The sequence below is a fragment of the Nocardia sp. NPDC056564 genome (genome assembly GCF_042793755.1).
Classification (GTDB): Bacteria; Actinomycetota; Actinomycetes; order Mycobacteriales; family Mycobacteriaceae; genus Nocardia.
Window position 1 is genome coordinate 166,267 of record NZ_JBHTUR010000018.1, and the last position, 57,671, is coordinate 223,937.

General features: G+C 68.0%; 48 protein-coding genes, 1 tRNA gene and 1 other RNA gene (2 of these 50 only partly in view). 19 read left to right on the forward strand and 31 right to left on the reverse strand.

Annotated features, from left to right (window positions below):
* The 5 genes from ACFQ9K_RS34365 to ACFQ9K_RS34385 form a co-directional block, all read right to left on the reverse strand.
* Positions 1-2,420, reverse strand: the 5' portion of a protein-coding gene (locus tag ACFQ9K_RS34365) for a protein kinase (protein ID WP_378719398.1). It extends 1,153 nt beyond the left edge of the window; the window shows 2,420 of its 3,573 coding nt (coding positions 1-2,420); the start codon lies at positions 2,418-2,420; the stop codon falls past the left edge of the window.
* A 442-nt stretch (positions 2,421-2,862) separates the two neighbouring features.
* Positions 2,863-3,969: an esterase-like activity of phytase family protein gene (locus ACFQ9K_RS34370; RefSeq protein ID WP_378719401.1), complete on the reverse strand. Its 1,107-nt coding sequence runs from the start codon at positions 3,967-3,969 to the stop codon at positions 2,863-2,865.
* A 122-nt stretch (positions 3,970-4,091) separates the two neighbouring features.
* The gene (locus ACFQ9K_RS34375; RefSeq protein ID WP_378726963.1) at positions 4,092-6,242 is read right to left on the reverse strand and encodes a 3-hydroxyacyl-CoA dehydrogenase NAD-binding domain-containing protein; all 2,151 of its coding nucleotides are present in this window, start codon (positions 6,240-6,242) and stop codon (positions 4,092-4,094) included.
* A 41-nt stretch (positions 6,243-6,283) separates the two neighbouring features.
* Positions 6,284-7,498 carry an acetyl-CoA C-acetyltransferase gene (locus ACFQ9K_RS34380; RefSeq protein WP_378726961.1) on the reverse strand — a complete coding sequence of 405 codons (1,215 nt, stop codon included), beginning with the start codon at positions 7,496-7,498 and terminating at the stop codon, positions 6,284-6,286.
* A gap of 291 nt (positions 7,499-7,789) precedes the next feature.
* On the reverse strand, positions 7,790-10,447 hold the full coding sequence (locus ACFQ9K_RS34385) for a DNA polymerase III subunit gamma and tau (protein ID WP_378984069.1): 2,658 nt from the start codon (positions 10,445-10,447) through the stop codon (positions 7,790-7,792).
* A gap of 468 nt (positions 10,448-10,915) precedes the next feature.
* Here ACFQ9K_RS34385 and ACFQ9K_RS34390 point away from each other — a divergent pair, with 468 nt between their 5' ends.
* The 6 genes from ACFQ9K_RS34390 (at position 10,916) to ACFQ9K_RS34415 (ending at position 18,787) form a co-directional block, all read left to right on the forward strand.
* Positions 10,916-11,740, forward strand: a complete 825-nt coding sequence (locus tag ACFQ9K_RS34390) for a hypothetical protein (RefSeq protein WP_378724355.1) — start codon at positions 10,916-10,918, stop codon at positions 11,738-11,740.
* Between the two features lie 133 nt (positions 11,741-11,873).
* Positions 11,874-13,175: an ammonium transporter gene (locus ACFQ9K_RS34395; protein WP_378724357.1), complete on the forward strand. Its 1,302-nt coding sequence runs from the start codon at positions 11,874-11,876 to the stop codon at positions 13,173-13,175.
* Between the two features lie 86 nt (positions 13,176-13,261).
* A complete protein-coding gene (locus ACFQ9K_RS34400) occupies positions 13,262-15,544 on the forward strand; it encodes an MMPL family transporter (RefSeq protein ID WP_378724359.1) in 2,283 nt (760 codons plus the stop codon).
* On the forward strand, positions 15,541-16,218 hold the full coding sequence (locus tag ACFQ9K_RS34405; protein WP_378724361.1) for a TetR/AcrR family transcriptional regulator: 678 nt from the start codon (positions 15,541-15,543) through the stop codon (positions 16,216-16,218). Before ACFQ9K_RS34400 ends, ACFQ9K_RS34405 begins: the two co-directional genes overlap by 4 nt.
* Positions 16,219-16,323: 105 nt before the next feature.
* A complete protein-coding gene (locus ACFQ9K_RS34410; RefSeq protein ID WP_378724363.1) occupies positions 16,324-17,028 on the forward strand; it encodes a hypothetical protein in 705 nt (234 codons plus the stop codon).
* A gap of 469 nt (positions 17,029-17,497) precedes the next feature.
* A complete protein-coding gene (locus ACFQ9K_RS34415) occupies positions 17,498-18,787 on the forward strand; it encodes an ROK family protein (RefSeq protein WP_378724365.1) in 1,290 nt (429 codons plus the stop codon).
* A 5-nt stretch (positions 18,788-18,792) separates the two neighbouring features.
* Here ACFQ9K_RS34415 and ACFQ9K_RS34420 read toward each other — a convergent pair whose 3' ends face one another.
* Positions 18,793-19,140, reverse strand: a complete 348-nt coding sequence (locus ACFQ9K_RS34420) for an amidohydrolase family protein (protein ID WP_378724367.1) — start codon at positions 19,138-19,140, stop codon at positions 18,793-18,795.
* Here ACFQ9K_RS34420 and ACFQ9K_RS34425 point away from each other — a divergent pair.
* Positions 19,033-19,434: a hypothetical protein gene (locus ACFQ9K_RS34425; RefSeq protein WP_378724377.1), complete on the forward strand. Its 402-nt coding sequence runs from the start codon at positions 19,033-19,035 to the stop codon at positions 19,432-19,434. The genes ACFQ9K_RS34420 and ACFQ9K_RS34425 overlap by 108 nt on opposite strands.
* A 54-nt stretch (positions 19,435-19,488) precedes the next feature.
* On the opposite strand, the gene ACFQ9K_RS34430 is transcribed toward ACFQ9K_RS34425, so the two are convergent.
* Entirely contained in the window at positions 19,489-21,120 is a 1,632-nt protein-coding gene (locus ACFQ9K_RS34430; RefSeq protein ID WP_378724369.1) for a DUF2207 family protein, read from the reverse strand.
* Positions 21,121-21,478: 358 nt separating this feature from the next.
* Between ACFQ9K_RS34430 and ACFQ9K_RS34435 the strand changes: the two genes are divergently transcribed.
* Complete coding sequence (locus ACFQ9K_RS34435) at positions 21,479-22,396, forward strand: neutral zinc metallopeptidase (RefSeq protein ID WP_378724371.1); 918 nt, start codon at positions 21,479-21,481, stop codon at positions 22,394-22,396.
* A 4-nt stretch (positions 22,397-22,400) separates the two neighbouring features.
* Here ACFQ9K_RS34435 and ACFQ9K_RS34440 read toward each other — a convergent pair whose 3' ends face one another.
* Together ACFQ9K_RS34440 and ACFQ9K_RS34445 are read right to left on the reverse strand one after the other, a co-directional pair.
* Positions 22,401-22,751, reverse strand: coding sequence for a hypothetical protein (locus ACFQ9K_RS34440; RefSeq protein WP_378724373.1), 351 nt, complete (start codon positions 22,749-22,751; stop codon positions 22,401-22,403).
* A 118-nt stretch (positions 22,752-22,869) separates the two neighbouring features.
* Complete coding sequence (locus ACFQ9K_RS34445) at positions 22,870-23,445, reverse strand: HhH-GPD-type base excision DNA repair protein (RefSeq protein WP_378724374.1); 576 nt, start codon at positions 23,443-23,445, stop codon at positions 22,870-22,872.
* Positions 23,446-23,730: 285 nt separating this feature from the next.
* Between ACFQ9K_RS34445 and ACFQ9K_RS34450 the strand changes: the two genes are divergently transcribed.
* Positions 23,731-24,537: a methyltransferase domain-containing protein gene (locus tag ACFQ9K_RS34450; RefSeq protein ID WP_378724375.1), complete on the forward strand. Its 807-nt coding sequence runs from the start codon at positions 23,731-23,733 to the stop codon at positions 24,535-24,537.
* A gap of 52 nt (positions 24,538-24,589) precedes the next feature.
* Here ACFQ9K_RS34450 and ACFQ9K_RS34455 read toward each other — a convergent pair whose 3' ends face one another.
* Positions 24,590-25,879, reverse strand: coding sequence for an aminotransferase class I/II-fold pyridoxal phosphate-dependent enzyme (locus ACFQ9K_RS34455; protein ID WP_378726178.1), 1,290 nt, complete (start codon positions 25,877-25,879; stop codon positions 24,590-24,592).
* A gap of 184 nt (positions 25,880-26,063) precedes the next feature.
* An RNA gene (gene ffs / locus ACFQ9K_RS34460) (signal recognition particle sRNA small type) lies at positions 26,064-26,158 on the reverse strand.
* A gap of 139 nt (positions 26,159-26,297) precedes the next feature.
* On the opposite strand from ffs, the gene ACFQ9K_RS34465 reads away from it, so the two are divergent.
* Positions 26,298-26,385 (forward strand) — tRNA-Ser (locus ACFQ9K_RS34465).
* A gap of 56 nt (positions 26,386-26,441) precedes the next feature.
* On the opposite strand, the gene ACFQ9K_RS34470 is transcribed toward ACFQ9K_RS34465, so the two are convergent.
* From ACFQ9K_RS34470 to ACFQ9K_RS34525, 12 genes are all read right to left on the reverse strand, one after another.
* Entirely contained in the window at positions 26,442-27,248 is an 807-nt protein-coding gene (locus ACFQ9K_RS34470) for an NmrA family NAD(P)-binding protein (RefSeq protein WP_378726176.1), read from the reverse strand.
* A 121-nt stretch (positions 27,249-27,369) separates the two neighbouring features.
* Positions 27,370-27,597, reverse strand: a complete 228-nt coding sequence (locus ACFQ9K_RS34475; RefSeq protein WP_378984072.1) for a hypothetical protein — start codon at positions 27,595-27,597, stop codon at positions 27,370-27,372.
* Between the two features lie 131 nt (positions 27,598-27,728).
* Complete coding sequence (locus ACFQ9K_RS34480) at positions 27,729-28,061, reverse strand: hypothetical protein (RefSeq protein ID WP_378984075.1); 333 nt, start codon at positions 28,059-28,061, stop codon at positions 27,729-27,731.
* Between the two features lie 300 nt (positions 28,062-28,361).
* Positions 28,362-28,541 carry a Clp protease N-terminal domain-containing protein gene (locus ACFQ9K_RS34485; RefSeq protein WP_378726170.1) on the reverse strand — a complete coding sequence of 60 codons (180 nt, stop codon included), beginning with the start codon at positions 28,539-28,541 and terminating at the stop codon, positions 28,362-28,364.
* A 269-nt stretch (positions 28,542-28,810) separates the two neighbouring features.
* Positions 28,811-29,209: a hypothetical protein gene (locus ACFQ9K_RS34490; protein WP_378726168.1), complete on the reverse strand. Its 399-nt coding sequence runs from the start codon at positions 29,207-29,209 to the stop codon at positions 28,811-28,813.
* 44 nt (positions 29,210-29,253) lie between these two features.
* Positions 29,254-29,643 carry a hypothetical protein gene (locus ACFQ9K_RS34495; RefSeq protein WP_378726166.1) on the reverse strand — a complete coding sequence of 130 codons (390 nt, stop codon included), beginning with the start codon at positions 29,641-29,643 and terminating at the stop codon, positions 29,254-29,256.
* A 131-nt stretch (positions 29,644-29,774) separates the two neighbouring features.
* Positions 29,775-30,758, reverse strand: a complete 984-nt coding sequence (locus ACFQ9K_RS34500) for an adenosine deaminase (protein ID WP_378726164.1) — start codon at positions 30,756-30,758, stop codon at positions 29,775-29,777.
* 14 nt (positions 30,759-30,772) lie between these two features.
* Entirely contained in the window at positions 30,773-32,929 is a 2,157-nt protein-coding gene (locus ACFQ9K_RS34505; protein WP_378726161.1) for a bifunctional serine/threonine-protein kinase/ABC transporter substrate-binding protein, read from the reverse strand.
* Between the two features lie 334 nt (positions 32,930-33,263).
* Positions 33,264-34,484, reverse strand: coding sequence for a cytochrome P450 (locus ACFQ9K_RS34510; RefSeq protein WP_378725080.1), 1,221 nt, complete (start codon positions 34,482-34,484; stop codon positions 33,264-33,266).
* Positions 34,485-34,494: 10 nt separating this feature from the next.
* Entirely contained in the window at positions 34,495-35,763 is a 1,269-nt protein-coding gene (locus ACFQ9K_RS34515; RefSeq protein ID WP_378725078.1) for a cytochrome P450, read from the reverse strand.
* A 371-nt stretch (positions 35,764-36,134) separates the two neighbouring features.
* Positions 36,135-38,477: a protein kinase gene (locus ACFQ9K_RS34520; RefSeq protein WP_378725076.1), complete on the reverse strand. Its 2,343-nt coding sequence runs from the start codon at positions 38,475-38,477 to the stop codon at positions 36,135-36,137.
* Between the two features lie 100 nt (positions 38,478-38,577).
* On the reverse strand, positions 38,578-38,994 hold the full coding sequence (locus ACFQ9K_RS34525; protein ID WP_378725074.1) for a hypothetical protein: 417 nt from the start codon (positions 38,992-38,994) through the stop codon (positions 38,578-38,580).
* Between the two features lie 209 nt (positions 38,995-39,203).
* Here ACFQ9K_RS34525 and ACFQ9K_RS34530 point away from each other — a divergent pair, with 209 nt between their 5' ends.
* Positions 39,204-39,689, forward strand: coding sequence for a GNAT family N-acetyltransferase (locus tag ACFQ9K_RS34530; RefSeq protein WP_378725072.1), 486 nt, complete (start codon positions 39,204-39,206; stop codon positions 39,687-39,689).
* 79 nt (positions 39,690-39,768) lie between these two features.
* On the forward strand, positions 39,769-40,410 hold the full coding sequence (locus ACFQ9K_RS34535) for a class I SAM-dependent methyltransferase (RefSeq protein WP_378725070.1): 642 nt from the start codon (positions 39,769-39,771) through the stop codon (positions 40,408-40,410).
* 31 nt (positions 40,411-40,441) lie between these two features.
* Here the strand turns inward: ACFQ9K_RS34535 and ACFQ9K_RS34540 are convergent, their stop codons facing one another.
* A complete protein-coding gene (locus ACFQ9K_RS34540) occupies positions 40,442-41,803 on the reverse strand; it encodes a WS/DGAT domain-containing protein (RefSeq protein ID WP_378725082.1) in 1,362 nt (453 codons plus the stop codon).
* 302 nt (positions 41,804-42,105) lie between these two features.
* Here ACFQ9K_RS34540 and ACFQ9K_RS34545 point away from each other — a divergent pair, with 302 nt between their 5' ends.
* Complete coding sequence (locus ACFQ9K_RS34545) at positions 42,106-43,761, forward strand: cytochrome bc complex cytochrome b subunit (protein ID WP_378725068.1); 1,656 nt, start codon at positions 42,106-42,108, stop codon at positions 43,759-43,761.
* Positions 43,762-43,902: 141 nt separating this feature from the next.
* Here ACFQ9K_RS34545 and ACFQ9K_RS34550 read toward each other — a convergent pair whose 3' ends face one another.
* Positions 43,903-44,112 (reverse strand): DUF397 domain-containing protein, encoded by a 210-nt coding sequence (locus ACFQ9K_RS34550; RefSeq protein ID WP_150400677.1) that lies wholly within the window; start codon positions 44,110-44,112, stop codon positions 43,903-43,905.
* Positions 44,113-44,533: 421 nt separating this feature from the next.
* On the opposite strand from ACFQ9K_RS34550, the gene ACFQ9K_RS34555 reads away from it, so the two are divergent.
* From ACFQ9K_RS34555 to ACFQ9K_RS34565, 3 genes are read left to right on the forward strand one after another with little or no spacing between them, the layout of a single operon-like run.
* Positions 44,534-45,019 carry a DUF309 domain-containing protein gene (locus ACFQ9K_RS34555; RefSeq protein ID WP_378725065.1) on the forward strand — a complete coding sequence of 162 codons (486 nt, stop codon included), beginning with the start codon at positions 44,534-44,536 and terminating at the stop codon, positions 45,017-45,019.
* 48 nt (positions 45,020-45,067) lie between these two features.
* Positions 45,068-45,985 carry a tRNA glutamyl-Q(34) synthetase GluQRS gene (gluQRS, locus tag ACFQ9K_RS34560; protein WP_378725063.1) on the forward strand — a complete coding sequence of 306 codons (918 nt, stop codon included), beginning with the start codon at positions 45,068-45,070 and terminating at the stop codon, positions 45,983-45,985.
* Positions 45,986-46,029: 44 nt separating this feature from the next.
* Positions 46,030-46,734 carry an RDD family protein gene (locus ACFQ9K_RS34565; protein WP_378725061.1) on the forward strand — a complete coding sequence of 235 codons (705 nt, stop codon included), beginning with the start codon at positions 46,030-46,032 and terminating at the stop codon, positions 46,732-46,734.
* Between the two features lie 77 nt (positions 46,735-46,811).
* Here the strand turns inward: ACFQ9K_RS34565 and ACFQ9K_RS34570 are convergent, their stop codons facing one another.
* Positions 46,812-47,348, reverse strand: coding sequence for a DUF4190 domain-containing protein (locus ACFQ9K_RS34570; RefSeq protein WP_378725621.1), 537 nt, complete (start codon positions 47,346-47,348; stop codon positions 46,812-46,814).
* Between the two features lie 32 nt (positions 47,349-47,380).
* On the opposite strand from ACFQ9K_RS34570, the gene ACFQ9K_RS34575 reads away from it, so the two are divergent.
* Entirely contained in the window at positions 47,381-48,157 is a 777-nt protein-coding gene (locus ACFQ9K_RS34575; protein WP_378725623.1) for a queuosine precursor transporter, read from the forward strand.
* Between the two features lie 43 nt (positions 48,158-48,200).
* Here the strand turns inward: ACFQ9K_RS34575 and tgt are convergent, their stop codons facing one another.
* The 5 genes from tgt to ACFQ9K_RS34600 form a co-directional block, all read right to left on the reverse strand.
* Positions 48,201-49,445: a tRNA guanosine(34) transglycosylase Tgt gene (gene tgt / locus ACFQ9K_RS34580; RefSeq protein WP_378725619.1), complete on the reverse strand. Its 1,245-nt coding sequence runs from the start codon at positions 49,443-49,445 to the stop codon at positions 48,201-48,203.
* A 107-nt stretch (positions 49,446-49,552) separates the two neighbouring features.
* Positions 49,553-51,472, reverse strand: coding sequence for an ABC transporter ATP-binding protein (locus ACFQ9K_RS34585; RefSeq protein ID WP_378725617.1), 1,920 nt, complete (start codon positions 51,470-51,472; stop codon positions 49,553-49,555).
* Positions 51,469-53,202, reverse strand: a complete 1,734-nt coding sequence (locus ACFQ9K_RS34590) for an ABC transporter ATP-binding protein (RefSeq protein WP_378725615.1) — start codon at positions 53,200-53,202, stop codon at positions 51,469-51,471. The genes ACFQ9K_RS34585 and ACFQ9K_RS34590 overlap by 4 nt, the downstream gene beginning before the upstream one ends.
* Before the next feature lie 154 nt (positions 53,203-53,356).
* Positions 53,357-53,866 (reverse strand): RrF2 family transcriptional regulator, encoded by a 510-nt coding sequence (locus ACFQ9K_RS34595; protein ID WP_378725612.1) that lies wholly within the window; start codon positions 53,864-53,866, stop codon positions 53,357-53,359.
* A 45-nt stretch (positions 53,867-53,911) separates the two neighbouring features.
* Entirely contained in the window at positions 53,912-54,505 is a 594-nt protein-coding gene (locus ACFQ9K_RS34600) for a TetR/AcrR family transcriptional regulator (protein ID WP_378725610.1), read from the reverse strand.
* 200 nt (positions 54,506-54,705) lie between these two features.
* Here ACFQ9K_RS34600 and ACFQ9K_RS34605 point away from each other — a divergent pair, with 200 nt between their 5' ends.
* Both ACFQ9K_RS34605 and ACFQ9K_RS34610 read left to right on the forward strand, forming a co-directional pair.
* Positions 54,706-57,000, forward strand: a complete 2,295-nt coding sequence (locus ACFQ9K_RS34605; RefSeq protein WP_378725608.1) for an MMPL family transporter — start codon at positions 54,706-54,708, stop codon at positions 56,998-57,000.
* Positions 57,001-57,205: 205 nt separating this feature from the next.
* A protein-coding gene (locus ACFQ9K_RS34610; protein WP_378727147.1) for an MMPL family transporter crosses the window boundary here: on the forward strand, positions 57,206-57,671 show its 5' end (the start). 1,835 nt of this gene lie beyond the right edge of the window; the window shows 466 of its 2,301 coding nt (coding positions 1-466); the start codon lies at positions 57,206-57,208; its stop codon lies beyond the right edge, outside the window.

Consider the following 57,671-nt stretch of genomic DNA (forward strand, 5'->3'; position numbering starts at 1 on the left):
CCGCGGGCGAGGATGTTGGACAGCCGGCCGAGCGCCGTGCGGGCCGCGCCGGACTGCTGCAGGTTCACGTTCGCCCGCGCCACCGCCATCAACAGCTTGGACCGCGAGGCCACCTGCTGCATCGGCAGTTTCGACACGGTGCCGAGCAGCGTGGCCAGCCGGGACCGGTCGATCAGGTCCATGCCGCCGGTCTCCAGCAGGTCGAGGGCCATCTTGAAATCGGTGGCGGCCAGCGCGTGATCGACCGACTTGCGCAACAGCTGATGCTCGGCATACCAGCGGGCAGCCTTGCGGTGCAACGACTTCGACCGGCCCGGCTGGGCGCGGTCCAGCCGCGCCCGCAGGTGTTCGGCGAACAGCGGCTGCATCCGGAACCACTCGGGGTCGTGCACGATCCGGCGCAGGAACAGCTCGCGCTGCTCGGCCTGCTCCAGCAGCCGTTCGGCGTCCGCGTCCTCGGACAGCGCCGCGGCCAGCGAGCCGCACACCCGCTCGGTCACCGAGATCGCCATCAGGAAGTCGAGCATCCTGGGTTCCAGTGTGTCCAAGACATTTTCGGCGAGGTACTCGCGGATGCCGTGGTTGCCCTCGGACAGATGGGCGATCAGCCGGTCCGGGTCGGCGTTGCCGCGCAGCGACAGGCTGACCAATTGGATGGCGGCGGGCCAGCCGTCGGTGGCCACGTGGATCTGTTCGACCTGGGTCTGCGACAACGGGAACCCGTGGTGGCGCACCAGGATCTCCGCGGTCTCCTCGACGGTCAGGCGCAGCGCCGCCGAGCCGATCTCGACCAGTTCGTCGTGCACGCGCATCCGGCTGGTCGGCAGGCCGGACTGCTCCCGGCTGGTCACCACGAAGCGCAGATGGTGACATCCGTTGTCCAGCAACGCTTCCATCGCCCGGTGTGCGCCCGCGTCGGTGACCCGATGCCAGTCGTCCACCACCACGACCACGGTGCTGCCGCCGGCATGGATCTCGTCGATGAGCGTCGAGACGACGAAGGCGGCCGCGTCCGCGGGCCGTTCCTCGAGCACCTGGTCCAGGCCGGCGCCCAGGTCCGGGCGGACCCGGCGGATCGCCTGGACGAGGTGGGCGAGGAACCAGATCTCGTTGTCGTCGTCCTGATCCACGCCGATCCAGGCGACCGGAATGCCGCGCTCGGTCAGATCGGTGCGCCACTGCGCGGCCAGGGTGCTCTTGCCGAAGCCGGCGGGCGCGTGGATCGCGGCGAGCCTGCGGCGGCCGCCGTCACGCAGGATGTCCAGCAGGCGCGGGCGCGGGACCGGCTCGCGGGCCGGGGTCGGCGGCCGAAATTTGGTGGCCGCGGTCGGCGGCAGGGTGGTGGCCGACCCGCCGGTCCCGGTCTGCTCGGCTACCGAGCCCAGCTTCAGCGGCCAGCTGCGCCGCGCCGTCACCGCGGGCCTGGACTTGGTCGAGGCCGAGGATTCGACCGGATGGGCCATCGGCTCGGGCGCGGCGATGGTCTCCAGCAGCGCCATCTCGTCGGGCATCTGGTCGTGCTCGCGCTGCACCGCACGCAGCAGCTGCCCGAAGTCGTAGGCGGAGGCGGGGCGTTCGTCGGGGTCGATGGACATGGCCCGCTGGACCACCTCGGCCACGTCCGGCGGGATGTCGTGCTCGCGCAGATCCGGCACCGGCTGGGTGGTGATCCGCAGGAACTGCGCGACCACCTTCTCCCCCGCCTGCCGCTCGAACGCGGCATGCCCGGTGAGCAGCGCGAACAGCGTCGCGCCGAGGCCGTAGACGTCGGACCGGATGGTCGGGTCGTCGCCCTTGAGCACTTCCGGCGCGGTGAAGGCGGGCGAGCCGGTGATCATGCTGCTGGAGGTCTGGAAGCCGCCGGGAATCCTGGCGATGCCGAAGTCGGTCAGCTGCGGCTCGCCGTAGCCGCTGAGCAGCACGTTCGCCGGTTTCACGTCGCGGTGCAGGATCTGGGCGCGGTGCGCGCTCTCGATCGCGCCGGCCAGTTTCACCCCGGCTCGCAGGGAATCGGCCCAGGTGAGCGGGCCCTGATCGCGGATGACCTGCTCCAGCGAACCGCGGGTGCAGTACGGCATCACGATGAACGGCAGCCCGCTCAGCGTGACGTCGACCTGCAGGATGTCGACGATGTTCGGATGGCCGGACAGCCGGCCCATGGCCTGTTCCTCCCGCAGGAAGCGCTCGCGGCTCTCCACCTCGATCTCCGAGGAGAGCACCTTCACCGCGACGACCCGCTCCAGCGCCCGCTGGATACAGCGATAGACCACGCCGAAGCCGCCCCGGCCGATCTCCTTCGCCTCCGACAGGCCCATCGCCTCCAGCTCGTCGGCGATCCCGACGAGCGGGTGGCGCTGGGTATCCGAGTCGGCCGGGGTCGAGCCGGGGCCGACCTCGCCCGTACGCGTCCGTGGTTTCACGTGACCACCTCGAACTCACATCGAATCGGCGTCACCGTCGAACAACAAGCGCGCCGACGCACGGACATCACCCGTAACCCCGCGCGATGTCCGATATGTCTGCGCATACTCCAACGTAGCGCGGGCGCGGCGCCCGGTGGGAGAAGTTTCGGAACAGGATCTTTTTCACCTCGGCCTTCCCCCGGATTCGCCCAGCTCAGCGCGTCCGCGCGGGCCCGGTGTCCGGTGCGATCAGGAACGAGATTCGGTCCATTACATTCTGCCGCCCGTCGTTGCGAAGGGGCGCAATTACCCAGCGACCGGCTCGGCGCCCGAGCGTGGGACGCGGTCAGCGATGGGCGCGCGAGGTCTGCGGATCCTGACGTCCACCACGTCCTCGACCCTGTTCGGTGTCCCACGGGCGGCCGTCGAACAGGGCGCCGAATTGGCCGCGCACGCGGTCTCAGCGGACGGCGAGGGCGATGAACTGGGTGATCTGGTTGTCGGCGAAGTTGTTGTCGCTCACCAGGATCAAGCTGCGCTCGCCGGAGGGCAGGCGTGGACCCCAGGTCATGCCCTCGACATTGTCGAGGTTGCGCAGGCCGACGTCGGCCAGGTCGACCAGGAGGCGCTTGGCGGCCGGGCGGGCGGTGCCGAGCGGTGCGTCCAGCACATTGGTGGCCGCGCTGAGATCGGCCTCGTAGATCCGGATCTTGTTGCCCACGCCGAAGACGAAAGAGCGTTCCAGCACAAGGATTTTCGCCGGATCGACCGGGTCGGCGGCCAGGATCGAGGCGATGCCGTTCATGCCGAGGTCGGGCTGCGGGCGGGACTCGGCGAAGACCGGCTCCATCCGGTACGGGTATTGCGCGAGCAGCTGACCGGTTCGCGTCTGCACGGTGATTCGTGCGGTCGCACCCGACGTCGTCGTCGCGAGCGGACCGTCTTGCAGCAGCGGGGCTTCCACCGAGGTGAGCACCAGCGAACCACCGGCGGCATACGTCGCGCCCTCCAACGCCAGGTTCTGCCGGGGACCCGAATTAGGCTGCATCCGTTCGTTGTCCGGGATCGGCAGCTCGCCCGCGAAGGTTCCGTCGGGACGGGTGAGCCGGACCGAGGGATCGGCCAGCACCGTGTCGGTGCGCTCGCCCTCCTGCGTCCAGAGGTAGTCACCGGTCCACGGATCGACCCGAATCTCCTCGGGGTCCAGCGATTTCGGGCCGTACACGGTGCCGCCGGGGGTCAGCAGCGGCCGGGTGCCGGTGAATTCCACCGGGCCGAGGCCGTTGTCGCCCACCGCGAAGCGGGCGGTGTAGAACCGGGCCGGATTGCGCTCCGAGCGGTCGTCGCTGATCAGCACGTAATCGCCGGTGCGCGAATCGAAGTCGATGCCGGACAGGCCGCCGACCCTGGTGCCCTGGAAGTCCAGGTCGTTGGGGACGACCTGCTCGCCGAGCAGCCGGACGCCGTGGCCCGGCTCGGGCGCCGCGCCGGCCGGTGCCGCGGCCAGCGCCACCGCGACGGCCGCGACCAGCAGGGTTTGCGCACGTCGTGCCTGTCCACGTCTCACGAAGACCACGCTATCCATCATGCGGTACCAACAGGTGAACAGCACCCGAATCCGCCGAACCACCTCGGAAACGGCGCAAGCCCGCCACCGCGAAACGCGGTGGCGGGCTTTACCGTTGGTGACTACTTACGCAGCGAGGCCGGAACCTCGAAGCGATCGCCGTAGGTCTTGGCGAGGTAGTCGGCGCGCTCGACGAACGCCGCCTGCCCACCCGGGTAACCGACGATGAACTGGTGCACGCCACCGGTCCAGGCCGGGTAGCCGATGCCGAAGATCGAGCCGATGTTGGCGTCGGCGGTGGTCTCCAGCACACCCTCGTCGAAACACTTCTGGGTCTCGATCGCCTCGATGAACAGCATGCGGTCGATCAGATCCTGCAGCGGGACGGTGAAGCCCGCCGTGGTCTTGAAGTGATCGCGCAGGCCCTGCCAGATGCCGATGCGCTTGCCGTCTTCGTCGTAGTCGTAGAAGCCGGCCTTCTCCAGGCGCCCCGGACGACCCTCGGACACCAGGTAGTCGATGACGTCCTGGGCCGGGTGCCGCTTCTTGCCCATGGTGGTGTCGCCGTGCTCGGCGGCCTCCTGGGTCTCCTTGGCGATCTTCTGCATGAGCTTGAGGTTCAGCTCATCCGACAGCTGCAGCGGCGCGGCCGGGTAGCCCGCCTGCAGGCCGGCCTGCTCGATGGTCGCGGGCTCGATGCCCTCGGTCAGCATCGAGATGGCCTCGTTGACGAAGGTGCCGATCACGCGCGAGGTGAAGAAGCCGCGGCTGTCGTTGACCACGATCGGGGTCTTCTTGATCGCGAGGGTGTAGTCGAACACCCTGGCCAGCGCCTCGGGCGAGGTCTTCTCGCCCTTGATGATCTCCACCAGCGGCATCTTGTCCACCGGCGAGAAGAAGTGGATGCCGATGAAGTCTTCCTGGCGCTTCACGCCGGCCGCGAGGCCGGTGATCGGCAGGGTCGAGGTGTTCGAGCCCAGCAGCGCGTCCGGGGTGACGATGTCCTCGATCTCCTGGAACACCTTGTGCTTGAGCTCGGTGTTCTCGAAGACGGCCTCGATCACGAAGTCCACGCCGTCGAAGTCCTTGGCGTCGGCGGACGGGGTGATCCGGTCCAGCAGCGCCTTGGACTTCTCCTCGGTGGTCTTGCCGCGGGAGAGCGCCTTGGCCTCGATCTTCTCGGAGTAGTTCTTGCCCCGCTCGGCCGCCTCGATGGAGACGTCCTTGAGCACGACCTGGTAGCCCGCCTTGGCGGAGACGTACGCGATGCCCGCGCCCATCATGCCCGCGCCGAGCACGCCGATCTTCTTGATCTCCTTCTTCGGCACATCGTTCGGCCGCGAGCCACCGTTGTTGATGGACTGCAGGTCGAAGAAGAACGCCTGGATCATGTTCTTCGCGACCGGGCCGGTGAGCAGGTGCACGAAGTAGCGCGACTCGATCAGCGACGCGTTGTCGATGTCGACCTGCGCGCCCTCGACCGCGGCGGACATGATCGCCCGCGGGGCCGGCATGTTGGTGCCCTTGAGCTGCTTACGCAGGTTGGCCGGGAACGCGGGCAGGTTCGCCGCGAAGGCCGGGGTGGACGGGGTGCCACCGGGGATCTTGTAGCCCTTCTTGTCCCACGGCTGCACGCCACCCTCGGGGTTGGCCTTGATCCACGCCTTGGCCGCGGGGACCAGTTCCTCGATCGAGCCGACGACCTCGTTGATCAGGCCGATTTCCTTGGCCTTGCCCGGGCGGTACTTGTTGCCCTGCAACAGCACCTGCATGAGGGCGTTCTGCAGGCCGAGCATGCGCACGGTGCGGGTGACGCCGCCACCGGCGGGCAGCAGGCCGAGGCTGACCTCGGGCAGGCCGAGCTGCACGCCCGGCACGTCGGCGGCGATCCGGTAGTGGGTCGCCAGGGTGATCTCCAGGCCACCGCCGAGCGCGGCGCCGTTGATCGCGGCGACGACCGGCTTGCCCAGGGTCTCCAGGCGACGCAGCGCGTCCTTGATGGTGAAGAGTTCGTCCATCACGCCCTGGCCGTCGTCCGGCCCGACCTTGATCATGTTCTTCAGGTCGCCGCCGGCGAAGAAGGTCTTCTTCGCGGAGGTCAGCACCACGCCGGTGATGTTGTCCTTCTCGGCCTCGAGCTTCTCGACGGTCGCGGTCATCGACGTCTTGTACAGCTCGTTCATCGTGTTGGCGCCCTGGTTCGGGTCGTCCATCGTCAGCGTGACGATGCCGTCCGAATCCTGCTCCCAACCGATCATGTTGGTTTCGCTCACAGCTCTGTGTCTCCCTTTATTCTCAGCTGTCGGTTGGGGGTTTAGACGCGCTCGATGATGGTCGCCACGCCCATGCCGCCGCCGATGCACAGGGTGATCAGGGCGTAGCGGCCGTTGCGGCGCTCCAGCTCGTCGACCATGGTGCCGGTGATCATCGCGCCGGTGGCACCCAGCGGGTGGCCCATCGCGATCGCGCCACCGTTGACGTTCAGCTTCTCGTCCGGGACGTTCAGGTCCTTCTGGAACTTCAGCACCACCGAGGCGAACGCCTCGTTGATCTCGACGAGGTCCATGTCCTCGATCGTCAGGCCCGCCTTGGCCAGCGCCTTCTTGGCGGCCGGGGTGGGGCCGGTCAGCATGATGGTGGAGTCGGCGCCGCTGGTCGCGGTCGCGACGACGCGCGCCCGCGGGGTCAGGCCGGACGCCTTGCCCGCCTCTTCGGTGCCGACCAGCACCAGCGCGGCGCCGTCGACGATGCCCGAGCTGTTGCCGCCGTGGTGCACGTGGTTGATCTTCTCGACGAAGTAGAACTTCTGCAGCGCGACCGCGTCGAAGCCGCCCATCTCACCGATCACGGCGAAGGACGGGTTGAGCTTGGCCAGGTCCTCGGCGGTGGTGCCGGGACGCATGTGCTCGTCCTTGTCCAGCACGACGATGCCGTTCTGGTCCTTGACCGGGACGATCGACTTGGCGAAGTAGCCGCCGGTGGTGGCCTTGGCGGCCAGCTCCTGCGAGCGCACCGCGTAGGCGTCGACGTCATCGCGGCTGAAGCCCTCGATGGTGGCGATCAGGTCGGCCGAAACACCCTGCGGCACAAAGTAGGTGTCGTAGTTGGTGGCCGGGTCCAGCGCCCACGCGCCGCCGTCGGAGCCCATCGCCACGCGGGACATGGACTCGACGCCACCGGCCAGGACCAGGTCGTCGAAGCCGGAGCGCACCTTCTGCGCGGCCAGGTTGACGGCCTCGAGGCCGGAGGCACAGAACCGGTTGAGCTGGAAGCCGCCGACGGTGTCCGGCAGGCCGGCCACGGTCACCGCGGTGCGGGCGATGTCCATGCCCTGATCGCCGACGGGGCTGACGACACCGAGGATCAGATCCGAGATCCGGTCTTCGTCGAGGTTCGGGAAGCGGCCGCGCAGCTCCTGGATCAGACCAACAGTCAAGTCGATCGGCTTGACCGAATGCAGCGAGCCGTTCTTCTTGCCGCGGCCGCGCGGAGTGCGGATGGCCTCGTAAATGTAGGCCTCTGTGGTCATATCGGAGTGTTCCTTCCTTAAAGGTGCGGCGGCCGGACGTCGTCCGTCCGAGCGCTCTGTGCTGCTACTCCGCGCGATGCGGGGCAGCAGCGGGTAACCTCGCCGACCGGTCCCGCGACCGACCGTCCTGACGCTGTACAAAACGCGGCATGCGACGGCGGACGCAGGTTCCGATCGCCCATACGCCTGGGCATACCATAGAACCTCGTCGTACCGGAGCTCACGGCCACCCGTTCATACTACCGTGGCGTGCGAACTCCGGTTAACTTAACGTCCTGACGGCGGTGCTTGTCAACCACTCAGCCGTGTGGCCCCCAGCTCACTCTTCAGCAATTCGAGGGCAGCCTCGTCGGGGTCGCGCCGATCCTCCGGCGCCACCGGGACGGCCGCGGCGCGGATCATCTCCTCTTCGTCCTCGGGCGTGGTCTCCGGTACCACCCCTGGCCCGGTGCCGTTCGTGGGCTGCGCCGACTCGGGCGGCGCGGAATCAAAAGGGCCGGGATCATCCGGTAGATCGGGAAAGTCCGGCGGCGGAATATCGTCGTCGCCGGCGAACGAGCGCGGCTTGTTCGCGCTGCCCGCCTGCTCCGCGGCGGCGTTCTTGGCCTGGCTCGGCCGCGAGAAACGCGGCGGCGCAGGCGCATCCGTGCCGCGCGCGGGCGCGTTGCCGGATTCACGAGCCGCCGGTTGCCCGCCCCCGCGCTGCGGCGGCGACTGCCCCCCACCCCGCGCCGTCGCCGCAGGTCGCGCCGCGGGGCCGCCGGCCTCCCAGCGCACGTCGTGCGCGCGGCCGAGCACCGCGTGCACCGCCGAGCGCACCGCGTCCAGGTTGCGTGGATCCGAGAGCCGCTGGGCCAGCGGCGCGTGCTGGTGCGTGAAGACGATCGTGTCGCCCTCGATCCGGGAGACCGAGGCGCCGGCCAGCATCGCCTGCACCGCGGCGCCGAACTCGCGCACCTTGGCGCGGATATCCGCCCAGGCGGCCTCGACCTCGCGCAGCAGGTCCGCGTTCGGGGCGGTGGACGGTTCCGGTTCGGCGACCGGGTCGGGCGGTGTGACGGCGGGTGCCGCGGCGACCGGCTCGGCGGGGGCAGGTGCGGCAACCTCCCAGATAACCGATTCCACTCCGGAAAACGCTTGCACCGGTTCGCGTTCGGGATCGTCCGCGGCCGGTACCGGCTCGGGCGAACCGGCCGGAACTTGCGCCGGCACGACCGCGGGCGGCGCGGAAGCCGCTGCGGGGCTGACGGATTCGGTCCGCACCGGACTCGCTGCGCTCGCGGGATCGACCGCGGCGTCCGGCCCGGCGGCCGACGCCGAGGCGATCGGATCCGCGGCCGCGGGCCGAGTTTCCCCGCTCGCGTCGATCTCCTCGCCACCGCGGGCAGCTGCTGCCACCGGCGCACCAACCGTCGAAGCCTCCGGGCCCGCCGCACTCGCCGAGGCGACGCCGGAGTTCGGCGCACCCGATTCGGCCTGGGCGGCGTCGGCCGATGGAGCTGCCACCGCCGTGCCGACCGGCTCGTGGCGTGCCTGCGCGGCACCGGCATCGCTCGCGGGCGGGGTCGGTGTCGGTGTCGGTGCGGACCCGGCGGCACCCGGACCGCCCGCGGTCTCCGGCGCGGCACCACCCGAGCCTGCGGTCTCCCGGCGGATGGCGGCCAACGCCTCCGCGCCGCGCCGCCGAGTCGACTCGGGCGAGCCGGCCACCGGCGCCGGCCTGGACACGGCCGCCACGGCGGCGTCGGCGGGCGCCGATCCCGACGAGGTCGCGGGCAACGGCGCGACCGCCCCGCCCGCGAAGCCGCGTTCGAGCCGCTCCAGCCGCTGCAACGTGGCGGACTCGGCATCCGACACCGAGGGCAGCAGCATCCGGGCGCACACGACTTCGAGCAGCAGCCGCGGCGACGTCGCGCCCCGCATCTCCCCGAGCGCCTCGTGCAGCAATTCGGCGTACCGCGCCAACGTGGCCGGACCGAGTCGCCCGGCCTGATCGCGCATCCGCTCGAGCACATCCCCCGGCCCGGAGACCAGCGCGCGCTCGATCGCATCGGGCACCGCGCGCAGGAGAATCAGATCGCGCAATCGTTCGAGCAGGTCGACGGCGAACCGGCGCGGATCGTGCCCCGCCTCCATCACCCGGTCGACCGTGCCGAACAGCTCCGCGCCGTCGTTGTCGGCCAGCGCGCCGATGGCGTCGTCGATCAGCGCGACGTCGGTGACGCCGAGCAGCGAGACCGCCCTGGAGTAGGTGACGCCCTCCGGTCCGGCACCGGCCAGCAGCTGGTCGAGCACGCTGAGGCTGTCCCGCGGCGAACCACCGCCCGCGCGAATCACCAAGGGGTACACCGCCTCTTCGACGGTCACCTGCTCCTGGTCGCAGATCTTGCCGAGCAGGCCGCGCATGGTCGCGGGCGGCAGCAGCCGGAACGGGTAGTGGTGGGTGCGCGAGCGGATGGTCGGCAGCACCTTGTCCGGCTCGGTGGTGGCGAAGATGAAGATCAGGTGGGCCGGCGGTTCCTCGACGATCTTCAGCAGCGCGTTGAAACCCGCCGTGGTGACCATGTGCGCCTCGTCGACGATGAAGACGCGATAGCGGGATTCGGCGGGCGCGTAGAAGGCGCGGTCGCGCAGTTCACGGGTGTCGTCGACGCCGCCGTGGCTCGCGGCGTCGAGTTCGATCACGTCAAGATTGCCCGGCCCGCCCGGGCCGAGCGCGACGCAGGACGGGCACACGCCACACGGTGTGGAGGTCGGCCCCTGCACGCAGTTCAGCGAGCGCGCGAGGATGCGCGCGGACGAGGTCTTGCCGCAGCCGCGCGGGCCGGAGAACAGGTAGGCATGACTGATCCGGCCGGTGTCCAGGGCGGTGCTCAGTGGGTCGGTGACGTGCTCCTGACCCACTACCTCAGCGAACGTTGCCGGTCGGTACTTCCGGTACAGAGCCACGGCCAGAGGTTACCGGCGCGCACCGACAAAGAACATTCGCGCTGACCGCCGGACCCGGCGCGACGGAACACCAACAGCGAAGACCGGTTCGATGTGATCCAAATCACAAGATTCCGTAGCCCTAATTAACCCCCGCTGACCGATAGAGATAGCGGCAACGCGTGAGCTATCACTGACGAAGCACCGGTCGATAGCGGGAAATTACCGCCCAATTCCCCCAAGTAGACCGAAAAATATGTACTCACGCCCCGATTCACCGCAGATTTGTGGAGATAACGAAAGCGTCAACGAGGATGACAGCTACGCAATCGGCTGGCTACCGTGGCAATCGGCAACTTCGGTAGCCAAACCTTCATCAGGTTGGTTGCCCCGGCCGGTCCCTCATCCCGACCGGGGCACAACCAAAGTTCCCGCACCGCCAAGTTCCAGGGACACCGAGTTCCACATCCATCGGAGGAACTTCTCACCGTGCAAAAGCCTGATGACATCGCCACCGTGTTGCTTTCCAGCACCGAATTCGCCGGCGATCGTTCCGCGGTCGACCTGCTGAGCCGGGCGATCAGCCCGCAGGACTTCGCGATCAAACGCGACTCCCTCCCGGTTGCCGCCACCGCCGATCCCGCCACCTCCGCCGCCATCCTCGAGCTGCTCGAGCGTGGCCAGGTGCCGACCATGGCCGCGATCCGCACCCTCACCGCGCAGAATGAGATGCGCCGCGAGGCCGAACGCATCGAGCGCCTCGGCCGTCGCGCCCAGCGCAGCATCGACGACTTCGGCCGCGCCCTGGCCACCCTGGCCGACGCCCACTGGACCGCGCACGGCATCGGCCCGACCCGCCGCGACGTGCTGTCCTCCGAGCCGGTCATGACGCTGATCCGCACCCGCATCGGCGATATCGCCCCATCCGCCGTGAAACACCTCTGGCTGATCGAACGCGCCCAGCGGGCCGGCTGGATCGCCTCCAACGCCAACGCCGGATCGCTCTGCGCCGGCCGCCGCTTCCACGCCGACCAGTACGGCAACCGGGTCTCGCTGCGCCCGGTGAACACGATCGGCACCGCGGTCGCCGCGTACCTCGGCGACTACCTGACCGAGCACGAGCGCGCCCCGCGCTGGTCCACCGTCGCCCAGGAACTGCGCGACGATCGCGGCCGCCGGATCTTCCACAACACCGCCGACGCCCGCGCCCAGCAACTCTGGCTGACCACGGCCGAATGGGTCGCCATGCGCGACGATCTGCCCGTTCCCGGCAAGCGCGGCCAGCGCGCGGTGGCCCGCAAGTCCCGCGCCTGAACGGTCCCGCTCAGCGGCCCTATTCGGCAAACATCCCATGTCCGAACCCGCGCGCGACTCGTGGACCAGCGCAAATCCGGCGGTGCGCATTCGGTAATTTCCTTGCAACGCATCGTGCGTGGAAGGAGCTTCCGTGTCCACATCCCTGGATCCCGCGGCCACCGCCTGGCTGCTCGTCAGCACGGCCCTGGTGCTGCTGATGACCCCGGCGCTCGCGCTGTTCTACGGCGGGATGGTGCGCTCGACCGGCGTGCTCAACATGTTGATGATGAACTTCATCGCGATCCCGCTGGTGACCGTCGCCTGGCTGCTGTTCGGCTACAGCCTGGCCTTCAGCGACGACGCGGGCGGCGGCCTGATCGGCAACCTCGACCACCTGGCCATGGCCGGCATCGACCCGACCACCCTGCACGGCGCGGTACCGGAGCTGCTGTTCGCCACCTTCCAGCTGACCTTCGCCGTCCTGACCGCGGCCCTGGTCAGCGGCGCCATCGCGGACCGAGCGAAGTTCGCCGCGTGGATGATCTTCGTGCCGGTGTGGGCGCTGGCCGTCTACGCGCCGATCGCGCACTGGGTGTGGGGTCCGGACGGCTGGCTGGCCTCGTTCGGCGCGCTGGACTACGCGGGCGGCCTGGTCGTCGAGATCGCTTCCGGCGCTTCGGCACTCGCGCTCGCCCTGGTGCTCGGCCCGCGCATCGGTTTCAAGACCGACGCGATGCGCCCGCACAACCTGCCGTTCGTGCTGCTCGGCGCGGGCCTGCTGTGGTTCGGCTGGTTCGGCTTCAACGCCGGGTCGGCGCTGTCCGCGAATGGTGTTGCGGCGGCGGTCTTCCTGAACACCCTGGTGGCCGGCTGCCTCGGCATGCTCGGCTGGCTCGCGGTCGAGCAGATCCGCGACGGGCGGCCGACCACTTTCGGTGCGGCGTCCGGTGTGGTGGCGGGCCTGGTCGCGATCACCCCGTCCTGCGGCTCGGTGAACACGCTCGGCGCGCTGATCGTCGGGCTCGCCGCAGGCGTGGTGTGCTCGTTCGCCGTCGGCTGGAAATTCAAGGCGGGCTATGACGATTCGCTCGACGTGGTCGGCGTGCACTTCGTCGGTGGCATCGTCGGCACGGTGCTGATCGGCCTGCTCGCCACCCAGGTGATGACCGGCGGTGTCGAGGGTCTGTTCTTCGGCGGCGGGCTGGCCCAGCTCGGCAAGCAGCTGGTCGGCGTGCTGGTGGTCGCCGCGTACGCGTTCGTGGTGACCTTCCTGCTCGGCAAGCTCATCGATCGCACCGTCGGCTTCCGGGTCAGCCAGGACGAGGAGACCACGGGCATCGACTTCGCCCTGCACGCCGAGACCGCCTACGCGGAGGGCGTGCACGGGCACGCGCCGCGGCGGTTCGGTGAGGGGCACTTCGGCCACGGCCAGCCGGGTGACCGGGATCACTGATCGCGCGGCGGCTCCCTCTGTCGATGCAGAGGTAACGGCGTTACGCTAACGGCGTTACCGCAGAGCGTCGAGCAAGGGAGCCGCGCGTGCTGATCCGGATCGCACAGATCGTCACCCGATATCCGCGGGCGGTCCTGCTCGCCGCCGCCGCGCTGGCGATCCTCTGCGGGGTGTTCGGCGCGACGGCGGCGGCGCATATGAAGTCCGCCGGATTCACCTCACCCGACGCCGAGTCGTCCCAGGTCGCGCGCCTGCTCGCGGACAATTTCGACGGCGCCGCGCCGAACTACGTGCTGCTGGTCAGCTCGGAATCGGGCGCCGACGCGCCGGCCACCCGCGCGGTCGGCCTCCACCTGACCGACACCCTGCGCGCCCGCTCCGACGTGAAGGGCGTGCAGTCGTACTGGACCGCCCCGCCCGCGGTGGCCTCCGCGCTGCGCAGCACCAGCGGCAAGGAAGCGCTGGTGTTCGCCTATCTGACCGGCGACGACACCCAGTCCCAGGAGACCGCGGGGCAGCTCACCGAGCAGCTCGCCGGAACCACCGACGGCGTCACCGTCCGGCAGAGCGGCACCGCCGCCGTCTTCCACGACGTGAACAAGCAGATCACCCACGACCTCGCCCTCGCGGAAGGCGTCGCGATCCCGGTCTCGCTGGTCGTGCTGGTGCTGGTGTTCGGCAGCCTGATCGCCGCGGTGCTGCCGCTGGCCGTCGGCATCTTCGCCATCCTCACCACGCTGGCCATCCTGCGGATGTTCACGCTGATCACCGACGTGTCCATCTACGCGCTGAACATGACCACCGCGATGGGTCTCGCGCTGGCCATCGACTACAGCCTGTTCATCGTCAGCCGGTATCGCGAGGAACTGGCCAACGGCCTGGAACCGGCGGCCGCGACCGTTCGCGCCGTGCAGACCGCGGGCCGCACCGTGCTGTATTCCGCACTGACCGTGGCGCTTTCGCTGGCCGTGCTGAGCATCTTCGACATCTACTTCCTGCGGTCGTTCGCCTACGCCGGGGTCGCGGTGGTCGCCGCGGCGGCCGCGGCGGCGATCCTGATCCTGCCCGCCGCGCTGGTGCTGCTCGGGCATCGGGTGAACTCGCTCGACATCCGAGTTCCGTTGCGCCGCTTGTTCGGTCGTCCCGCTCCTGATCCGCTGCGACCGCTGGTGCCCGAGCGGAGCTGGTGGTACCGGCTGGTGACCTGGGTAACCGGGCACTCCATCCCGGTCGCGCTGATCCTCGTCGCGCTGTTCCTCGCGCTCGGATCGCCGTTCCTCTCGGTGAAATTCGGCTATCCCGACGACCGGGTGCTGCCGTCCACCGCCGCGACCCGCCAGGTCGGTGACGTGCTGCGCGCCGAGTTCCCGGCGGCCAACGCGGGCAACAACACCACCGTCGTGCTGGACGGATATCAAGGCGGCCCGGGGCCGATCGGCGACTATGCCAAGGGATTGTCCAAGGCGGACGGCGTTTCGGCGGTGCTGTCCAGCGCCGGCGTCTATATCAAGGGTGGACGCGTCGCCAACGGTCCGGCCGGAATGGCCAACGGCACCGGCGAATACCTCAACGTCGCGACCCGCGTCGACCCGTTCTCCCCGGCGGGTGAGGCACAGTTGCGCGAGCTGCGCGCCGTGCCCGCACCGGGGCACGCGCTGTTCGGCGGCGGCGCGGCGGTCAACGCCGACGCCCTCGACTCGCTCGGCAAGCGGCTGCCGCTGGCGGTCGCGCTGATCGCGCTCGCCACCTTCGCGGTGCTGTTCCTGTTCACCGGCAGCCTGATCTTGCCGCTGAAAGCCATTGTGCTCAATACGCTTTCGCTGTGCGCCGCGTTCGGCGCGATGGTCTGGATCTTCCAGGACGGGCATCTGTCCGGCCTGCTCGGCTTCACCCCGGTCGGCTATATGACGCCGACCATGCCGATCCTGATGTTCTGTCTCGCGTTCGGCATGTCGATGGACTACGAGGTGTTCCTGCTCTCGCGCATCCGCGAGGAATGGCTCGCCTCCGGTCGCGTGGTGGACGGCGGCGTCGTGCGCACCGCCGAGGACAACGTGCACGCCGTGGCCGTGGGCGTCGCTCGGACCGGCCGGATCTTCACCGCCGCGGCCGTGCTCATGGCCATCGTGATGGGCGCGATGGTCACCTCGAAGGTGTCGTTCATCCAGCTGATGGGCCTCGGCCTCACCCTGACCGTGCTCGCCGACGCCACCCTCATCCGCACCATGCTCGCCCCCGCTTTGATGAAGCTGATGGGCACGTGGAATTGGTGGGCGCCCGCGCCTTTGGCCCGGCTGCACGCCCGAATCGGGTTGAGCGAGCACGCCGATTCCGAGCCGAGCGAGCGCGTGCTGGCCGGGCGCGAATGATCGGCGCACGCAGGTCGCGGTCCGCCCGGGGCACCGGTGCTCAGCTGCGCACCGAAATCCTGGACGCGGCACGGGAATTGCTGGCCCGCACCGGACACGCCGACGCGGTGTCGATCCGCGAGATCAGCAAGCGCGTCGGCGTCAGCGCACCCTCGATCTACCGGCATTTCGCGGACAAGGACGAGCTCATCGAGGCCGTGGTCGTGCAGGTCTTCGAGGACCTGGACGCCGCGATCGTCGCCGAGACGGATCCGGCGGTCTCGCCGATCACCCGGCTGTGCCAGCAGGGGCTGGCCTACGTCCGGTTCGCCAGGGAGCATCCCGAGCAGTATCGGCTGGCGACCGTGCCGACCATGTCCGTCGGCGCGGTGGATCAGGTGCTCGGCAGCGGTGCGTTCCAGCACTTTTCGCAGACGGTGCAGGAGTGCATGGACGCGGGCGTGATCACCCCCGGCGATCCGATGCCGGTCGTGCTCGATCTCTGGGCCGCCGCGCACGGGATCGCGTCACTGCTGATCGCGAAGCCCTACATTCCGTGGGGCGATACCGAGGTGGTGGCCAATCGGGTGCTGCGCGCCGCGTGCGTCGGCCATGTGGTGGTGGACATGATCGGCGCCGACACCGAGCCGGACGAGTTCGCCGCCTGGGTGAGCGAGATGCGGCGCGACCGCTGAGCCGTCGCGGATTGGAATCTCCCTGCGTTTTTTCCTCGTTATCCAGGACTTTCTCCTCGATGCTTTGCCTCGACAGCACTGTCTAGATGAGGGATCGCAGTACACATGAGGATGAGGAAGCTTGCCGTGGTCGCGGCACTGGTGACCATGACGACCGGGGTCGCCGCGGGCACGTCGGTCGCCGCACCGCAGGCCAATGATGATCCGGTGAATTTCACCGCCCATGCCACCGACACGTCGTCGATCATCACCACCGACTCCGGGTCGATCGTGGTCGAGGACGACACCCTGAAGATCAAGGCGGCCAACGGCACCGTCGTCGCGGGTACCCCGCTGAAGTTCCGCATCGACGACTTCGAGCTCCCGATCGCGGCCGACATCGCGGGCCACACCGCGACCCTGACCCCGCAGCTCGATCCGGCGAAGGCCACCTACAAGCCGGTCGCCCTGCCGTTCGAGGACAAGGCCCCGTGGAAGACCGAATACGACCGTGAGCAGGCGGCCTGGAGCCGGCTGACCAGCACCATCTCCATGGGCGCCACCATCGGCACCCTGGTCGGCGGCCTCGGCGGCGCGGCCGTGGGTTGCGTCCTGGGTGGTGCGCTGGGCGGCACCATCGTCGGCGGCACCATCGTCGGCCTGTTCGGTCCGTTCGTCGGCGGCATCATCGCCGGCTGCCTCGCGGGCGCCGCCGCCATCGGCGCGCTCGGCGTGATCGGCGGCCAGATCTTCGTGACCGCCCCGGTCGCGATCGGTGCGGCGATCCAGTACTTCACCACCATCAACCAGCCCTTCGTGGCGCCGAAATAACTCGCGGTCGCCACTGCCGCGACAAAGCCCCGCCCAGCATCCTCTCGCCTGGGCGGGGCTTTTTCGCATCTGGAGCAAGCAGCGGACGATGCCGAGCATGCCGCCGACGCGCCGGGTCGAGCCGAGACCGAACTCGCGGCGACCGCCGCCGAATCCGGTCCGCAGGCGGGCGATGTCCGATTCGCTCGAGCCGTGACCTGGGAAAACACTGTGTGCGAGAACACAGCGGCGGGTTGAGGCTTGGTGAGTTGCGGTCACCGGTGTTAATTTCATTTACATGTCTGCTGGCCGATCGAACGCGCTGCGGGTCACCTATGTGACCGCCGCGCTGGGTCTTCGGTTGCCGCTGACGCGCGAACTGTGTTGTCGCCCTTGCTGCAGCTGAGCCGTTCTTCCGGCTCGTTTGCTGCCTAGTCGCCCATGTAGGCACGTCCCGCCAGTCGCGGGACCTCGGCAAGGAATCTTCACCATGTCCCTTCCTACCCTTGAACGATCCGTCGCCCGGACCGCAGGCGGCCGCATCCGGGTCCAGCGTCCCGTGGTCGCCCCGGAACTGCGCATCGCCGACAACCCGGCGGCCGCAGTTCTGCGCTCCGCCAACGGTGGTCCGGTCTCGCGCGACAATGCCGCGCGGTCAACGGGTTTGAGCATCGCCACGGTCAACCGTCAGGTGTCCGCGCTGCTTGCCGCCGGTTTGCTCCGTGAACGCCCCGACCTCACCGCCTCGGGCGCGGTCGGACGACCGCGGGTGCCCTTCGAGATCGATCACGAGGCGTACCTGACCCTCGGCATCCACATCGGCGCCGCGGTCACCAAGATCGTCGCGGCCGACCTGCGCGGCCGCATTCTCGGCGGCCTGGCCATCGCCACCCCGCAGACCGGCCAGGAATTCGCCACCACCACCGTCGCCCGCAGCGCCAAGGCGTTCCTGCAGCGGTGGCATCGGCGCAAGCCGCTCTGGGCCGGCGTCGCCATCGGCGGCCGGGTCGATCCGCTCACCGGTGTGGTCGACCATCCCAAGCTGGAGTGGCAGGGCGCGCAGATCGGCGCCGTGCTCGGCGAGGTGCTCGAACTGCCCGTGTCGGTGGCGCCGCACGTCGAGGCGATGGCGGCCTCGGAGTTGTTGCTGCCCACCATCGAATCGCGCGACGCGGCCAACGGGCGCGTCGCCGGTCCGGAACGCGGCAGCAGCCTGTACTTCTACGTCCGCGAAACCGCCGGTGTCGCGGTGACGCTGGACGGTCGCGTACACACCCCGAGCAACGGCCCCGGCTCGATCGCGCATCTGCCAACCGGCTCCGACGTCGAATGCACCTGCGGCAGGCGCGGTTGCCTCGAGGTGACCGTCGGCGATCGTTCGCTGCACTCGCGGGCCGTCGGGCGCGGAATCATCCCCGCGCACAACGGAACCGCGGGCTCGACCATCCTCGACCTGTACCGGGCGGCCGAATCGGGTTCCGAGCCCGCCCGTGAGCTGCTCGCCGAGCGAGCCACCATCCTCGGGCACACCGTGGCCATGGTCCGCGACATGCTCAACCCCGACCGGGTGATCCTCGGCGGGCAGGCCTTCACCGGCTATCGCCCCGCCGTCGCGCACGTGGCCCGCGCGTTCAACCAGGGTTCCAGCTTGCCGCCCACCGACATCCGGATCAGCGGATTCGGCGGCAAGGTCCAGGAATTCGCGGCGGTGGTCACCTCGTTGAGCGTGCTCTACGCGGACCCGCTCGCCGCGATTCGCCGGACGACGCTGAGCGACTGAGGGGTTCAGCTCAGCAGCTGCTGGGCGGTGCCGCCGAGGACCCGTTCGCGTATCTCTGGCGAACGGGTCGCTCGCTCGACGGTGAGGCGTGCCGTGACCGGGTCACCGTAGGGCGCGTCCGAGCCGAAGAGCGTGCGCTCCGGAATCTCCGCGATCGCGATGCGGACGGCGAAAACGATACTGGCGGTGGACAGTTCGAGATACATGCTCGAGGTGTCGCGCACCAGCTCGATGGCGTCCATCCAGTGCGCTCCCCCGAGCTGGGACACCACGAGCGGTACCTGTGGATAACTTCGCGCCAGGTCGGCCAGGACGTGCAGGTCGGCCGCGGTGGTGGGCGCGGCGCCATGCACGACTACGGGCAGCCCACCGTGGTCGGTCGCGGCGCGCAGTACCGGCTCGAGCAGCGCCGCCCGCCCGGCGGCGGGGTGAGCTCACCGATGCCGGGCAATCCGCGCCCGACCACGTCGCGGTCGACCAGCAGGCCGACGTCCGCGGACGGCGCCCTCCGCGCCTGCCCCGGCGTCCTGCCTACCCTCCAGGACCGCCTGGCCGAATTGGACCGCCGCGCAGCCGAACTCGCCACCGGCACAGCGCCTATCCGCCGGACGCCGGCGGACCGGCCTTCACGCAATACCAGTAGCTGAAGCGACTCAGCGTGCTCACGAGGTAGCCCGACGCGACCTACGTCGAGCGCAGGGTCAGCGGTGGGGGTCGCCCGCGGTCGAGAACAGCCCTTCCAGGGCGGTGATGAAGAACGGGAAGTGGCCGGCGAAGCGTTGCAGGTTGCGGTCGCGGTCGAAGCCGCCGAACCAGTAGAGGCCGGGCTGGGAGTCGGCGGAGGGGTTCAGGTCGCGGAAGGCGCGGATCCAGTTGTCGGCCCGGCCGCCGATCACCATGAACGGCAGCGCGCGGGAGAAGACGGTCTCCTGGTCGATCGGCGGAACCTGTTCGCGCCTGGTCGATTCCAGGCCGCGCTGCAGCGCGCGGATCTGGCCGGTCAGCGCGACGCCGTGGGCGGTGCGGACCGGCAGATACTTCGGCAGCAGCGCGGTGGCGAGGCCGGCCAGCGCGATCGCCACACCGACCAGCGCGTGACCCGAGGTGAGCGCCAGCGCGACCGTCGCGACGACGCCGCCGACGATCAGCGCACCACCAAGCGCCATGGTCAGACCGGGACGGCGACGGTCGAGGAAGGTGCCGCGGGTGACCGCATCGGCGACCAGCGCGGTGCGCACCGGCCCGGACTGCACCCGTCCGGGCGCGCGGAGTTCGGTGATCGTGACGGCGTCCGTACCGTCGGGCAGCAGCGCCCGGTAAACCGCCTTCTCGTAATCTCGCAATTGGTCGTCGGGCGCGTTGACCCGGGTGATCCGCCAGTCGGTCTCGCCGAGCGGCGTCACCCAGAGGTAGCGGCGCACAGCGAGATCCACCACCGTCGCGGCGATGTCGACCGGGTCGACGTGCTCGTCCAGCAGCAGCCCCGCCTCACCGGGCAGCACCCCGTCCGGCGACGTGAACTGCACCCGCTCGCCATCGCGCACCAGCGGATCGATCGTCGCCGAACCGGTTCCGGCGGCGGCGTTCTGGCGGCGCGCGCGCAGCACGAAGGCGACCAGCCCGGCCAACGCGAGCAGCAGCACCCCGAACGCGACGAGCACCGGGGTGGTGATGCCGAACGGACCGGCGGCGCCGGTGTCACGCACATCCGCGTTACTCGGCACGCTGCCCGGCGGCAGTTGCAGGGTGAGATCGATCGCGTCACCCTTCTTCAGATCGGTCTGCTCCAGGTGGAGCACGCCGTCCACCTCGGTCTTCACGTCCGCGCACGGCCGGGTGTTGCCGGGCGGGCCGAGTTTGCAGTCCACGATGCCCATTTCGAAGCTCGGGCTGATCAGCGTCGCGCTGATCGACGCGATATCGCTGCCGAGCACGCCGAGCCAGTTGAACACCTGGCTGCCCGGCACATCGTTGACCAGGTTGTGCACCGAATAGGTGAACGTCGACGCACCGGGCTTCGCCTCGATGGTGAATTGATCGTTGGCCACCGTCGCCGTGCCCGCGCCCTTGGTGTCCACGTCGGTGACCTTGAAATAGCGTTCGACGTCGTCACTCACCTTCAGCCGCAACGGCAGCGACATCCGGAACGAACCGTCGGCAGGCACCTCGACCTGTTCGACCACCTCGAGCACGCCCTCGCGGCTGAGCTTCAGATCGGCGATGATGGAGACACCGCTCGGGGCGGGCTGGGTGTGGGCGATCGGGGCGGTCGCGAGCAATCCCACGGTGGCGAGCAGCAGCGCGCCTACGGCGCCCCCCCGAAAAGTCAGCATGGCTGCCTACTTTAGACAGCTTGCTATTCTGCGTCATCGGCTGTCGGTGATCATTGAGACGAGGGGGTACGGGGGCGTGACCCAACCACCGTACGGATACGGACCGGTTCCGCCTGGTGGGCGACCGGTTCCGCCCCCGCCTGGGTACGGTCAGCCCGCGCCCGGCTACGGACCGCCGCCGGGCTACGGACCACCGCCCGGATATGGACCACCGCCGGGTTACGGTCAGCAGCCTGGCTATGGGCAGCAGCCCGGATACGGCCAGCAACCCGGGTACCAACAGCCGGGATACGGTCCGCCACCTGGATATTCACCGCCCGGGTACGGTCCGCCGCCCGGCCATCGCGCACCGCCGCCGATGCCGTACGGCCCACCCGGACGTCCGCCGCACACCCCCCGCCGCCGATCCGGTGGTGGCGGCGCGTGGGTCGCCGTGCTGGTCGTCGTGGTCTTCCTGGTCGCAGGCGGCCTGGTCCGCAACGCGATATCCACCGGCAAGAACGACAACAACGCGACCGGTCCCGCCCCCAGCCTCACCTTCGCCCCCGACGGCGCGGTTGGCCCCGCCGAGACCGGCGCCAACCCGCTGCTCGCCGACCCCAACGCGACGCTCATCCCGGCACGCTGCGCGTACTCGCCGTGGGGCACCCAGGTGGACGCCGCGCGAAAGTTCTTCGACAGCGCCGCGGGCTGCCTCGAGGCGGCCTGGAAACCGGTGCTGCAGAAGGCGAATCTGCCGTTCACCGCGCCGTCGCTGAACGTGAGCGCGACCACCACCGGCATCACCACCCCGTGCACCGGCTCGACCAGCAACTTCGCCGCCTTCTACTGCCCGGCGAACAAAACCATCTACATGCCGATCAGCCAGTTGCAGACCGACTTCTTCAAGGACAACTGGATCGTCTACCTGTCGGTCTTCGCCCACGAGTACGGCCACCACGTGCAGGCCATGTCCGGCATCCTGCGCAAGGCGAACAGCGATCGCGCCGACGCGGGTCCGCGCAGCGGCCGCGGTCTGGAGCTGTCCCGCCGAGTCGAGTTGCAGGCCAACTGCTTCGACGGCATGTACCTGAACTCGTCCTCCGGCGGGGGCTCGCTCACCAACTCGCAGCTCAACCTCGCCCGCAAGGATGCCTACGGTCGCGGCGACCAGGCCGGCGACATGCGCGACCACGGCACGTCGGAGAACGGCGGCCAATGGTTCGAGACGGGTTTGGACAAAAACCGTGCCGCCCAATGCAATACCTTCACCGCCTCGGCCGCGGCCGTGAGCTAGCGATTCAGGCGGGCCGAGGCCCCCGCACCTCGCCGGCGAACGGCGAACTCGGCGTGCGCGCGTAGGTGTACTCCGGCTCCACGGTGATCACGTCACACACCTGCACCAGTTCGCCGGGCATGTCCCCGTCGAAATGTGCGGTGCTGGGCACGATCACCGCGTCCGCGCCGAGTCGCCGCGCGACGTTCATCAACCGGCCGACGGCGTCCTCGGTCTCCGCGCCGAACACCACCGTCTTGGATAGGTCGTACCCGAAACGCTGTGCCAGGCTCCGGATCAGCACCTCATCCCACTGCTGCCGCGCTCCGGAAACATCTCGACGCAAATATCCCACCGCTGCTGGACGTCGCCTCATCGGAGAACTCCCTTCCGCCCAACACACTCCCGGCAAAGCGCCGCCCCCGGCAATGCCCGAACACTGCCAGTCCCCCGCCACTGCACCGAATTTCGCCGGGATGCGCGTGCGCTCGGGGTCAGCCCTGTTTCGCCGCCGCCTTCGCCTGCTTCTTGAATTCCCTTACCTGCGCGAGTGATTCGGCATCCGTCACGTCGGCGACGGAACGGCGGGAACCTTCGTCTCCGTAGGCGCCCGCCGCTTCCCGCCACCCGGCCGGTTGCACCCCGCGTTGCTTGCCGAGTAGCGACAGGAAGATGCGCGCCTTCTGCTCACCGAATCCGGGCAGCGCCTTCAGCCTGCGCAGCACCTCCTTGCCATCCGGCTTGTCCTGCTTCCACAGGTTCTCGGTTTTCCCGTCGTAATTCTCGATGATGTAGCGGGCGAGTTCCTGGGCGCGGCGAGCCATCGAGCGGCCGTAGCGGTGGATGGCGGGCGGGGTGGCGCAGAGATCCTCGAATTCCTGCGGGTCGGCCTCGGCGATGCGGTGGATGTCGAAGCCGCCCATCCGGTCGGCGATCTTCTTCGGGCCACGGAACGCGTGTTCCATCGGATACTGCTGATCGAACAGCATGCCGAGCAGGGTGGCGAAGTGGTCCTCGGTCAATAGCTCGTCCGCCTCGACGTCCTGCGCCAGGCAAAGCTTGCGACTCATCGCCCATTCCTTCCCACCGTGACAAACCTGCTCGGACGGATTCGATCATCTCACTTGTCAAGACGGCGCGAAGCCGTCCTGCTCATCGCACTTCGAGCCGTAGCACCGCCCGCCGCGCGCCCGGTCGGCGTCGGTGGGCGCGGCGGGTCGTCGGGTGACTGACCTCACATCCCTCACGTGCGTCGCCATACCCCCGCGCGTAGGCTCCTGCGCATGCCTCAGCAGACGGCAGTACCTACATCGGCACCCCACGAGGTGGCCACGGCTAGGGATGGAAACGGGCCCATGGACACCTACACTTTGCGCCCCGATCGATTCGATCGAGCAGGCCAGGATCAACTCGTCGACGTTCGCGACCTACAGGCCGCGCTGCCCGGTATCCGCAGGTTGCGGGACTGGGCGCACGACGCACTCGCGCTGCGTCCCGGCGAGCGCGCACTCGACATCGGCTCCGGCACCGGCACCGAGGTCATGGCCTTCGCCGACGCGGTCGGCCCCGACGGTGCGGCGGTGGGCGTCGAGCCCGACCCGAACCTGCTCGCCTCCGCCGAACGCCGGGCCGCCCAGACCGGTTCGACCGCCAAGTTCCACTCCGGCGACGCCTACGGCCTGCCGTTCGGCGAGGGCAGTTTCGACGCCGCGCTGTGCGAGCGGGTGTTTCAGCACCTGACCGCGCCCGCCCGCGCCGCCACCGAGATCGCGCGCGTGCTGCGGCCCGGCGGCCGCGTCGTGGTGGTGGACAGCGACTGGGGCACCGCGATCGTGCATCCGGGCGAGCGTCAGGTGGTGCGCGAGGTGGTCGACACCCTGATCTCCGCGACCACCAATCCGTTCTCCGGCCGCAGGCTGCCCGGGCAATTGACCAAGGCGGGCTTGGTGATCGACGAGATCGGCTCGCACGCGCTGGTGCAGGACCGCACCGTCGGCGTCGGCTCGCTGGTCACCCGCATTTCGGCGATGGCGGTGGCGCGCGGCGTGATCACCGAGGAGCAGCGCGCGCGGCTGGTCGAGGATCTCGAGGCGGGCGCGGCCAGCGGCGACATTCATCTGTCGGTGACGATGTTCGCCGTGCTCGCGCACAAGCCGGACTGATCGGGAACAGTACAGCGGGCGCGTACCTCGGTACGCGCCCGCTGTTTTCGTACTACTTGCCGAGCAGCTTCTCGGTGGCCGCCAGCAGCACACAGGTGGCCACGCCGTCCATCGCCTGCTCCAGCTCGGGCAGCTTCGGGAAGCTGGGCGCGATCCGAATGTTCTTGTCCTCCGGGTCATTCCGCAGCGGGTACGCCGAGCCGGCCGCGGTGAGCGCGATGCCCGCGTCCTTGGCCAGCGCGATCACCCGTGCCGCGGTGCCCTCCAGGACGTCCAGGCTGACGAAGTAGCCGCCCTTGGGCTCGGTCCAGGACGCGACCTTGGACGCGCCCAGCCGGTCCTCCAGGATCCGCAGCACGGCAGCGAATTTCGGCTCCAGAATGGCGCGGTGCTTCTGCATGTGCGCACGCACGCCGTCGGCGTCCTTGAAGAAGCGCAGATGACGCAGCTGGTTGATCTTGTCCGGGCCGATGCTCTTCTTGCCCGCGTGCCCGAGGTACCAGTTCAGGTTCTCGGTGGAACCGCCGAGGAAGCTGACGCCCGAACCGGCGAAGGTGATCTTCGAGGTGGAGGCGAATACCAAGGGGCGGTTGGGGTTTCCGGCCGCGGCGGCGAGACCGAGCACGTCGTATACCGGCGCCGCGGTATCGGTCAGCGGGTGCACGGCGTAGGCGTTGTCCCAGATCAGCCGGAAGTCAGGGGCCGCGGCCGGCATCGAAACCAGTTCCCGGACAACCTCTTCGGAGTAGGTGACCCCGGACGGGTTGGAGTAGTTCGGCACCACCCACATGCCCTTGATCTGCGGATCGTTCGCGACCAGCTCGGCGACGGCGTGCGCGTCCGGGCCGTCGTGGTGCATCGGGATCGGGATCATCTCGAAGCCGAGTACCTCGGTGATCGAGAAGTGCCGGTCGTAGCCGGGGCTCGGGCACAGGAACTTCAGCTTCTCCTCGGCGGCCCACCGGCGCTCGGAGTCGTTGGTGCCGTAGAGCATCGCGAACGCGAGCACGTCGTGCATCAGCTCGAGGCTGGCGTTGTTGCCGGCCAGCAGGTTGTCCACCGGGATGCCGAGCAGTTCGCCGAAGATCGCGCGCAGTTCCGGAAGTCCGTGCTGGCCACCGTAATTACGGCAGTCCGTGCCGGTGCCGTCGCGATAGTCGCCGTCGCCGGGCAGGGAGAGCAGCTCCAGGGACAGGTCGAGTTGTTCCGGCGAGGGTTTCCCTCGGGTCAGGTCCAGCGTGAGCTTCTCGGTCTTGAGCGTCGCATAGTTCGCGTGCTGAGTCTCGTGTTCGGACACGAGTTCCTCGTGGCTCATCAAACCGATCTGCGTTTGCCGGGGCATCCTGGGCAGCCTTTCGAAGCAGCGGGGACGTGGGTTGTGGCCGGACCGATGTGCGGCGGCCGGACGTGCGGCCCGTCAGGCGCATCGGGCGTCAACGGACCGTAGTTCACGTTACCCGTGCGTTGCTCGGAATTGGAGGCGTTATTCGACAGCCGGTGCGATCCGGGCGGGGCCCCTCAAAAGATTAAGGGGACCCCGCGCACCCGGCAGAGCCCATTGACCCTTGCTGCCTTCCGGCCCTGGGGGAGTTCACAGGATGCGCGCCGCGCGGGATCCGTCGGCCAGTGTAGCCGTTCCTCCGCCGATCCCCCTCCCCCGGGTACCCGAAACTGCGTGAAAACCGGGCCGAACTGGGGTTTTCCTGGTCCGAACGGACCCGTTTGGCGTCTACCCTCCCCCACCCGGTATGCTTCCCCACGGAGGATTCGCCTAGTGGCCTATGGCGCTCGCCTGGAACGCGGGTTGGGTTAACGCCCTCAGGGGTTCAAATCCCCTATCCTCCGCCACGGCAAACGCCCCTGACCACGCCATATCGGCTGGCCAGGGGCGTTTTTCGGATCTGCTAGAAGCGGTCCGCGTGCTCGTCCACCCACTCCTCGAAGGTGCGTGCCGGGCGACCGGTCACCTTCTCGACGGTGTCGACCACCGTCGTCGACTCCGCACTCGGCTCGGCGTACCAGCCGATGACGTACTCGGCGTCGGCGCGGGGAACGCCGGTGGCCATGAGTCGTTCGATGGCCTGCTCGGGGGTGATCGCGGCGAACGCGATGTCGCGGCCGACCGCGCGCGCCAGGATGGCGATCCGCTCGCGCGGAGTCAGCGACGCCGGGCCGGTCAGGTTGTAGGCGCGCCCGGCGTGACCATCCTCTAGTAACGCGGTGACGGCGACGGCGGCGATGTCGGCCTCGTGCACGATCGCGCTGGGATGGTCATACGGCTCGCGCACGACCCCCGCGTCCCTGATCGAATCGATCCAGTTCAACGTGTTGGACATGAACTCCTGCGGCTCGAGCCGCGTCCACTCCACACCGGAGGCCGCCACCGCCTGCTCGACCGGTCCGACCCCGCCACCCCACACGACCGTCATGCGCCGCACCCCGGCGGCGACGGCTCGCTCGACCAGCTCGGCGCCGACGTCGGCAAGCCCTGCGGTCACGGTGATGTGCAGTCCGCTGACGCCGGCGAGGGCGGCGTCCAGTGCGGCGGGAACAGTGTGCGTTCCCGCCACCAGCTCCACACCCGGCGGGAGTTTCGCCGCCGCCGCGGTCGGATTCCGGGTCAGCGCCCGGACCCGCTGCCCACGGCGGACCAACTCTGCCACCACACGGCGGCCGGTGTTACCGGTTGCGCCCGTTACCAAGATCGTCACGTTGAGTTCCCTTCGTCCCTGACGACGCTAAGAACTCAACCGCACTCGAGGTCAATGGCAGCGACATCGCCCATCCCGTCCGGGCCCGCCGACACACCCCGGACAATTGCCGGCGGCCCGGCTACTGCCCTCGGTCGGGCTCCAATTTGTAAGTGCCGTAACCGTCTTCGACGCACACCGCTTCCGTGCCGTAAATCTGCCGGTAGCTGTCCTTGCCGGTTGACATGCACTCCTGGTAGGTCATGCCGCCGCCCTGGGCGACGGCGGTACCGCCAGTCCAGACAGCACCAGCCAGCGCCCCGGTAACCAGGGCACTGATCGCGAATCCGTACGCTGCGCGATTTCGCACATGAATCCCCTCTCCGTGTTCGGCGAGAACTCCTACCCGCCCACTCGGAGGTTACGGATGTTCATTCGAGAAACCAGCCCGCAGAACGAAGTTGGCAGACCATGGCACGAATGCCATTGCCAATGACTAAGTTACGCGCAACCGGAGTTGAGTTTGTACAGGTGAACTTTTCCGGTGTAGTCATGCACGAACAGCAACCAAGGCGAATTTCCACAGGCGCGCGCCGACCGATCGACCGCAAACGGCAACGGCCAGCGCCGATCCGCAGACTGCGGACCCCCATACCGCTCGACGAGGCGCCGATACTGCTCGCTGCCCACCGGCGCGGAATCCAGCCGGCTGTAGGTGACGTCGTCGATCCGCGGCGGAGGAGTCAACATCCAGGTGAGCGAATCGTAGCGAGACAGGAAGAACAGCCAATCCACGGCGAGCGCGGCCAGAACAAGTACGGCCACAACGGCCACAGCCGTACACCACTTCCTCGAGCGGGTGCGTGCTTTGGTCACTGACCCGACCGCGTCTGCCATCCGCCCCACCGTTCTGCATCGCCGCCGCTGTCCGACGGATCATCCCCGAGCAGTATTCACGCAGATCGTTTCGATCGCCGAACGCAGAAGATCCCCGTAATTCCAAGCGCCGACATCCGCACGAGGTAGAGTCCGCGACCATCGGCGGAGGCACTACCCGCCGTTATCAAGACCGATCGAGCATCTCCTTGAACTCATCGGCTTTCGGACCACTGACGTCGTACCGCCGATGCGCGGTCAGAACACTTCGAGCGGTGTCAGTGGCGCATCGAACAGTGCCGCGAGTACGTGCTCGGTTCCGACATAACCGTGTCCACGCTCGGCGGCGATGCGCGCGGCATGCTGGAGAGTCCCGATCAAACCAATCGCGGCGGAGGTCACCGTGACGGATGTTTCATGGTTTTCGGACGAGGTCATGGGGTTGAATGGTTTTCGCATGACTTCCCCGGAATCCATATGTGTGAACGGGCCTGTTCGGCCCGCGTGTTCGATACCCCAAGAACGAAAGTAGCTCACGGTCACGAGCCCGACGAGCCATTATCCGGGCATTGGCAGGCCATCCGGCCATAGCTGGCAGTATTGAAAAGTGTTGCGCTGGAGTCAGGTTGACATGCCACAATGCGTTGCACATTGGAGTGGCCCTGATCAGTTGATCAGGGCCGCTCCGTTGCCCCCTGCGCGGGCGATCAACCCAGGGGGGCTTTGGTGGCGCGGCGGCTGTCGATGGTGGCTAGGACGCCGGCTATGGCGGCGATGGCCAGGCCTATGTAGAGGATGATGTTACCTGCGATTGTTGCAATGTTTCCGGAGGTCAGGTTGTCGAGGAGGGCGCCGCCCAGGAGGCCGCCCAGGGCGATGAAAGCGGCGATCAGGGTGGCGAGGAGGGGGGTCCACCACCAGCGGGCGGTGCGGGCTACCAGGATGGCGAAGACTGCTATTACCAGGATGCCGGGTGGGAAGCCGGGGAATGTGGCGGGGTCGGCGATCCATTGGATTATCAGGCCCAGGATTCCGATGGCCAATCCGTAGAGGGATAGTTTGGTGTTCTTCGGTAGTTGCGTCCAGCGGGTGCCAATTGTGCCCATTGTCAATTCCTTTCGAGTCGAACGCATCTATTGCCCGAGCTTCGTTACTGCCGGATAGCGCTCGGGGTGCGCCGCCGGACGGCAGCGATTCCGAACAGGATCGCGGCGGCGAAGCTGAGCATTTGCAGCCACGCGGCAAGGAATTCGATCGTCTCGGCCGGCGTGCCGCGCCGGGTCCGGAAGTCGGCGTCGGCGAGCCCGCCGAACAGGAAGAACAGTGACATCAGCACCGCCGCCAGCGGGATGTATCGCCATCGAACCAGGGCGACCAACACGGCGAAGGCGAGGTAGATCAAGGGTCCCGGTCCGTCGTAACCGGCTCGGAGACTGCGGGATTCGATGATCTCGGGACCGGCGTCACCGAGGGCCGCGAGCACGAGGGCCACGCACGTCGCGATGCGAAAGGGCCGGTGCCTGCCTGCCGTTGTGGTCATGAACACACTGTCGGTCAGGGGGTGCGGTCGGCGCATCCGTCGCGCAGCGGATCAGCCGGTACGTCGCGGCGCGTAGTCGCCGCGCATCTCGGCGCTCTCGAACCGAGATGTGCGGCTTCGATTCTCGCGAATCAGAAGGGGTAGGCGTCGACTTCGCGGAGGTAGCGGGCGCGGGTCGGCTCGTCGATGAACGAGGCCTCGAAGGAGTTGCGGGCGAGGGTGCGCAGATGGTCGGCGGTCAGGTTCAGGGCATCGCGGACACCGTCGAGGTTCTCCTGCACGTAGCCGCCGAAATAGGCCGGGTCGTCGGAGTTCACCGTGGCGACCAGGCCGAGCTCGAGCATCTGGCGCAGCGGGTGATCGGCCAGCTTGTCGATCACCCGCAGGCGCACGTTGGAGAACGGGCACACGGTCAGCGGGATCCGCTCCCGCACCAGGCGCGCGACCAGCTCCGGGTCCTCCAGCACGCGGATTCCATGGTCGATGCGCTCGACGCGGAGCACATCCAGCGCCTCCGCCACATACGCCGCGGGCCCCTCCTCGCCGGCATGCGCCACCGCGCGCAGCCCCAGCTCCCGAGCGCGCTCGTAGACCGTCGCGAACTTGGCGGGCGGATGACCGACCTCCGCGGAGTCGAGGCCGACCGCCACGATCCGATCCAGGTAAGGCTCGGCGGCGGCCAACGTCTCGAGCGCGGACTCGACCGACAGGTCGCGCAGGAAGCACATGATCAGCTTGGTCGTGATGCCATACCGTTGCTCACTGTCCCGCAGCGCGGCCCACAGCCCGTCGATGACCGTCGCGAACGGCACTCCCCGCGCGGTGTGCGCCTGCGGATCGAAGAAGATCTCCGCGTGCCGCACCCCCGCCGCGCTCGCCCGCGCCAGGTACGCCTCGGCCAGCTCGGTGAAGTCCCGTTCGACCCGCAGCACGTCCGTGAGCCGGTAGTACAGATCGAGAAACGACTGCAGATCCTCGAACCGGTAGGCGTGCTGCAGCTCCGCCACCGAGGCGAACGGCAGCTCGGCCCCGTTGCGTTCGGCCAGCGCGAACGCCAACTCCGGTTCCAGCGTTCCCTCGATGTGCAGATGCAGTTCGGCTTTCGGTACGGGCATTCCGGGGATCCTAGCTAGTTGATCTGGTAGATCCAGATGCCCGGGGTGGTGAGTTCGCCGGTGGGGGACCAGCGGTAGGTGCGGGCCAGGCCGGGGCCTTGGTAGTGGCGTAGGTAGGTCAGGAGGGCGGGGCGGGTTCGGTGGCCGGTGGCGATGCCGTTCAGGGTGATGGTGGTGAGGTCGTAGGCTTCGACGGCGTTCCAGCCCGCGCCTTGGTTGTTCAGCGCGCGGAAGTCGAAGTAGAACTTGCCGGGGACCGGGCCGCAGGGACAGGAGACGAATGCGCCGCGGGCCGAAATCAGCGACGGGGCAACGAAATCCGTGTTGAGCGCGCCTTCGGTGGTGATGAAGGGGGCGGTGACACCTGCTTGTCTCAGCTGCTGAACGAGGGCGGCCGCTTCGGCGCTGTAGCCGGAGTAGAACACCGCGTCGGGGGTGGCGGCGGCGATCTTGTTCACCGCCGCGCCGAAGTCGCGGTCGCCCTGTTTGACGTCCGCCCGGCAGCCGGGGTCGGCCGCGCTGCCGAGCATCGCGACGACGTCGTGCGCCAGGCCCTTGCCGAACCCGGAATCGTCCCTGACGACACAGATCTTGCTGAAATGCGCTGTGTCGGTGAGGTATTTGCCCAGCGCGCGACGATAGACATCGGTGGCGGCGACGCCGCGGAAGAAGCTGCGCCAACCCTTCGCGGGGTCGATGGGAGCACTGCCGGTGAAGAGCAACGGCAGCCCGGCGTCGCTGAACGGCCCCCCGGTGGACTGGATCCCGCCGGACAAGGGACCGACCAGCGCGATAACCGACGGGTCGTTCACGATCTGCCGCGCGACGTCGGCCGCGGACTGCGGGAACCCGCCGGAGTCGAATTCACGCACGGTGACCGGACATCCGGGGTTCGCCCTGGTGAATTGGTCGACGGCCAGCCTCACTCCGCCGATCAGCCCGCGATCGGTGCCTGCGTCGGGTCCGGTGAGCGGCGCGGTCGAGGCGATGGTCACCGGCTCGCAGGTGGCCTTACCGTCGCCGGCCGGACTCGCCGCCGCGCTCGGTCTCGGCACCTCCTTGCCGTCGGCGTCGATCTGCCGCAGCGCCTGGAATGGTGCGGGACCGCTGGTCGTGCCCGGTGCGACGGCGGCGGACCAATCGATCGGTTGCAGCGCAACGGGTCCGGTGGTATCTCCGGCCTTCGGGTCGGAGCGATCGCCTGTCGCCCACAGGATCCCGGCGACCAGCGCGAGTACTACGATCAGCACCGCCCCGCCGAAGCCGGCTCGCCGCAACGATCGATGCGCGGGACTTCGCGCGTCCTGCGGCGCCGACCGCGGCACGACCGGGTTCTCCGGTGCCGCCAAAGCTTGCTGCGCCGCGACCGCGAATTCCGTACAGGACGCGAATCGTTCGCCGGGGTTCTTCGCGAGCGCCTTGCCCACTACCGCGTCGATGCCGGGCGGCAGGTCCGGCCGCAGCTTGTGCAGCAACGGCGGTGCCTGCTGAAGGTGGCCCGCGATCATCGCGGCCGGGGTGCCCGCCGCGAACGGCGAGGTGCCCGAGAGCAACCAGAACAGGCTGCACGCCAACGAGTATTGGTCGGAACGATGATCGACGGGAACGAAGGACAATTGTTCCGGCGACGCGTACGCCAGCGTCGCTGCGATACCGCCGGCCTCGGTCAACTGCCTGGACTCGTCGCGCAACCGGGCAATGCCGAAGTCCGTCAGCAGAACTCGCTCGCCCTGTGCCTCGGTCGCACGAGCCAGCAGGATATTCGCCGGCTTCACATCGCGATGCAGGACCCCGGTGGCATGCGCGTAGTCCAGCGCTTTCGCCGTCTCGACGATGATCTCGGCGGCCCGCTCCGGCGGCAGCGTGCGCGGGTCGATGTCTGCGGCATCGACGCCGTCGACGTACTGCATCGAGATCCACAGCTGCCCTTCGTCGAGACCGCGGTCGTACACGGTCACGATGTTCGGGTGGTCCAGCCGCGCCACCAGATCCGCCTCGCGCTCGAACCGGGCCCGAATTTCGGTGTCGGCGTAGAGGTCCGGATAGAGCAGCTTCAACGCGGTCAGTCGCGGCAGTCGAGGATGCTGCGCCAGGTACACCGAGCCCATACCGCCGCGGCCCAGCTGACGCTTGATCACATATCCGGCGAAGACCTCACCGACGCGCAGCATCCAGCCCCCTCAGACCTCGAGTCCGTCGAACCGGGCCTCGCGCTACCGAGCTCGGTGCCGACCGCGGGTAGCACCGACGAGCGGGCCCGACACCGACCCGAATGCCTCGTCGAAACCAGCTTAGCTTCGAGATAGCCTGGTGCACTGTCGAATCGGATGCGCCAAGATCTGGCGGAGAGGTTGGGCCGGGCCGGATAGTTTCCGCGGGCTGAACGGCAAGACCAGACGCGTCGCGTGGGTCGACGTGGTCGCACTGATCGCCCTCGTGGTTTGCGCGCTTGCCTTTGGCTGACCACAGGCGTGGGGTGCCGGGTGGCACCCCACGCTTCACGGTCTACTCCCCCAGATATACCGGGAGCCGGCGGTGACCGTTGGAGACGAAGCTGCCGACCGGCTGCAATTCCGCCGGATCCACCGCGAGCCGGAGGTTCGGGAAACGCTGGAACAGGGCGGGCAGCGCGATCGCCGCTTCGAGCCGGGCCAGCGGGGCGCCGATGCAGTGGTGCGCGCCGTGGCCGAAGGACAGGTGGTCCTTGTTGGTGCGGTGGATGTCGAAACGGTCGGCCGTCGCACCGTGCAGGTTCGGGTCGCGTCCGGCCCCGGCGTAGGAGGCGAGAATGGCCTCCCCCTTGGGGATTCGGATGTCGCCGATCTCGATGTCCTCGACGGCGTAGCGCAACGGCAGGTGCGCGACGGGCGCCTCGTAGCGCAGCGTTTCCTCCACCACGTCCGACCAGGGCACCCGGCCCTCGACCACGTCCGCGCGCTGTTGCGGATGGGTCAGCAACGCGAAAATCGCTTGGTCGAGCAGGTTTACCGTGGTCTCGTGGCCCGCGTTGATGACAAGCATCAAGGTGTCGACGAGTTCCTTCTCCACCAGCTGCGCACCGTCCTCGGCACGGGTGGCGATCAGCACGCTGGTCACGTCGTCGCCGGGCGTCTCGCGCCGGTAGGCGACGAGTTCGCTGATCAGCCGGTACATCTCGAGATAGTTGGCCTGCGCCTGCTCGGGCGTGAACGAGGTGTCGAAGAACCCGTCCACGCACTTGTGCAGGCCGCCGCCCAAATGCTCGGGCACGCCCATCATCTCGGTGATCACCTGGATCGGCACCGGATACGCGAATCCCGCACGGATATCCACCGATTCGCCGGCCGGGGTCGCGGCCAGCGTGTTCAGCAGGTTCTCGGTGATCGCCTCGATCCGCGGCCGCAGAGCGGTGGTGCGGCGATGGGTGAACGCGGGCGAAACCAGTTTCCGCAGGCGCCGATGGTCCGCACCGTAGGCGGTGAACATGTTGTCCACCGCGACCCAGGGCAGCAGCGGCCAGGCCTCGGTGATCTCCCCGTTGATGAACGAAGACCAGTGCTGCCGAGGATCTTTGGACACGCGCGGATCGGCGAGCAGGCTCTTGAGCACCGCCGCGTCGGTGGCCGACCACGCGGGCACGCCGCCCGGTAATTCCACTACCGCAACGGGTCCGCGCGCCCGGATGCGCGCGGACTCGCCCTGGATGTCGGCACCGGTCGTGTCCAGAACTATCGGTTCATGCTCCATCGGACGCTCCTTACATCATGTTCAACGGAGGGGACTTGGGGAAGACGACCGGCAGTGCCGCTACCGCGCGGTGGAACGGCCCTGGCCGCCAGGCCAATTCGTCCGGCGCCACGGCGAGTTCGATCTCCGGCAGCGCGTCGAGCAGCTGATCGATGGCGTCCTGCACGATCAGGTAGGCGACGGACTTGGCCGGGCAGGCGTGCGGTCCAGCGGCCCAGGCCAGGTGCGAGCGGTTGCCGGTGCGGTCGCCGCCGCGGATCTCGGGGTCGTTGTTGCAGCCGGCCAGGCTGATCAGGACCGGCTGATGCGCGGGCAGCCAGTTGTTGTCGATCAGGATCGGCTGCCGCGGGTAGGAGGTGCAGAAGTTCGCCATCGGCGGATCGTTGAACAGGACCTCGTCGAGTGCGTCGCGGGTCGACATGCTGCCGCCGAGCACGTGACCGCCGAAGCGGTCGTCGGTGACCATCAGGAGCAGGGTGTTGATGATCAGGTTCTGCTGTGGTTCGATGCCCGCGCCGTAGAAACTGATGAGCTGGCTCAGCATTTCGGTGTCGTCGAGTTCGGCCGGGTGGTGCGCTAGTCGGGAGGTGACGTCGTCGCCGGGCTCCGCGCGGCGCAGGGTGATCAGCTCCAGCAGGGCCTCGCTGAGCATCTGCATGCCCTGCGCGGCGTTGACGGTGTCGAAGAGCTGGGCCATGCCGGTCGCCACCCGCTGACCCAATTCGGCCGAGCAGCCCACCATTTGGTTGAGCACGTCGAAGACCAGGGGGAACGCGTACTGCGTCACCAGGTCGGCCGAGCCGGTGGTGCAGAAGGTGTTGATCAGCGGGATGGCGATCCGCTCGACGGTGGAATGCAGGGCGTGCAGGTCGATTCCGTCGATGGCGGCGGTGTAGGCCTGGCGGTAGCGCGCGTGCGCGGCGCCGCTGTTGCGCAGCGCGTTGGGGTACCACTCCATCATCGGCTTGATGGGTGAGTCGTCGGGGATGTTCTGCTGCCAGGTCCGCGGATCGGCGGGAAAGTGCTCGGGATCGTTGAGGATTCGCAGCGCGGCGTCGTAACCGACGACCAGGGTGGCGGGCACGTCCGGGGCGAGCTCGATCGGCACCAGCGAGCCGTATTGACGACGCATCTCGGCGTAGGCGCGATGGGGATCGGCGGCGAACTCCGGGGTGTGCAGCAGCACTCGGGGACCATCGGTATCGATGGGTGAGCCGTGCTGAACCGGGCAGACCCCGGGTGCGGCGTTGTCGGACTCGGTGAAGGGTGACGTGGTCAAGGACGTGACTCCAGACAGTGGGTGCGCGGGCACGCGGCTCGGGCACGTGCCTCTCGAAAGGTCGGAGGTGTATCAAGTTTCACCCGACCATAGGTGACCACTGCTAACGAGTCCACGTCGAGGATCGGAACGCTGTGCGGTAACCGTGGTTTCACCGCACCCCCCTCACAGTCCGCGCAGGACAAGCGGTTTCGCCGGTCGAGCGCCGGATTCCCGCGGTTGGCCCTGGTAGCCGCCCAGAACCTGACGGCTCACCCACGGTAGCAGCATTGCGAGAAAGTCTCTCTCGATGCGGCAACCGGCGACGGCGGGTTACCGAGTCGCAAATGTGTTGCGCTACCAGGCAATAGGGCAGGAACCGCGAGGCGGGGTCAGTTGACCCGGTAGAGCCAGGTTTGCGGAGCGGCGAGTTCTCCGACGGCGTTCCAGCGGAAGGCGCGGGCCAGGCCGGTGCCCGCGTAGCCGCGGAGGTACTCGACGAGGCCGGCCCGGGTGGTGCGGCCGGAGGCCACGCCCTTCAGGATGATCGTGGTGAGGTCGTACGCCTCGACCGAACTCGGACCCGGAGCCTGGCCGTTGAGCGCCTGGTATTCGCCGGCGAATCGGGCTACCACGGGGCCGCAGGAGCAGGACACGATCGCGTCCTGTGCCGAACTGCCCGCTTGGGCAACGAAGTCCGGCGTGACGGTGCTTTCCGCGGAGACGAAGGGGACCGTGACGCCCGCTTGGCGCAGCTGTCGGAGCAGGGCCGCGGCCTCTTCGGCGTAGCCGGAGTAGAAGATCGCGTCGGGCTCGGCCTGTGCGACACCGGCGGTCAGCGAGGCGAAGTCGCGATCGCCCTTGCCGATCTCGGCCGCGCAGGCCGAATCGGCGGCCGAGCCGAGGCTGGAGACGGCGCCGCCGGCCAGGCTTCTGCCGTAACCGCCCCGGTCCTGGATGACGCAGATCTTGCGATAGTGCGCCGTGTTGACCAGGTACTTGGCCAGTGCGGTGCCTTGGACGTCGTCGGCGGCCAGGCCGCGGAAGAAGGCGTGCCAGCCGTTGGTGGACAGGGCGGGGTCGGTCGCCGACGGAGTCAGGAACGGCAGGCCCGCGTCGTTGAAAACCTTGCCGGTGGACTGGATTTCCGTGGATAGCACCGGACCGACCAGGGCGGTGATCGACGGGTCGGTCACGATCTGCGCGGCCACGTCGGCCGCCTGCGCGCCTGCGATATCGAATTCCCGCAGCGCGACCGAACATCCGGGGTTCGCCTTCGTGAATTGATCGATGGCCAGCTTCACACCGCCGTCCGCGCTACCACCGGCACCGGCGGTGGTGGCGATGGTTACGGGCGTGCACGTCGCCTTGCCGTCACCTGCCGCGGTGTCGGCGGCACTGGGTTTCGCGACCTCCTTGCCCTGTACATCGATCTGCGTCAGTGGCTCGATCGCTCGCGGCGCACCGGCGGTGCCCGGCGCGACGGCACCGGACCAGTCGATAGTTCGCAGCGCACCGGGGCCGGGCGGCGTCGGTGAGGCCTTGCTGTCCGAAGAAGTCCCCGAATTGGCCCAGATGATCCCCGCGACAATCGCGGCCACAACCAGAACAGCGCCGGCGACAACAGCATTGCGCGCGGCCCGACCGCCGGACCGCCGGATTTCCGGCTGGCTATCGTCCGGCTCGGCAGCCAGCGTCCGCTGACTCGGCTCCGCCCACAACGTCGACCCGGGCGAACCGGCCCCCACCGCACGACGATTCGACGGCGGTGAACCCAGGCCCGAACCGGCCGCATCCGACGCGACCCCGTGCGCCGGCCCACTCGAATCCGCCTGTCGTGCGCGATCATCTGCGGGCGGAGCCACCCAGGACTGCGGGATGGTCGGCGGGGCGGGCAGTTTCGCGGCGGTCAGGGCTTCGCGGGCGGCGGTGGCGAATTCCGCGCAGGAGTCGTAGCGGTCGCCGGGGCGCTTGGCCAGCGCCTTGGACAGCACCGCGTCGAGGGCCGGAGGCAGCTCGGATCGGCGGGCGGTGACCGGGGGCGGCGATTGCTGGAGGTGGGCGGCGATCATCGCAGCCGGATTGTCGGCGGCGAAGGGGGCGATGTTGGCGAGCAGCCAGAACAGGGTGCAGGCCAGGGCGTACTGGTCGGAGCGATGGTCGACGGCGCTCGCCGAGAGTTGTTCCGGAGAGGCGTAGGCGAGGGTGGCCGCGAACATTCCGGTGCGGGTGAGCTGGTGGGCGTCGTCGCGTAGGCGGGCGATGCCGAAATCGGTCAGCAGGACGCGTTCGTCCTGTCCGGCGGTCGCGCGGGCCAGCAGGATGTTGGCCGGCTTCACGTCGCGGTGCAGGACGCCGACGGCATGCGCGTAGTCGAGGGCCTTGGCGGTCTCGGCGATGATCTCGACCGCGCGCGCGGGATCCAGCGTGCGCGGGTCGAGCGCGCCTGCATCGATACCGTCGACGTACTGCATGGAAATCCAGCGGATGCCCTCGTCGACGCCGCGGTCGTACACCGCGACGATGTTCGGGTGATCCAATCGCGCGACCAGTTCCGCCTCGCGCTCGAACCGGGCGCGCATTTCGTCATTGGCCTGCAGATCGGGACTGAGCAGCTTCAACGCGATCCGCCGCGGTAACCGCGGATGCCGCGCGAGATACACCGACCCCATGCCCCCGCGACCCAGCTGGCGCTCGATCACATACCCGGCGAAAACCTCACCAGCGCGCAGCATTCCGCCCTCTCAGACGTCGAGTCGCCCGACCGCATCAGCGAATCCGGTCGCTCACCCGGCCATCGTAGCCTGCACGTTTGCCGGGCCGGGCGGACGAGGTCTACCCGCCGGAGCCGGAGGGAGCCGGCCGGTCGCCCGGCACGGTGACCTCCTGCTCGGCCGCCATCACCTGATCGGGGGAGGTCGCCGACGAGCCGCAGAAGCCGCCGAGGCGGTAGCTGCCCGCGGCGAGGTTGTGGCGGGTCACCCGGATGGTCTTGCCCGCGGGGGCGTAGCCGGTGCCGTCGTGTTCGGCGAACTCGTGGACCGAGGTGTCGATGCCGATGGTGGCGTAGCAGATGCCGGCCGCGTTGGGGTTGCGGATCGTCGCGGTGATCTCGTGTGGGCCGGTGGCGGCGAAGGTGAGCTCCGGGGGCTGATAACCGACCGGGGCCGCGGTGGCCCCGGTCGTGGCGAGCAGGCCTGCTGTCGCGATGAGGCCGATCGCCAAGCCCGTACGTTGGATCGAGAACTGCATGTCTAATCCCCTCATTCCTCGGCCCGCGCGGTGTCGGCGTCCGGACCCCAAGGCCACTCCACCGCGGGAGCCCGCGTCGCACAGTCTGCCAGAGCACAAATGGCCGCGCACGATCGAATTCTGAAGTGGCACACTCAATTCGAGTCTTGCACGGCGCGTCGGCCGGAATTCCGTTGACCCGGGTAAACCGTTGCAGCAGGCTCGGTGCGGTGGACAGGAATACGGAGCCGGTCCGGCTCGAGCCGTTGACGGAGGAAAACCTCGCGCTGCTCCTCGCGGCGGCGGTGGCCGACGCGGATCCGTTGGAGGTGATGCCGCCGGTGGATGGGAAGCCGGGGTGGAATGCGGAGCGTAAGCAGGCGTTTCTCGACTTTCACCGGGGGCGGGCGCTGGCGGTGGGTGCGCCGGTCGAGTACACGTATGTGATCGTGGTGGGTGATCGGGTGGTGGGGGCCGCGCGGTTGCAGCCCGGGGATGCGGGGCTCGAGGCCGGGGTGTGGATCGGCCGGTCGGATCGAGGGCGCGGGGTGGGCACGGTGGTGGCCGAGCAGCTGCGGGTCGCTGCCGCGACGATCGGTGCGCGGCAGGTTGTCGCGGTGACCACGGTGGACAATTCGGCGGCGCGGAGGTTGCTCGGGGCGGCGACGGCGACGGTCAGTGGCGACACGGTTACGGCGACGCTCGCGCTCGAGTAGCGCCGGTATCGCGCCGCCTGGCGCGCGTCGGCGGCCGACCGACGGTGACCCGGGGAAACGCTGTGGCAGAGTGGGATTGATGGCTGGCTCGAACTGGGATCACAACAGCTTCTACCACCGGTTTCTGCTGCGGCAGCTGCCTGACCGGTGCGCCCGGGTGCTGGACGTCGGGTGTGGGGCCGGCGGGTTCGCGGTGGAGTTGGCGCGGCGGGCCGAGCAGGTCGACGCGATCGATCGGTCACCGGCGATGATCGACGCGGCGAAGCAGGCGGCGCCCGGCAATGTCACCTGCATTCTCGGGGACGTGCTGGAGCAGCCGTTGCCCGCGGGGAGTTATGCCGCGATCGTTTCGATCAGCACGTTGCACCACATGCCGCTGGACGAGGTGTTGCCGGTGCTGGCCGGAGCGCTGCGGCCGGGCGGGGTGCTGGCCGTCGTCGCATTGCCGCGAGCGGACCTGACTCGGGAATGGCCGATCGAACTCGTGGCCGCGATCGGTCATCGGATTCTCGGGATCGTGTTCGCCGGGCTGCGCGAGTTCGGGCGCGGGGACTGGCATGCGCTGGAACCCAGTCACGATGCCATGCCGGTCGTTCTCGATCCGCCGCTGACGACTCGTCAGGTGCGGGAGCGGGCGGTCGCGCTGCTGCCGGGCGCGCGGGTCCGGCGACGGGTCTTCTGGCGGTACTCGCTGGTATGGCACAAACCCGTCGTGGGTTAGCCCATTCGCCGCGAATTCGCCTGTACCGCAATCATTTCAACCCCAGCGCCGCCTCGTGCAACGCGGCGCGCAACAACTCGGCGTACGCCTCGAGATCCGGAATGGTCGCGGTATCGGCGTGCAGGGAGATGGTGACGGTGTCGCCGAGCCCGTGGACGCCGTGGGTCAGCCGCATGACCGAGCCGATCGCCGGGAAGCCGCCGGTGAAACGGACCGGTCCGCCGCCGAACGCGAGATTCGCCGGGCCGCGGTAGACGCTGGAGACGACGGTGTGACCCGCGATGGAGTCGGGGACGGTGTCGAGGGGGTAGCGGGCGATGTCGCGGCGGAGCATCGGTGCGGGGACGACGTCGGTGACCCGATCCTGGGCTGCCAACAGGGGATGCTGGGCGCGTCGGCGCCGGTCGGCCATGGTCGCGGTGATCTTGTCGGCGCGGCGGCGGAGATCGGGTTCGTCGATGAACAGGTCGACGCTGAGGCTTCGATAGTTGTTGCGGACGTTGGCGTTCCGGACCTCGGGCAGCGCCATCGGTACCTGTGCGCCGAGTTTGTCCACAGGGCCGCCACACCTTTCGAGGTAACGCGCGAGCGCGAGCGACACGGCTGTGAGCACGACGACGGTCACCGTGCGCCCGGGAACCCGCAAAGCTTCGGCGTCGCACACGATCATCCGCACCTGATGAGCCGAATCGATCTCCGTTGCAGCGCGATTGACCAGACTGGGCGGGAAGTCCGGTGCGGGCGGCGGCAACTCCCCCGCCGCGGTGAGTTCGGTGAGCCGCTGCTGGGCTCGGAAGGCTCGGTAACCACGAATTGCCGTCCGCACCATCCGAATCGGCATCCGCGGCACTGCCAGCACCGCGTTCGCCGAGGCCGGGATCGCCAGGTGGCGGAATATGCCTGCCGTCGAATCCGGCGCGGCGTAGTCCTTATCCTCCTCGGCGAACAATGCTCGCGCGATCTCGGCCGCGCGCCGGCCGTCGGCGAGGGCGTGCGACATCTGCAGAACGACGACGAGTGCCGGCCCGGAGCCGCCCGGCGCGTCGGCGATGCCGCGGAAGACGTGCAATCGCCACGGACGCACCGCCGCAGCCACGCCCGTGCCGACCACGCCGCCGAGGGCGGTCTGCACATGCGCCCACTCCGGCCGCGGCAGCACGTGCTCGATGAACTGATCCGGGGTGAACGCGCACGGCACCCACGATGGATAGTCCAGATCGCCGGGCACATCGCGCGCCCTGACCCGCAGGTCGGCGATCCGCGCGCTGCGTTCGGCGACGCACGCGCGCAATTCCGCGGACGGGCGCCCGGCATCGGTGAAGCAGTACAGCAGGAACAGATCATTGCGCGTACGGGCCGACAGCCAGTACATCGTCGCGTCCTGCGGCGCCATCGAACCCACAGCCCGACAGTATCGAACCCGCCGAACGGGACATGGCCGCGGCAAACATCGAGACCCGCCACCGCCATGTCCCGTTCGACGGCAGCACCAGGACCGGGTGGGACATGGCGGCGGGAAACGGCGAGAGAGTACGCCGTGGTGTCCCGTTCGGCCGCTATTGGGAACGGGTGTTCGGTGTGGCGAATGATCTTGGTTTGCAAGGGGATACGGGGAAATGTATCGATTCCGGGCGGCTTGCCTGCTACCGTCTGTAGTAGAACGCATACCACTCTCCCAGGGGCGGGGTGTCGACCATGGCAACTCAACTCGGTCGCAAGGTCAGCGCGCAGGCGGATTCCGCCGACGAGCGATATCAGGCCGCCAGTTTTCTGAAGCGGTCGATCAACAAGGTGTTTCCGACGCACTGGTCGTTTCTGCTCGGCGAGATCGCGCTGTACAGCTTCATCATCTTGCTGCTGTCGGGGGTGTATCTGACCCTGTACTTCGACCCGTCCATGACCGAGGTGGTCTACGACGGCTCCTACCAGCCGTTACGCGGTGTGACCATGTCGCGGGCGTACGAGACGGCGCTGAACATCTCGTTCGAGGTGCGCGGCGGATTGTTCGTGCGGCAGGTACACCATTGGGCCGCATTGCTTTTCGCGGCGTCCATCATCGTGCATCTGTTCCGCGTGTTCTTCACCGGCGCGTTCCGCAAACCGCGCGAGGCGAACTGGGTGATCGGTGCGCTGCTGCTGATCCTGGCGATGTTCGAGGGCTACTTCGGGTACTCGCTGCCGGACGACCTGCTGTCGGGTACCGGGCTGCGGGCGGCGTTCTCGTCCATCACGCTGGGCATGCCGATCATCGGCACCTGGCTGCACTGGTTGATGTTCGGCGGCGACTATCCGGGCACCATCATCATTCCGCGCCTGTTCATCGCGCACGTGCTGCTGTTCCCCGGCATCATGCTCGCGTTGATCGCGGCGCACGTGGCACTGGTCTGGTACCAGAAGCACACCCAGTTCCCTGGTCCCGGCCGCACCGAGAACAACGTGGTCGGCGCGCGGATCGTGCCGGTGTTCTCGCTGGATCAGGGCTCGTTCTTCGCGTTCACCCTGGGCATCGTCGCCATCATGGGCGGGCTGTTGCAGATCAATCCGATCTGGAACATGGGTCCGTACAACCCGTCCCAGATCTCCGCGGGGTCGCAGCCGGACTTCTACATGATGTGGACCGACGGCATGATGCGCCTGATCCCGCCGTGGGAGATCTATCTTGGCCGCTACACGGTGCCCGCGCCGGTGTGGGGCGCGCTGATCATGGGCCTGGTGTTCACCGTGCTGATCACGTACCCGTGGATCGAGAAACGGCTGACCGGGGACAGGTACGTCAATCACAATCTGCTGCAACGACCGCGCGACGTGCCGGTGCGCACCGCGATCGGGGCGATGTCGATCGCGTTCTATGTGGTGCTCACGCTGTCGTGCGTGAACGACATCGTCGCCTACAAGTTCAACGTGTCGCTGAACGCGACGACCTGGACCGGGCGGATCGGCATTCTGCTGGTCCCGCCGCTGGCCTACTTCGTGGCCTATCGGATCTGCCTCGGCCTGCAGCGCGGCGACCGGGAGGTGCTGGCGCACGGCGTCGAGACCGGCGTGGTGCGGCGGCTGCCGAACGGTGAGTACATCGAGCTCCATCAGCCGCTCGGCCCGGTGGACGAGCACGGTCACCCGATCCCGCTGGCGTACCAGGGCGCGCCGGTGCCGAAGAAGATGAGCAAGCTCGGTGCGGCGGGCAAGCCGGGCACCGGCAGCTTCTTCCGCGCCGATCCGGGGCCGGAGTCCGAGCGCAATCACGAGGCCGACCACGAGGAAGAGCGGCGGCAGCTGGCGGTACTGCGGAATTACCAGGAACGCGATAGCCGGAACGGTAACGGTTCGGGCGGGAACGGTTCGGCGCGATAGCCGGCGGCGAATAGCTGGCCGGCGCGCGTTATCCCCACACGCAAGTATTCGGACGCCGGAATCCCGGTGCCCGAATATTGCGAAGGCCCCGAGTCCGTGCCGACCCGGGGCCCGTAGTGCCAGTTCAGGCAGCCTTTTGTATCAGGCGCGGCCGAACTCCCCCTGCGCTACTCCGGTTAGGAATGCGTCCCACTGTCCCGGAGCAAACGCCAGCACCGGGCCACATCCGTTGTCCTTGGTGTCACGGACCGCGATTTTGCCGTCGACCAGAAAGGCGACTTCTACGCAGTTCCCATCAGGGCCGCTGTATGTGCTCTTGCGCCACACAGCATCCGTCAAATCAACCTCCACGGCACTAGCTCCTTTGCTGCGTCGAGAACGAGATTTTCTTCTGACATCGTTCTAACTAGCACCGACACCCGGCCAAGCAACGCCGAATCCCCTGTGCGCCTGACGAAAGCGCGCAACTCAACGGTGCGTCGTTATCGCACTGTACGTCGGGGTGGAATACACCCCCGCGAGGTTGCCCCGCGACACAGACTTTAGCAGGTCGATCGAAAGTTTGCCCGTCTCTTGCTTATTGAATCATCGCAACTGCCATGTTTGCGAAGATTAAATGTTGCGGAAACATTGCCAGCGGGTTGCAACTATTCCTCCGATCATCCCGCCGCAAACTTTTACGTCGATGTGATTGCGCTGTTATCCGTCGAAGTTTCTCCCTCCGGACACTGGCGCATCGACGCCACCATCGCGGGCGGGCATGATGGAAGGCATGGTTGACCGCGATCGCGACGACGCAGGTCGCGCCCTTAACTCTCGTCCGCGCGATCGATTGGGCCGCCCGCTACCTCCGGGCAGTGCCGGAGTTGCCCGAATTCCCGATGATCTGGAACTGCCGCCACAGCAAACCCTCACCTTCGCTCAGCAACTGCTGGACGACGGTTTGGCATTCAACGCGCACGAGGTATTAGAGGCCGCATGGAAGAACGGACCGTTCGCCGAACGGATGCTGTGGCAGTCACTTGCCCAACTTGCTGTCGGTGTCACACACATCCAGCGGGGTAATCCGAAGGGTGCGCGCACGCTACTGACCCGGGCGATCACCCGGCTGACCGAGTTCGAGCCGGAGGACGGCGCGGACGCGCCCTACGGCGTCGACCGCGCGGGCCTGATCGCCCACGCGCAGGCCCTGCTCGACGCGCTGGACGCGGGGACACCGATCTCGCCGACGGAGCTGGCGCCGCGGCTACGCGGCTGATATCTACGATGGGCACCGTGGTCATCTCATCCCGCACCGGCCGGGCCCGTGCCTGAGCCGGGTGCGGGCCGGTACGCGCCGAGCCCGTCGGGGGACCTGCACCTGGGCAACCTGCGCACGGCCCTGCTCGCCTGGGCGTTCGCCCGGTCGACCGGCCGGCGCTTCCTGATGCGGATCGAGGACCTGGACCGGGTGCGGCCGGGCGCCGAGCAGCGGCAACTGGACGATCTGGCCGCGATCGGGCTCGACTGGGACGGTCCGGTGGTCCGGCAGTCCGAGCGGCTGCCGCTCTATCGGGCGGCCATCGATCGGCTCACCGCCGCCGGCCTCACCTACGAATGCTTCTGCACACGAAGAGAAGTCCAGCAGGCGGCCACCGCGCCGCACGGTCCGCTCGGCGCCTACCCGGGCACCTGCCGCACGCTGACCGACCGGGCGCGTGCCGACTTCCGCGCTCAGGGACGCCCGGCCGCGCTGCGCTTACGCGCCGCGGCAACCGAATTCGAGATCGTCGACGACCTGCACGGGCGCTACCGCGCGCCGGTGGACGACGTGGTGCTGCGCCGCGGCGACGGCATCCCGGCCTACAACCTCGCGGTGGTGGTCGACGACGCGGCGCAGGGCGTCGATCAGGTGGTGCGCGGCGACGACCTGCTACCGTCCACCCCGCGTCAGGCCTATCTCGCGACGCTGCTGGATCTTCCGGTGCCGCACTACGCTCATGTTCCGCTGGTACTCAACGCCGAAGGACAACGACTGGCCAAGCGCGACGGCTCGGTGACGCTGGCCGACCAACGCGCGCTCGGCAACACACCCGACCAGGTAGTCGCCGCACTCGCCCACTCGCTCGGCCACCCGGCGACCTCGGCGGCCGGGCTGCTCGACAGCTTCGACCCGGCACATCTGCCTCGCGAACCGTGGATACTCGACGGGAATGGGTTGTTGCAACGCAGTCGATGTCCGTAACGTACGCATTCGTCCAACTACTGATCACTCGACGAGGACAAACTATGACAAGCGGTGGGTACGACCCCAACCAATATCCGCAGGGCGGGCAGCCGTATGGGCAGCAGCCGTACCCGCAAGGCGGCCAACAGCAACCGCAAGGCGGTCAGCAGTTCCCGCAGGGCGGCCAACAGTTCCCCCAGGGCGGCCAGCCCTACGGCCAGCCCCAGTACGGTCAGCAGCCGCAATACGGCCAGCAGCCCCAATACGGCCAGGCGCCGCAGTACGGCCAGCAGGATCAATACGGCCAGTACCCCCAGCAGCCGGGCGGTTTCAACCAGTACGGCGGCCAGCCGGGTGATCTCGGCACCCGCATCGGCGCCCGCGTCATCGACGCGCTGATCCTGGCGATCCCGTACGCCATCCTCTACGTCGTATTCAGCGGCTCCACCGGCGCAACCGTCGGCCTGTCCGTGGTGTGGACGCTGGTGGAGCTCGCCTACTTCGTCGGCATGGAGACCACCCAGGGAACCACCCTCGGCAAGAAGATCCTCGGCTTGAAGGTGCTCGCCCCCGGTGGCGCGGCCAAGATCGACCCGGTCACCTCGCTGAAGCGCAACCTGTTCCTCGCGGCGAACGTGATCCCGTGCATCGGCGGTCTGGTCTCGCTCGGTCTCGCCATCTACATCATGGTCACCATCTCGCAGGACCCGAACAAGCAGGGTTGGCACGACAAGTTCGCCGGCGGCACCCAGGTCGTCAAGGCCTGACGCCGATCGGCCGCAGACACGCGCAGGGGCGCACCCGATTTTCGGGTGCGCCCCTGACGTTTCGTGGGGGGGTCGGGCTAGGTGGTGCCGGCGACGAGGACTACGACGAACCAGAGGACGGCGAGGACTATGGCGCCGACGCCGATCCAGACGCCGGCCAGGGCCATGCCCTTGCCTTCCTGACCGGTCTGCTTGATCTGGTTCAACGAGATGACGCCCAGGATGATCCCGACGATCGATCCGAGGCCGCAGGTGACGAATCCGGCGAGCGAGGAGATGAGCGCGCCGATGGCCAGGCCGTTGGTGCCCTGCGGCTGTGCCATCCCGTACGGCTGGTAGGCGGGCTGGTAGCCGTAGTTCGGCTGGCCATAGGGTTGCTGCTGGGGCTGGGCCGCGTACGGTTGCTGCGGCTGCTGGTAGCCCGGGTACTGCTGTTGCGGCGGCGGGGTCATGGGCTGGGCGGGTTGCTGGGGGTATTGCGGCGCCGACGGGTACCCCGATGGCTGTTCAGCGTTCGGGTATTGCGGAACCGAGCTCGGTGCACCGGATTCCGGCGATACGCCTTGGCCGCCGTACTGCTTCCACCATTCGTCGGAATCGCCGGGATTCGTCATTGCTACAGGGTATTCCACAACCTGGTTGGATGATGCGGGTGAGTGAGCCGAATAAAACCGAGGTACCCGAATCTGGACGCCCCGCGCCCGACCATGCGGCATTCGCCCAGGTGGCGCGGGGGTACTACACACCGATCGTGGCGTTGTTCACGGCAACGCTGATCATCTCCAATATCTGCGCGACCAAGGGCGTGCAGTTCTTCACCGATCACTCGGTGCGGCTAGGTCCCCTGGAGGTGCTGCCCATCACCACCGACGGCGCCTGGTTCCTGTTCCCCCTCGCCTACATCATCGGCGATGTGCTGAGCGAGATCTACGGCTTCAAATCCGCCCGCCGGGCCATCTACTTCGGCTTCGCCGTCCTGCTGCTGACGGTGGTGTGCTTCAAGATCGCGATCGAGTTGCCCGCCGCGACGTTCTACGAGAACCAGGACGCGTTCCGCACCGTCATCGGGACCACGCCGCAGTTGGTCGCGGCCGGACTGGCCGGCTATTTCGTCGGCGAGATGCTGAATTCCGCGACGCTGGTGCTGATCAAGGAACGGACCAAGGAAAAACACCTGTGGGCCCGGCTGATCGGCTCCACCGTGGTCGGCGAGTTCGGCGACACGCTGATCTTCTGCTCGATCGCGGCCACCGCCATCGGCATCGACTCGTGGAGTCAGTTCGTGAACTACGTGATCGTCGGCTTCCTGTGGAAGACGCTCGCGGAGGTCATCGTGCTGCCGATCACCTACCGGGTGATCGCCTGGCTCAAGAAGCACGAGCCGACCTACGCGCCGCGCGAGGAACCCGCACTGCTGAGCTGAACGACGTTGGCGGCCACCGGACTTCACGCCGTGGAGTCCGGGGCTACGGGGTCTGGATGCGGCCCTTCCAGCGGCCGAGCGTCTCCGCCTTGTGCGCATCGAAGTAGCCGCCCTCGATGCTCGCGCGGATGCGGTCGACCAGCCGGATCGTGTAGCGCTCGTTGTGAATTGTGCACAGGGTCGCCGCGAGGATTTCCTTGGCCTTGAACAGGTGGTGCAGGTAGGCACGGGTGTAATTAGCGCAGGTGTAGCAGTCGCAGGTGTCGTCGATCGGGGTGAAATCGCGCCGGAATCGACTGGTGTTGATATTGAATCGACCCTCGTCGACATAGATCGCCGCATTGCGGGCGACCCGGGACGGGTTCACGCAGTCGAAGGTGTCGGCACCGTTCTCCACCGCGGTGAAGATGTCCTCCGGCTCGCTGATGCCGAGCATGTGCCTCGGCTTTTCCTCGGGCAGTTCGTCGCAGCACCAGCCGACGATGGTGCCGAGGTTGTGCTTCTCCAGCGCGCCGCCGATGCCGTAACCGTCGAAACCCGTTCCGTCGCCGCCGCGCAACGGTTCCAGGCCGCGACAGGCCTGGCGGCGCAGGTCTTCGTACTGCGCACCCTGGATCACCCCGAACAGCGCCTGGTACGGGCGGTGCGTGCGGGCCGCGGTCAGTCGTTCGTGCTCATCGAGACAGCGCTGCGCCCACTCGTGCGTGCGCTGCAACGACTTCTCCTGGTAGCCGCGGGTATTCATCAGGGTCGTGAGCTCGTCGAAGGCGAACATGATGTCGGCGCCGAGCTGATGCTGGATGCCCATGGACACCTCGGGGGTGAACCGGTGCTTCGAGCCGTCCAGGTGCGAACGGAAGGTGACGCCGTCATCGTCGACCGTGGCCAGCCGCTCCTTGCCCTTCGCGATCACCTCGTCGCTGCGCACCCCCACGGCTTCCATCGCGAGCACCTTCTTGAAGCCGACGCCCAGCGACATCACCTGGAAGCCACCGCTGTCGGTGAAGGTGGGCCCCGGCCAGTTCATGAACTTCCCGAGACCGCCGGCCTCGTCCACGATGTCCGAGCCCGGTTGCAGGTAGAGGTGGTAGGCGTTGGCGAGCAGCGCCTGCGCGCCGATCTCTTTCATCGTCTCCGGCAGCACCGCCTTCACCGTCGCCTTGGTGCCGACCGGAATGAACGCGGGCGTGGCGATCGCGCCGTGCGGGGTGTTGATCACGCCCGATCGGCCGTGCCGCCCGTCGAGGCGGGTACCGACAGTGAACGAGAAGGAACCGGGGTCTGACACCCGAACATCCTCCCAGTACGGAATCGGCGGCGACGTCGGCCCCTGCCGCGCGCACGACGAAGGCCGCCCCACCGTCGGGAAACGGCGAAGCGGCCTTCGATCGAGAACTACACCTCCGCGGACGCCGCCGCGAACTGCGCGTTGTACAGGCGGTAGTAGGCGCCGCGCTCCTCGAGCAGGCGTTCGTGCGTGCCGTGCTCGACGATGCGGCCCGCCTCCATCACGACGATCAGGTCGGCGTCGCGGATGGTGGACAAGCGGTGCGCGATGACGAAGCTGGTGCGATCGCGGCGCAGGGCCGCGGTCGCGTGCTGCACCAGCAGTTCGGTGCGGGTGTCCACCGAGCTGGTCGCCTCGTCCAGGATCAGGATGGACGGCTTCGCCAGGAACGCCCTGGCGATGGTGATCAGCTGTTTCTCACCGGCGCTGACGCCGGAACCCTCTTCGTCGATCACCGTGTCGTAGCCGTCGGGCAGCGCGTGCACGAAGCGGTCCACGTACGCGGCCCGCGCCGCGTCGAGGATCTCTTCCTCGCTCGCGTTCGGGTTGCCGTAGGCGATGTTCTCCCGGATGGTGCCCTTGAACAACCAGGTGTCCTGCAACACCATGCCGATGCGGGAACGCAGGTGGTCCCTGGTGATCCGGGTGATGTCCACGCCGTCGATGGTGATCGCGCCGGAATCCAGCTCGTAGAACCGCATCAGCAGGTTGACCAGCGTGGTCTTGCCCGCGCCGGTCGGGCCGACGATGGCGACCACGTGGCCGGGCTCGGCGATCAGCGAGAGCCGCTCGATCACCGGCTTGTCCTCCTCGTAGCGGAAGGAGATGCCCTCGAACTCGACCTCGCCGCGATCGACCGGACGGGTATCGGCCGCGATCGGATCCGGGCTCTGCTCCTCGGCGTCGAGGATCTCGAAGATCCGCTCGGCCGACGCGACGCCGGACTGCAACAGGTTGGCCATCGCGCCGATCTGGGTGAGCGGCTGGCTGAACTGACGCGAGTACTGGATGAAGGCCTGCACCTCGCCGAGCGAGAGCTGACCGGTCGCCACCCGCAAGCCGCCGACCAGCGCCACCAGCACGAAGTTCACGTTCCCGAGGAACATGATGGCCGGCATGATCAGCCCGGAGATGAACTGCGCCTTGAAGCTGGACTGGTAGAGCTCCTCGTTGCGCTTGTCGAACTCGGCGCCGACCTCGCGGTTGCGGCCGAACGCGGTGACGATCTCGTGCCCGGTGTAGGCCTCCTCGACCTGCGCGTTCACCAGGCCGGTGTGCTTCCACTGGTCGACGAAGTGCGGCTTGGAGCGCTTCGCGATCAGCGCGGTGACGGTGATCGCGGCGGGCACGGTGAGCAGGGCGATCAGCGCGAGCAGCGGCGAAATCCAGAACATCATCACCAGGATGCCGAGCACGGTGAACACCGAGACGATCAGCTGACTCATCGTCTGCTGCAGACTCTGCGACACGTTGTCCACGTCGTTGGTGACCCGGCTGAGCACGTCGCCGCGCGGCTGGGAATCGAAGTAGCGCAACGGAAGCCGATGGATCTTGTCCTCGATGTCGCTGCGCAGCCGCTTGACCGTCCGGTTGATCACCATGTTCAACAGGAAGGCCTGCAACCAGCCGAACACCGACGCGCCGACGTAGAGCGCCAGCACCAGCATGAGCACCCGGCCGACCGCGGTGAAGTCGATGCCGGTGCCCGGCACCACGTTCATCGCGCTGAGCATGTCGGCAAAGGTGTTGTCGCCCTTGGACCGCAGGTAGTCGACCGCCTGCTCCTTGGTGGTCCCCGGCGGGAACTTCAGCTGCTTGCCGACCACGCCGTCGAAGACGAGGTTGGTCGCCTTGCCGAGCATGTACGGGCCGAGCGTGTTCAGCACGACCGAGGTGATCGCGAGCAGCACGACCAGCCAGACGAACTTCTTCTCCGGGGCGAGCCTGCGCAGCAGTCGCTTCAGCGACGGGCCGAACGACTTCGCCTTGGCATCCGGCGCACCGGGAGCCGGCATTCCTGGCCTCATCGCACCTCCTCCGCGCTCAGCTGGGACGAAACGATCTCTTGGTATTCCTTGCAGTCGCGCATCAACTGTTCATGACTGCCGATGCCGACCATCTCGCCGTCCTCCAGCACCACGATCTGGTCGGCGTCGCGGATGGTCATGATCCGTTGCGCCACAATGATGACCGCGCTGTCCCTGGTCACCGGCCGCAGCGCGTCGCGCAGCCGGGCATCGGTGGCCACGTCGAGGGCGGAGAACGAGTCGTCGAACAGATAGACCCTCGGCTGCTTCACCAGCGCCCGCGCGATGGCGAGCCGCTGGCGCTGACCACCGGAGACCGTGGTGCCGCCCTGCGCGACCGGAGTCTCCAGGCCCTGCGCCATCTCCCGGACGAAGTCGTCGGCCTGCGCGATCTCCAGCGCCCGCCACAGGTCGTCGTCGGTGGCATCCGGATTGCCGTAGCGCAGGTTGCTGGCCACCGTTCCGGAGAACAGGTACGCCTTCTGCGGGATCAGGCCGATCTGGGCGCGCAGCAGTTCCAGGTCGATGTGCCGGACGTCGGTGCCGCCGAGGTAGACCGCGCCGTCGGTGACGTCCATCAACCGCGGGATCAGGTTGAGCAGCGTGGTCTTTCCGGAACCGGTGGAACCGACGATCGCGGTGGTCGTGCCCGGCTTCACCTGGAAGCGAATGGCTTTGAGCACCGGCTTCTCCGCGCCGGGGTAGGCGAACTCGGCGAACTGGAAGTCGACATCGGCCGGGTCGCCCTGGAACGGCTGCGGCAGCTTCGGCGGCACGACCGAGGACTCGGTCTCGAGCACCTCGCCGATCCGGTCGGCCGAGACCGCGGCCCGCGGCGCCATCATGGCCAGGAACGACGCCATCATCACGGCCATCAGGATCTGCATGATGTAGGACAGCATCGCGGTGAGCGAGCCGATCTGCATGGTGCCCTGGTCTACCGCGTGCCCGCCGAACCAGATCACCGCCACCGCGGTGACATTGCTGATCAGCATGACCAGCGGGAACATCAGCGCCATCAGCCGGCCGACGCGCAACGCGGTGTCCGTGAGTTCGGTGTTGGCGACGCCGAAGCGCCAGGTCTCCTGGCGTTCCCGGACGAACGCGCGGACCACGCGGATGCCGGTGATCTGCTCGCGCAGCACCCGGTTCACCTCGTCGATCCGGGTCTGCATGTCCCGGAAGCCGGGGACCATCCTGCTGATGATCCAGCCCATCGACAGCCCGAGCGCGGGCACCGCGATGAGCAGCAGCCAGGACAGGCCGAGGTCCTCGCGCAACGCCATGAAGATGCCGCCGATGCACATGATCGGGGCCATCACCAGGATGGTCGCCGACATCGCGATGAGCAGCTGAACCTGCTGAATATCGTTGGTATTGCGGGTGATCAGCGACGGCGCGCCGAACATGCCGACCTCCCGCGCGGAGAAGGTGCCGACCCGATGCAGCAGCGCGCCGCGCAGGTCGCGGCCCGCGCTCATCGCCGCCTGCGCGCCGAGGTAGACCGAGCAGCCCGAGGCGAGAATCTGCACGCCGGTGACGGCGAGCATCCGTAGCCCGGTGCTCCAGATATAGCCGATATCGCCCTTGGTGACGCCGTTGTCGATCAGATCGGCGTTGAGACTCGGCAGATACAACATCGCGATCACCGAGATCAACTGCAGCACAACGACCCCCGCCAGCTGGGCGCGGTAGGGGTGCAGATAGGTGCGCAGAAGTCGAATCAGCATGATGAATCGCAGAATACCGGCGAACAGTGACGTGCGTCGCAAAGATTTCTGACCAGCATAAATAGCCTCCCGTCACGGCGCTCATCCGCGCCTGGCGTTCAATTCAGTGGCCCTGGCGTCTGATTCAGCGGGTGCTTTGTCTGATTCAGCGGACCTAATTCAGCGGACGCTCTCTACGCGCCCATGCGCCCGGATCATTGGTGAGCGCGTCGACGAACTCGGGTAGCCGATTGCCGGCGACGTCGTCGATCGACACATTCTCCAGTACCGCACGGATATTCACGCGCAAGGCGATCCAGACACGCTGCAGCGATTCGGCCGCGCCGGAATAGGTCACGTCCTCCGGTCGCTCGCCGCGCACCGAGGCGAGCGGGCCCTCGATCGCCCGGATCACGTCGGCGACGGAGATCTCGCCGGCCGGGCGGGCCAGCCAGTAGCCGCCGTCCGGGCCACGCCTGCTGATCACCAGATCGGCGCGGCGCAGGTCGCCGAGCACCGTCTCCAGGACCTTCGGCGGGATGCGCTGCGCCGTGGCGATCGCGTCGGCCTTCACCACCGGCGCGGCCTGCACGACCGAACCGGGCGCGGCGGGGTTCAGCTGCGGTGCGCGGGCGATTTCGAGCAACGTCCGCACCGCGTAGTCGACCTTCGCGGTGATATGCACAGCTTCTCCTGGCGTTATCCGGTTGGGTCCTCGAGTAGCTGCAATCTACGCGCCGTCGCGCGGGTTGAGCACGCAGGTCGCCGCATCGAGCAGCGTGGTCTCCACCAGCGCGTCGTCGGCGCCCGGCGCGAACTCGCGCGACATCAGCGCCACGCCGAGCATGGCCAGCGCCGCGCTGGCCCGGAGCCTGGCCTCGTCGGTGGCGTCCGGCCCGGCCAGCCATTCGCGCAGGGTCTGATCGTCGTCGACCAGGTCGGGGTGCCGGTCGGCCATGGCGTTGATGATCGTCACGGTGTCCCGCAGCACCAGCGCGCCCGCGGCGCGATGGTGCACCATGCCGCGCAGGTAGTTGCGCAGCACGTCCCGGATGCCGTCCGCGTCCCTGGTCGCCTGGTCCAGATCGGCCACCACCGAACGCATGTGATCGATGATCGGATCGATGATCGCGTGCAGCAGATCGAGCTTCGAGGCGTAGTGATAGTAGAGCGATGCCTTTGTGATTCCTACCGCATCCGCGACCTCGCGCAGGCTCGTCTGCTCGAATCCTTTGTCGCCGAACAGCTTCACCGCGGCGTCGCGAATCGCGGATTTCGTCCCCCGACCAGCGGCAACGGTGGCGGAGGTGGAACGGGCGGCCATCGGATGATCCTCTCACCAATCGTGCGCCGAGCTAACGGTGCCAGCGAAATTGAGGTTGCACCTCCGCTTAGACCCCGGATAGTCTACCTACCGCACGGTAGGCAGAAAGCGTCACGTGGAGGCGGGGGACAGGCAGGGCACCCCCGCGAGTGCTGTCACCGGCTCGAATCAGCACCCCCAGCATCGCTAGGAGATCCTTCGTGTCCGTATATCTCTATAGATGGGGAAAGTTCGCTTTCCGAAGAAAGTGGATCGTACTCCCGGTCTGGCTGGTCCTGTTCGTCCTCCTGGGCGGGCTCGGTTCGCAGCTCAGCAAGCCGATGACCAACGACTTCAGCATGCCGGACCTGCCGTCCGCGCGGGCCAACGACATTCTGGACAAGCACTTTCCCGGCGCCTCCGCCGCGTTCAAGTTCGACGCGGTCACCGGCACCTATGTGATCGCCGCGCCGGCCGGGCAGAAGCTCACCGACCCGGCGAACCGCACGGCCGTCGACGCGTTGCTCGCCAAGCTCGGTGAGCTCGACATCGTCGACCACAGCAAGCCGCTGATGAACCCGATCGAGGCCGCCGACAAGATGGGCTGCCTGGCCGATCCGGATCCCGGCAAGTGCAGTGGCGCACCGCTGAACGTGCTCAGCAAGACCGTGCCGGACTCGGTCGCGGTGCTGAACGTGCCGTTCACCATCAAGAGCTTCACCGACGTCACCGACAAGGAGCGCGACGCGGCCTACGCGGTCGCCGCCGACGCCCGCAACGCCGGCCTGACCGTCGAGATGAGCGGCTCGATCGCGTCCAAGCAGGAGGCGCCGAGCGGCAAGTCCGAGATGATCGGCATGGGCGTCGCGCTGATCGTGATGATCGTGGCGTTCGGCGCGATCGTGGCCGCCTTCGTGCCGATCGTCACCGCGATCGTCGGCCTCGGCGCGGCCACCTCGCTGATCATGCTGGGTACCTCAGTGATCGAGGTGCCGAGCTTCACCACGTTCCTGGCCTCGATGATCGGCATCGCGCTGTCCATCGACTACGCGTTGTTCATCGTCTCGCGCTACAAACATGAACTGGCGGTACAGGATTCGCCGGAGGAGGCGGCGGGCACCGCGCTCGGCACGGCCGGGTCCGCGGTGGTGTTCGCCGGTCTGACCGTGATCATCGCGCTCGGCGGGCTCAGCATCGTCGGCGTGCAGTTCATGACCTTCATGGGTCTGGGCGGCGCGATCGCCGCCGGGTTCGCGGTGCTCACCGCGATCACGCTGATGCCTGCCCTGCTCGGCGCGTTCGGCAAGGCCCTGTTCAAGCCGAAGCTGCCGCTGGTCGCCCAGCACGACCCGGAGGACGACCACTCGGTCACCAACGGCATGCGCTTCGGCCGGCTGATCGGCAAGGCGCCGTGGCTCGCCCTCGGGCTCAGCGTGCTGGTACTCGGTGCGCTCGCCGCGCCTGCGGCCGGACTGAACCTCGGCCTGCCCGGCGACGACAGCCAGCCCAAGACCTCCACCATCCGCAAGGCCTACGAGCTGCGCACCGAGGGGTTCGGTGAGGGCAGCAACGGCGTGCTGAACGTGGCGGCCGACCTGTCCAAGGTGCCGGTGGAGAACCGGGACAACGCGGTGAAGGCGCTGCGCGACAAGCTCTCCGCCTACCCCGGCATGGACTACGTGACCGAGCCGAAGTGGAGCGAGGACAAGCAGGGCGTGCTGCTCGACGGCGTGCCCAAGTCCGGGCCGAACAACCAGGCCACCAAGGACCTGGTCAAGGACGCCCGCGCCGCGGAAGGCCAGCTGCAGGGCGAATTCGGCATGGAGTACGGCATCACCGGCACCACCGCCATCTTCGCCGATGTGGACAACGTGCTGCTGGGCAAGATCGTGCCGTATCTGGCGATCGTGGCCGGTGCCGCGTTCGTGCTGCTGATCCTGGTGTTCCGCTCGATCCTGGTGCCGCTGACCGCGGCGCTCGGGTTCTTGCTGTCCATGGGTGCGACGTTCGGCGCGACCGTGCTGATCTTCCAGGAGGGCAAGTTCGGGCTGATCGAGGATCCGCATCCGCTGATCAGCTTCCTGCCGATCATGCTGATCGGCCTGGTGTTCGGCCTCGCGATGGATTACCAGGTGTTCCTGGTGACCCGGATGCGCGAGGAGTTCGTCAACGGCAAGTCGCCGAAGGAAGCGGTCGTCGCCGGCTACCACCACGGTGCCCGCGTGGTGACCTCGGCCGCGATCATCATGATCTCGGTGTTCGGCTCGTTCCTGCTGGAGACCGACGTGACCGCGAAGTCGTTCGGCTTCGCGCTGGCGGCAGGCGTGCTGTTCGACGCGTTCATCGTCCGGATGGTGCTGATCCCGTCGCTGCTGGTGCTGATGGGCAAGTGGGCCTGGTGGATGCCCAAGTGGCTGGACCGGATCGTGCCCGATATCGACGTCGAAGGCGCCAAGCTGCGGGAATTGCGGCAGCGCTCGGCGGACACGGTGCAGGTGCCGGTCAGCGTCAGCTGATCGCCGGTAGCCCCGCACTCGGCCCCGCACCCGTTCCCCGGGTGCGGGGCCGAGTCGGTTCCAGGTTCTTGATCTTGTAGGCCGACCGCAGCAGACTCAGAGGAGTTTCGATCTCTCCAGCTCGGTAATTCCCGGCGGGTGCAGTCGGCCCGCGCGCGTTATGTCGTTCGATCCGGCACGACTCGATCACCGCGAGGAGAACCCTGTGTCCGTGTATCTATACCGGTGGGGAAAGTTCGCCTTCCGCCACAAGTGGATAGTGCTACCCATTTGGATCGTCGGTTTCCTGGTCCTCGCCGGCCTGGGCGCCCAGCTGAAAGAGCCGATGAGCGACGACTTCAGCATGCCCAACCTGCCGTCGGAACGCGCGACGCAGATCCTCGACCAGCACTTCCCCGGGATGTCCGAGGGCTTCAAGTTCGACGCCGTCACCGGCACCTACGTGATCGGCGCGCCCGCGGGCCAGAAGCTGACCGACCCGGTCAACCGGCAGGCGATCGACGCGCTGATCGACAGGCTGAACCAGCTCGGCATCGTCGACCACAGCAAGCCGATCCCGAACCCGATCACCGCCACCGAGCAGATGGGCTGCCTGGTCGCCGAGCCGGACGCCTCGAAGTGCAGCGGTGCGCCGTTGAACGTGCTCAACAAGACCGATCGGGACACGGTGG

Coding starts and splice junctions, on each gene's coding strand:
- ACFQ9K_RS34380 (WP_378726961.1), bottom strand. CDS start 7,498: ATGACCACAGAGGCCTACATTTACGAGGCCATCCGCACTCCGCGCGGC.
- ACFQ9K_RS34405 (WP_378724361.1), top strand. CDS start 15,541: ATGATCGGCGCACGCAGGTCGCGGTCCGCCCGGGGCACCGGTGCTCAG.
- ACFQ9K_RS34410 (WP_378724363.1), top strand. CDS start 16,324: ATGAGGATGAGGAAGCTTGCCGTGGTCGCGGCACTGGTGACCATGACG.
- ACFQ9K_RS34415 (WP_378724365.1), top strand. CDS start 17,498: ATGTCCCTTCCTACCCTTGAACGATCCGTCGCCCGGACCGCAGGCGGC.
- ACFQ9K_RS34430 (WP_378724369.1), bottom strand. CDS start 21,120: ATGCTGACTTTTCGGGGGGGCGCCGTAGGCGCGCTGCTGCTCGCCACC.
- ACFQ9K_RS34435 (WP_378724371.1), top strand. CDS start 21,479: ATGCCGTACGGCCCACCCGGACGTCCGCCGCACACCCCCCGCCGCCGA.
- ACFQ9K_RS34440 (WP_378724373.1), bottom strand. CDS start 22,751: ATGAGGCGACGTCCAGCAGCGGTGGGATATTTGCGTCGAGATGTTTCC.
- ACFQ9K_RS34445 (WP_378724374.1), bottom strand. CDS start 23,445: ATGAGTCGCAAGCTTTGCCTGGCGCAGGACGTCGAGGCGGACGAGCTA.
- ACFQ9K_RS34450 (WP_378724375.1), top strand. CDS start 23,731: ATGGACACCTACACTTTGCGCCCCGATCGATTCGATCGAGCAGGCCAG.
- ACFQ9K_RS34455 (WP_378726178.1), bottom strand. CDS start 25,879: ATGCCCCGGCAAACGCAGATCGGTTTGATGAGCCACGAGGAACTCGTG.
- ACFQ9K_RS34485 (WP_378726170.1), bottom strand. CDS start 28,541: ATGACCTCGTCCGAAAACCATGAAACATCCGTCACGGTGACCTCCGCC.
- ACFQ9K_RS34490 (WP_378726168.1), bottom strand. CDS start 29,209: ATGGGCACAATTGGCACCCGCTGGACGCAACTACCGAAGAACACCAAA.
- ACFQ9K_RS34495 (WP_378726166.1), bottom strand. CDS start 29,643: ATGACCACAACGGCAGGCAGGCACCGGCCCTTTCGCATCGCGACGTGC.
- ACFQ9K_RS34500 (WP_378726164.1), bottom strand. CDS start 30,758: ATGCCCGTACCGAAAGCCGAACTGCATCTGCACATCGAGGGAACGCTG.
- ACFQ9K_RS34505 (WP_378726161.1), bottom strand. CDS start 32,929: ATGCTGCGCGTCGGTGAGGTCTTCGCCGGATATGTGATCAAGCGTCAG.
- ACFQ9K_RS34510 (WP_378725080.1), bottom strand. CDS start 34,484: ATGGAGCATGAACCGATAGTTCTGGACACGACCGGTGCCGACATCCAG.
- ACFQ9K_RS34520 (WP_378725076.1), bottom strand. CDS start 38,477: ATGCTGCGCGCTGGTGAGGTTTTCGCCGGGTATGTGATCGAGCGCCAG.
- ACFQ9K_RS34525 (WP_378725074.1), bottom strand. CDS start 38,994: ATGCAGTTCTCGATCCAACGTACGGGCTTGGCGATCGGCCTCATCGCG.
- ACFQ9K_RS34535 (WP_378725070.1), top strand. CDS start 39,769: ATGGCTGGCTCGAACTGGGATCACAACAGCTTCTACCACCGGTTTCTG.
- ACFQ9K_RS34540 (WP_378725082.1), bottom strand. CDS start 41,803: ATGGCGCCGCAGGACGCGACGATGTACTGGCTGTCGGCCCGTACGCGC.
- ACFQ9K_RS34545 (WP_378725068.1), top strand. CDS start 42,106: ATGGCAACTCAACTCGGTCGCAAGGTCAGCGCGCAGGCGGATTCCGCC.
- ACFQ9K_RS34555 (WP_378725065.1), top strand. CDS start 44,534: ATGGTTGACCGCGATCGCGACGACGCAGGTCGCGCCCTTAACTCTCGT.
- ACFQ9K_RS34565 (WP_378725061.1), top strand. CDS start 46,030: ATGACAAGCGGTGGGTACGACCCCAACCAATATCCGCAGGGCGGGCAG.
- ACFQ9K_RS34570 (WP_378725621.1), bottom strand. CDS start 47,348: ATGACGAATCCCGGCGATTCCGACGAATGGTGGAAGCAGTACGGCGGC.
- ACFQ9K_RS34575 (WP_378725623.1), top strand. CDS start 47,381: ATGCGGGTGAGTGAGCCGAATAAAACCGAGGTACCCGAATCTGGACGC.
- ACFQ9K_RS34585 (WP_378725617.1), bottom strand. CDS start 51,472: ATGAGGCCAGGAATGCCGGCTCCCGGTGCGCCGGATGCCAAGGCGAAG.
- ACFQ9K_RS34590 (WP_378725615.1), bottom strand. CDS start 53,202: ATGCTGATTCGACTTCTGCGCACCTATCTGCACCCCTACCGCGCCCAG.
- ACFQ9K_RS34600 (WP_378725610.1), bottom strand. CDS start 54,505: ATGGCCGCCCGTTCCACCTCCGCCACCGTTGCCGCTGGTCGGGGGACG.